Source organism: Fructilactobacillus fructivorans (assembly GCF_001434095.1).
Classification (GTDB): Bacteria; Bacillota; Bacilli; order Lactobacillales; family Lactobacillaceae; genus Fructilactobacillus; species Fructilactobacillus fructivorans.
Window position 1 is genome coordinate 1 of the sequence record NZ_AZDS01000006.1, and the last position, 57,671, is coordinate 57,671.

Below are 57,671 nucleotides of genomic sequence, written 5' to 3' on the forward strand. Positions count from 1 at the left end.
ACTTCTATGAGTAATAATCACTCAGAGAGTACCAGTGCCAGTGCATCGATGAGCGGTAGCCAATCCGTGAGTGGTAGTGGATCCACGAGTGCCAGTGGTTCAACCAGTACCTCAATGAGTAACAATCATTCTGAGAGTACTAGTGCCAGCGGCTCAATGAGTGGTAGCCAATCCGTAAGTGATAGCCTATCCACAAGTGCCAGTGGTTCAACCAGTACTTCTATGAGCAATAATCACTCTGAGAGTACCAGTGCTAGCACATCAATGAGCGGCAGTGCTTCAACCAGTGATAGTTTATCTATTAGTACTAATGGATCAACCAACACTTCAACTAATGTAAGTACAAATGGTTCAACTAATACTTCGGAAAACAACGGTAATAACGCTGCTAAGAAAAATAGTAAAGCAGGCAAGTTACCTCAAACCGGACAAAGTAGCAATGATCTAGCTGCTGTAGGTATTTTTGAACTTGCTATGATTGGACTTTGTGGAGCTCTTAAGGGACTTAAGAAACGCAAAGAGAACCAATAGTAGTTTTAACCAGATACTAAGATAATAAATTAAAAAGTATTTTGATATCTGTTAACATTAAGCGATCAAATTCATTATGAATTTGATCGCTTTTTGTATATGATTTAGCTGAAAATTTAACCATAAAAATACCCCATAATTATTTAATAATTATGGGGTATTTAAGTTGGATAATATATTTAAGGTAATCCAATCATTGCGCAAAACTTAAGAAGTTGATTGGCTAAAAGTGTTGTCGAATGCGTCAATATGCATTATAATGTTACTTGTAGTTAAGTTTTGATTTCGAGCAGCTAGCTCAACTGTTAGAGCAACGAATTCTTTATTCGTGAGATTGAGGTTCAAGTCCTTGGCTGCTCATTATAAATAGAAAGTAAAATGATTGCCTGATTGGGGTCAATCATTTTTTTATGGTTTCAATGAAAATGTTTCGCTTATTTTTCACCATATTTTTCAATGTTCTTCTTAATAAAGTCGGCGGATGCCTGCAACTTATTCTTTTCTTCGTCGGTTAAGCCCAGTGGGACGTCTTCGATGATGCCATCTCTGCCAACTACGACTGGATAAGAGAAGTAGACTCCGTAATCAGATCGATAGTTAGAGACTGGGAGAACGGTTCGTGCATCTGACAGAACGGTTTTGGCTAATCGTACCGCAGCACTGGCAATGCCGTAACTCGTGTAGCCTTTACCTTGCATGACCGTAAAGCCACCATAACGAGCTGCTTGGTCTAAAGCGTCTAGGTCGAGATTGCGACTTTTGGCCAGTTCGGTAATTGGTTGGTCAAGTGCTCTGACAGTAGACCAAGCGGTAAACTGGGAATTGCCATGCTCACCCAAGTTGTAGCCAGTTACGGAACGCGAATCAATGCCTAATTTTTCGCCCACTGCTTGTTTCATTCTGGCAGAGTCTAGGAGGGTGCCAGTTCCGATAACGTGTTTCTTAGGTAATCCGGTAATTTGTTGGTATAACTGGGTAATCACGTCAACCGGATTAGTAATAGCGATCAAGATTCCATTGAAGCCCGAATCACGAATCTTAGGTGCGACCTCTTTAACTTGATCAATGTTGAAAGATAATTCGGCAAACCGATTGTCACTATCATTATTAGACAATTTGATTTTACCGAGGGCTGAAATAACGATGTCAGCATCTTTTAAAGCGTCGTAGTCGTTGACGGTGATATTGGTGTGAAAGGGTAGATTAGGCATCCCTTCCCGAAAATCGATTGCGTCAGCATTCACTTTAGCTTCATTTTTGTCAATCATTACTAGGTCATCAACTAAACCGTTGACAACAATGTAGTTAGCCACGGTAGCTCCAACGTGTCCGTCACCAATGATTCCAATTTTTCTAGTCATAATGTACCTCCCATTAATTATTTGGTTTTAGTTTAACAGATTAATTTCGATTGGGAGTAAAAATAAGTTGAATTGACAATTTTTAATTTATCACATATAATAACAATGTAATAAAAAAGGAAGAGATATTGTGCATCTCTTCCAAGCGCGTATTTCAGGTGCGTTAAGTGGATGGCTAATCAGTGATGATTAGCTTTTTTGTTAGTATGGATAAAAAGGGCCTGTTAGATTTATAACAGGTCTATTTATGTCTTGTTGGGACAATCAATGGCATTATATTAAATAATTAAACTAGTAATAATGTTTAAATCTTATCAAATGCCTGCTTCAAATCGTCCAACAAGTCTTCCTTATCCTCAATTCCGACCGACAAACGAATCAAACCATCGGCAATGCCATCCTTTAGGCGTTCTTCTCGTGGAACGGAACCGTGGGTCATGACTGCTGGAACTTCAATCAGACTTTCAACGCCACCGAGGCTTTCAGCTAGGGTAATAATTTGAAGACTTTCGACAAATGTTTTTGGTGAGAGCCCTGGTTGCAGCTCAAACGAAATCATCGGACCGAAGTTGCGCATCTGTTTCTTGGCAACTTCGTAGTTCGGATTTTCGGGATCACCAGGATAATAGACTTTGGCCACTTTGGGTTCATTTTTAAGAAAATTAAGAATGGCATTGGTGTTGTCCTGATGCACTCGCATGCGAGCACCCAACGTCTTGATCCCACGTTGAACCAGCCAACTGTCATCGGGACCAAGCGTGCTCCCAATGGAATTCTGCAAAAAGGCCAGTTGTTCGGCAATCTTGTCGTCGTTGGTAATGGCAATTCCAGCCACGACGTCGCTGTGGCCGCCAAGGTATTTCGTAGCGGAATGAACGACTACGTCAGCCCCTAAATCCAACGGGTTCTGGTTGTACGGAGTGGCAAAGGTATTGTCGACAATCGTTTTAGCACCATGCTTTTTCGCAATTTCCGATAATTTCTTGATGTCAGCGACCGTCAACAGTGGATTGGTTGGGGTTTCAAAGTAAATTGCTTTGGTATTATCCCGAAAAGCATTCTCCACCGCGTTAGGATCCTGCATGTCAACAGCCGTGAATTCCAAGCCAAAGCGCTTCATAACTTGGTTAATCAGACGAATGGTGCCACCGTATAAATCCTGGCCGACGATGATGTGATCACCCTGTGAGTACATCGAAAGGATCGTGTTGATGGCAGCGGTTCCTGAACTAAATGCGAAACCAGCCGTTCCATTTTCAAGGTCAGCCATCTGGGTCTCAAGGGCGTAACGAGTGGGATTCCCAGTTCTGGAATATTCCCAGCGGGGATTGCCACCGAGCTTAGTTTGTTTGAAAGTTGATGTTCGGTAGACCGGAACGGAAACAGCGCCCGTTTCCTTGTCACCACTGATGCCTCCGTGAATTAATTTTGTGTCAATGTGCAAAGTAAAAAACCTCCGTAGAATATGATTATTGAGATCGATTATAGACTAATGATGAATTGAAGAGAAGGGATTACTTCTTAGGTAATTTTGTTAAGTATTTTCTAGGATAAATGCTATACTTAAACTGTTCAACTATTTGTAATAAAAAAGAACGAGGGTTGCTTCCGGTACGCCTCGCTAAAAACAATGAGGAGATGTTCATAATGTGGCATGCATTAGCGAAAAGTAAGTGGTTTGACCTAATTGGAGTTGGGATTGTGGTGGTTATCTCGATTGCTAGTGGTTATCTAACCGAAAATCTGGCGGATGTGACTCACTGGGGTGGATGGGCGATTTTTGTGCCCTTTGGGATGATTTCGATCGTGAACTCGATCCTGTCAATCTATTCCACCCGTTTGACTGGTCGGATGAATAATCTGGGAAACATCATCGGGCTAATTAACGTAGTGTTATCGGCCTTCATTGATTATGTCTTAGGCAATAAGGCCGCCGTGGTCACGTATCCCGTGACCTTCATCATCTACACGTTTGCGATTAATAAATGGATGAAAACGAAGAAATATCAGGCCAGTCGGCCCTTCACTGGCGCAAAGAAGTGGCTGGTCATGACCGGAATCCTGTTGGGTAGTTTCCTGTTTTCGTTTGCGGCTAATCTAGTTGGTTGGCCAAGCGGATTCACTCACCTCTTATTCTGGATTGTCGTAATTGCCTTTGATTTATCACTATCGGCCAATATTTTAAACGCGATGAAGTTGACCGTTCAATGGAAATACTGGTTTATTTACAATTTGATCCAGTTTCTTAAAGCCGTCGTTCAGGGCAACTTTGCGAACGTTGGCAAATACATTTACTACATTATTAATTCGATTGCGGCGCTCGATTTCTGGGAGAAACCGATTTTAAAATCGTCTAAAATAGAATAAATTGTCAAAGTGTTCAAAAATTGATAACATTTAGGCACTAATAAAAGATAATCGAGGAAATTTTAATGAAATTATGTGCCTTAGAAAAAACTGATTTACCAAAACTTCATGAATTATTCAATGATAAGCCGACCATGGATTACTGGTTTGCCGAACCATACGAATCGATGATGTCACTAGAGGCGAGGTATGAACGTGAGAACAACGATCCCGCCATTCGCAATTTTGCGATTGACGTGAACGGAAAGTTCGCGGGCATTGTGGCACTGATTGACATTAACTCACGGGACCGTAATGCTGAAATTGAGATTGCCCTAAGTGATGAATTCGTGGGCAATGGGATCGCACAAGAAGCGTTTGATGCCTGCGTTAAGTATGGATTTGAGACGCTGAATCTCCATAAGATTTTTCTGTACGTGGACGTGGAAAATAAGCCTGCCGTTCACATTTACGAAAAGTTTGGCTTTAAGATTGAGGGAACTTTAAAGGGCCAGTTTTATGTTAACGGCAAGTATCGTGACGTTTACTGGATGGCCAAATTTGAAAATGCATAAATTAAGGACAACCATTAGTGGCTGTCCTTTTTTGATATTAGAAACACTTTACTTGCATCGAATCCCAAGTGATGGTGTAAATTATGGTTAGTTAACAAATAACAGCAAACAAGGAGATCTATTATGGAATATTTTACTTTAAATGACGGCAACAAGATACCAGCAACTGGCTTCGGAACCTTTCAAATTACCGATCCTGAACAAGCGGAACAATCGGTGATTGATGCCATTGAATCAGGATACCGTTTGATTGATACCGCTCAATACTACAAGAACGAAGAGGCCGTTGGCCGGGGACTTAAGAAGTCGGGTGTTAAGTGTGAAGACTTATTCGTGACTTCTAAGGTTTGGTTCACTGACAGTGGCTACGACAAGGCCAAGAAAATGGTTGAGACTAGTCTTAAGAAATTAGGACTTGATTATCTTGATATGTACTTGATTCATCAGCCTTATGGTGACACCTTTGGCTCATGGAGAGCGCTTGAAGAGATGCAAAAAGAGGGCAAGATTAAGTCCATCGGAGTTTCCAACTTCTACGACGACCAAATCACTAACTTAGCAATGTTCAACGACGTTAAACCTGTCATTGATCAAATTGAAATCAACCCATGGGAACAACAAAAGACCTCTGTTGATTACCTTAAATCCTTCGGGGTTCGTCCCGAAGCTTGGGCACCCTTTGCGGAAGGCAAGCACGACATTTTCAACAACGAAACGTTGAAATCAATCGGTGAAAAGTACGGTAAGAGCGTTGGTCAGGTCATCTTACGTTGGGAGTATCAACGTGGTATCGTAACACTTGCAAAATCAACTCATAAGGACCGAATGGAAGAAAACATCGATATCTTTGACTTTGAATTAAGTGACGACGATATGAAGCAAATTGCCAACTTAGACAAGGGCGAAAGCCAGTTCTTCGATCATCGTGATCCAATTACGATTCAGAACTTTGTTAAATAATTAAAGCACACGAGGCTTATCATATGAAAAAAATTTTAATTATCGGAGCAACTGGCAACGTAGGACAAGCCGTCAGAAGAAATTTATTGGATCAGACTGATGACTTTCTGACCTTGTTTTCCAGAAGTTCTGGTCAAAAATTTAGTAATAATGATCGTGAAAAAGCCATTAGTGGTGATGTGAATGATTTATCGGCCTTAGAAAAAGTAGTGAAAGGTCAGGACGAAGTGTTCGTGGCTCTTAGTGGGAATTTACCCGAAATGGCTAAGAACATTGTTCAGGCAATGGATGACGAAAACGTCAAACGGTTGGTCTTTATCACATCTATGGGAATCTACAATGAGGTTCCCACGGAGGTTTCAGCCAGTGGAAACCTAAAGAATAATCCGCGTCTGGAACCGTACCGGAAGGCTGCTGACGTGATTGAAAGCTCTGATTTAGACTACACGCTGATTCGACCGGGCTGGTTTGATAACGGTAGTAGTGAGTACGAGATTACGTATAAGGGGCAGTTCGTTAGTGGCAATCGGGTTGCCGTCGCCAGCATTGCCGATCTGGCCACCCGCTTACTTAAAGATGATCAACTGGATGTCAGAGAAAGTATCGCCATTAATCGAAAAGCATAATTAATGAATGTGAGGAATTAAAATGAAAGCAACTGAATTTATTAAACCGGGTGATGTCGAACTCGTTGACACGCCAAAACCTAAGATCGAAAAGCCAACGGACGCCATTATCAAGGTGGTTCGTGCCAGTGTATGTGGTTCTGATCTCTGGTGGTATCGTGGCATTGATGAACGAAAGGCCAACACGTTTGTGGGACATGAAGCAATCGGAATCGTGGATTCAGTTGGATCCGACGTCAAAGACGTCAAACCAGGTGACTTTGTGATTGCGCCATTTACCCATGGTTGCGGTCACTGTGCCGCTTGTTTAGCTGGTTTTGATGGTAACTGTATGAACCAGGAAAAGGATGCTAACATTGGTTATCAGGCGCAATATTTCAGATACATCAACGCCAACTGGGGACTCGTTAAGATTCCTGGCCAACCAGAAGACTATTCCGATGAAATGTTGAAATCCTTGGTAACGTTGTCTGACGTCATGGCAACGGGTTATCATGCCGCTGCCAGTGCGGAAGTCAAAGACGGTGACACGGTTGTCGTCATGGGTGACGGAGCCGTTGGTCTTTGTGGTGTGATTGCGGCCAAGTTGCGTGGCGCTAAGCGGATTATTGCCATGAGTCGTCATGAAGACCGCCAGAAGTTAGCCAAAGAATTCGGTGCCACTGATATTGTCCCAGAACGTGGGGATGAGGCCGTTAAGCACGTCATGGAACTCACTGATGGCGCTGGTGCCGATGCGATTCTTGAATGTGTTGGAACCGAACAATCTGTCGATACTGCAACTAAGGTTGCTAGACCAGGTGCCGTGGTTGGTCGAGTGGGAATTCCACAAAAGGCTGAAATGAACACTAACAACCTGTTCTTTAACAACACTGGCTTACGTGGTGGAATCGCACCCGTTACCACTTATGACCGAGAAGTTTTGTTGAAAGCGGTCTTAGATGGCAAGATTAATCCCGGGAAAGTCTTTACCAAGGAATTTGATCTTGATCATATTCAGGATGCCTATGATGCCATGGATAAACGCAAGGCCATCAAGTCATTGGTCATTGTTGATAAAGATTAATAAACTAAGAAATCACTCTTGAGGAGTGATTTCTTTTTTTATTCAAGTTGCTTGACTTACAGTTAACTGTAAGTAATAAGTTAATTATGTATCAAAGAGAGGGGGCTTTCAGTACAAATGGAAGGAAACAAAAAGTATAGTATTGGTGAATTTAGTAAAGTAGTTGGATTAACGAGCTATACCCTTCGTTACTATGAGCGAGAAGGATTAATTATTCCTAATCGTGATAAAAATGGGCGACGGTATTATACGGAACAAGATATTTCTTGGATTGGATTTCTCCTTCATTTAAAGGGAACTGGGATGTCAATGAATGAAATCGAGGAATACATAAAATTACGTGCCCAGGGTGATTCAACGATTGAACAGCGGAAAGATTTGTTAAAACGAGTTCGGAAAAATAGTCTTTCTCAAATTGATGAGATGAAGATGCATCTAAAGGTCTTGTCTCATAAAATCGATTGGTATGAGGGAAAATTAGATCATACCATCTCTGACTCAGAGGGATTTAGTGAATACTTAAAACGATTTGAATAGATTGGAGTTATGAAAAATGGCAAAAAATTGGACAGATGAACAATTAAAAGAATTTTCAAAGGCTGATGATATGCATGTTTCACCATTTTATGATGATGGGGTAACGTATGGAACACCAACGTGGATTTGGTCCGTTGTTGTAAATGGAAAATTGTATGTACGGGCTGCCAATGGTCAAAATTCAAGTTGGTACAAATCAGCCATGAAACAAGGTGCTGGTCGCATTCATTTAGCTAACCAGGATTATGAAGTTAACTTTGCTAAGGCTGATGACGATGATGCCACTAAAAAAGCGGTTAGTGACGAATATAAACAAAAGTATGCTGGAAGCCCATACATGCCACCTATGTTAGAAGATGGACCAGTAAGTGCGACCGTTCAGGCTGAACCAAAATAATTAAGAGAGGAGAATAGTTATGCCAGATATTAAAAATGAAAACGTCAAAAATGGTGTCATTTTTCCGGTTGGCGGTCCGAATACTGCTTATGAAAAGTATTTTAGTGGAAAGAGTTGGCAAGATCCGTTAGTTAACGATCCTGACATTGATGTTAGTGTTGGAAATGTTACTTTTGAACCCGGTTGTCGTAATAATTGGCACGTTCATTATGGTTACCAAATTTTACTAGTTACTGGTGGTGAAGGTTGGTATCAAGAAGAAGGGAAACCAGCACGTCACTTAGTTCCTGGCAATGTTGTTGTTACTAAGAGTAACGTTAAACATTGGCATGGTGCTACCAAAGATAGCTGGTTTGAACACATTGCAATTACTAAGGGCAAGTCAAAATTTCTCGAACCAGTCTCTGATGAAGAATACGATAAGTTAGGAGAATAATGATGGCAAAGAAACAAACAGCAGGACACGAAAATTTCGGTGACTTTGCGCCAAAATTTGCGGAATTAAACGATGATGTTTTGTTTGGGCAAGTTTGGTCACGTGAAGACAAATTATCGCCTAAACAACGTAGTTTAATTACGGTCGCAAGTTTATTGACTCAAGGAGTCCCACAATTAAGACCCCACATGCAAATTGCTAAGAACAACGGAGTCACTAAGGATGAAATGGTGGAATTAATTACGCAATTGGCATTTTATGCAGGCTGGCCCAAAGCATGGACGGCTATGACAATGGCAAAAGAAATTTATGGTGAATAGATACAAAAGAAGCAGCTAGGAAGCTGCTTCTTTTTTGATCTACTTCGTTATTTTAATATAAAACATTCACTTTAAATCAATTATTAATTTTCCATTTTGGTGGCAAGTTAAGATAATTTATTGGATGTTTGATTCATTATCTCTTAGATATAAGTATTATTGCATAAATATCATGCTAGTCTTGCAAATTAAAATGAAAAATGTAACATGAAGCCAAATTAATTTTGAGGAGTGACCTAAATGTTTGAAGAAGTAGCTGATAGCCTTTATGCCAGTAACATTTCATCTCATACCATTTTCCATGATAAATGGTTCATTGGATCCGCCTTACAATCGATTGATTATGCCAATTTGCCACGTGGAACCTATTATTATCAACAGCCCACTATCTGGACTAAAGTATTAAAAATGAAAGCTATTAACCCATACTGGGAGATTCAAAATGATACCGAAAACTTTTTATGTATTAATGAATCGAAAGAAAAAATGTCGTTGGTGTTTAGTTTGTTTATAGAATTTTACTTAACGAATAATAATTTTAAATTAGATTCATTGGTTATTTTTGGTGATGGGGTCAAGCAAAAATTGGATTTAAATAATTTAACTAACGTTGAAGAACTGATTCGTCCGTTTTTCATCAGTAAACAAAAAGTGGGCAACTACATGAAAGTTTTCCAGTTAAATAACGGAAGAGCTTATCCCTTATTTGACTGTACTTTTTTCAAATATAATGGGAAAAATTACTTTGAAATTAACGTTAATCAATCCTACGTCACGATGGTCCAAAAGAACTATGAAACGATTTTTGATTCCAAGAAGTATGAGAAAATAAAAGATAGCTTATTTAAAATAAAGCATTTTGATTTGGTCCATGACACCAGAGCGATTAAGCTCTTTGCTATTCTAAAATGTCTTTCGTTTATTTCGGACTATGATATTAAGGTTAAATCAAGTTATCTAGGTCATTCTGTGAAATCAATGTCTAAGGAGTTGGCACTTCAGCTCTTTTCATTGAAAGTTGCTCCACAGAAAATTGAAAAATTTGTGAATGATGATTTGTACGAGGAAATAGTCAAAGAAGTTAATTTTATAAGAAATATTAAGTTGGATACATTAGATAAGTACGACAGTTTCACTTTAGCAGATCGTTTTGGTATTACAGACGACATCCAACGGGTACTTCAAGGAAGAAATGAGTATTTTAGGAATTATGGGATTAAAGATCTACGTTATTTTACTGACTTACCGTTTTGTTCAGGGATTAATTCTGTCGACACGCTAATTAAGGGTGTTGAGATGGTGAATGAAGGAAAATAGATAGAATTATTTTGGCTTAGTAGTTTCTTGGAAGGCAGTGTTAAGTTGACGACAGTATTGGTCTGATTCATTAACATCTTGAGATGTAAATTGTGTAAGAAAGAATGCGTCATCGACAGATGATGCACTTTTAGCTGGAGTGTTTAAGGGGATGTATTGTTTGTAAAAAAATTGATTTTTAAATAAATGAGCAAGTGTTTTAGTCATAACTTTGTGGTTTTTCTGCATCTGAATGTATGACGTTGAGCACTGTGATGGTCTGACAATTTGATTTTGAAAGTTGATTTCATTGGCTTTTCCATTTAGTAGTTGCCAGTATTCCTTTAAAACGTTGATTCCAAAGGATTTGTTAATTAATTCAGGGATTTGAACTCCACCAAAGCGCTTGCCAACTTCACCGAAAATAAACTCGTCTTTCTTTTGGTTGTAAAACCATTCGAAGTGAAAAGGAATGACTTCCCCAGGAGTAGCAATCTTTTTCAAGACTCTTTTTGACAAGTTAAATAGTCGTTTAATGTGGCTTAGGTTAGTTTCATTATAAAGTGAACTAGTGTGAACGGCTAAAAAGTCTGCTTTACCATAATCACTAATTTTGGAGGAATATTCATTTGCGAAAAACTGTTCGTGACCCTGTAGATCAGTATATCCATCAACAGCAAACATCGTATCGTAATCAACGAATTCTTCGGCTAAGAAAGATTCAGCATCAAAGTATCCTGATTGATTGCTGAGCTTTTTGAAATCAATTTGATTGTGAAAATGAGAGATACCCCTGGCAGAGTCTGATCTTCTGGGTTTTACTAGTCCATTTTTGAAATTAATTTGATTGACGTTTTCGGTGTTGATACATTCAAAATGGGGTTCTTTGACAGTATTCATTAGGGTAGTTCGCATAAAGTATTTATCCTTGAACAACAAGTTAGATAAGCCGTTTTTAGTGGTAAACATCTCCTTTAAAGTTCCAACCCAATCCATGGCTTGTTCATCTAGGGTAATAATATCGTCAATTTTAATTCCACTTGCTTTTTGTTTTTGAAAGAATTCATCCATTGATTTAAAACTGATGTTATCAAAAAAGACAACGTTATTAACGTCACACTCTTGATAGTTCTTTTGTTGATGTCTGGGAGCTAGTACTAGAATATTGTCTGATGGTTGCATTTGAATTACTTTCGGATTATATTTCCAAATAAAAAATTTCATGGTCCGATCTCCTTATTCTTGCAAGCTAAAATGTATCATATGGCCAACGTAATTTTGATTTTTCGTATCATAACACAAATGATGGCGAAGCGGGGATTAATCACTTTTTAATTCAAATTGTGTTCTTCGGAACTGAACGGTTAATAAAAAGTTGATTAATGACAAAAAACCTTCACTCATTGAGTGAAGGTTTATTTATATCTAATTCAATTAAACATCTTGATCGGTTGGACGAACCAAAATTTCGTTAATATCAACGTTTTCTGGTTGACTCATCATGAAGACCGCGATTTCCGCAATGTTTTCTGGACTCAACCAACCTTTTTTACCAGCTTCAATTTGATTTCTAATCTCATCGTCATTGATGGTATCCATCAGGTTCGTATCCACAAATCCTGGTGAGACGATTCCCGTCTTAATGCCGTTTTTGTGTTGTTCCTGACGTAAGCCCTCCATAATGGCTTTCACAGCGTATTTAGAACCATTATAAACTGCTGAATTAGGATAAACTACGTGACCAGCAACGGAATCGGTTGCCATGATGAGGCCTTGTCCCTGTTGTTTCATCTGAGGAACGGCAGCGACGATGCCATTTAAGACTCCCATAATATTGGTGTTGATGGTCTTTTCCCAGTCAATCAAACGATCAGGATCATCAACTGGTCCTTGTGGCATGATCCCAGCGTTGTTGTACATCACGTCAAGCTGACCGTACTGACTGATGGCCATGCCGACTAGTTCTTGGACGTCTTCTTTCTTCGTGACGTCGGTGACCCGATAAGAAAAGTTTTTGGGATTATCAACTTCGGTGGCGAGTTGTTCTAGTTGATCTTTGTTTCTGGCACCAACCACCACCTTAGCACCTCGTGCTAGGGCTAACTTCGTAGTAGCGGCTCCCATCCCAGAGCTACCGCCGGTGATAACGACGACTTTATTTTCAATTGTCATATCAAAACTCCTCTCTTAACTTACGATATGAAACCATTTAACGCTTAATTGAAGTCTGATTCAAGTAAATGAACGCTCAAAATGATTAAGATTGTGTAACGAAAAACTCCTACTCGCGTGAGTAGGAGTTGAATTTAAACTAGGTTTAAGTTAAATGTCTTGGTCGGTTGGACGAACCAGAATTTCGTTAATATCAACGTTTTCTGGTTGGCTCATCATGAAGACGGCCAATTCAGCGATATCTTCAGAACTTAACCAGCCGTTCTTGGTACTGTTGCTGGTGTCCTCGATACCTTTTCTAATGGTGTCATCGTGGATGGTGGACATCAAGTTCGTGTTAACGGAACCTGGTGAAACAACTCCCGTCTTGATACCATTCTTGTGTTGTTCCTGACGTAATCCTTCCATGATGGCCTTAACGGCGTACTTGGAACCGTTGTAAACGGCTGAACCAGGGTAAACCACGTGACCAGCAACGGAATCAGTTGCCATGATCAAACCGTGACCCTGCTTCTTCATTTGGGGAACAGCAGCAACAATTCCGTTGAGGACTCCCATGATATTGGTGTCCAAAATGGCTTGCCATTCACTTAATTTATTGGGATCATCAACTGGACCTTGTGGCATGATGCCGGCGTTGTTGTAAATGACGTCTAACTTACCAAACTTGTCGATGGCCAGGTCAACTAAGGCCTGAACTTGGTCCTTTTTGGTAACGTCAGTTAGTTTGTAGGCAAAGTTTTCCGGATGGTCAACTTCATCGGCCATTCGTTCTAATTTTTCTTCATTACGTGATCCAACGACCACTTTGGCACCTCTTGTCAGTGCTAGTTTAGCGGTAGCTTCTCCTATTCCGGAAGAACCACCAGTAATTACGACTACTTTATTTTCAACAGACATAATCATTAACTCCTTTCATATTTAACTATTATAACTATAAACCCTCGTGTCCACTCTAAGTCAAGAAGGATGACTTGAAGAAAGTTCTTGTTTCATGTCACATATTGAGACATCAAACCTGTTCAAATGAAAATTAAAGCCTAAACTATGGTTATTCATTAAATTAGAAAACGGGTGTGACATAAATGGCAGCAAACGAAGTTTTTGTGTTTATATGTACGATTTTAGTGTTCTTTATGACGCCAGGACTGGCGTTCTTCTACGCCGGGATGGTTTCAAGAAAAAACGTGGTTAACACGCTCATGTCAGTGTTCATCATGTGTAGTATTCCGGTTCTTTTGTGGGTAATCATTGGTTACTCACTGTCGTTTTCTGGAAACTACTTCAATATTATTGGTGGTTTGCATGATTTTATGCTCCATAACTTTAATTTCACCGCTCCGGCTACTGCTGGACCCATTTCAAACGGATCCTACATGCTGTTTCAGATGATGTTTGCGGTGATTACGCCCGCCCTCTGGATTGGTGGCATCGTTGGTCGGATGAAGTTTAAATTCCTGATTCTGTTTACGATTGCCTGGTGTATCTTGATTTATTACCCATTGGTTCACATCGTTTGGGGTGGAGGCTTCTTACAACAAATGGGTGTGCTGGACTTTGCCGGTGGCACGGTCATTCACATTAACGCTGGGATTACTGCGCTAGTCTTGGCCATCATGCTTGGGAGACATCATCGTGGTAAAAACGATAAAGCCTATAACCTAACGTGGGTCTTTCTTGGAACCGTCATCCTGTGGCTTGGTTGGTATGGCTTTAACTGTGGTTCAGCTCTTGCCATTAATCACATTGCGTTTCAGGCCATGTTGACCACGACGATTGCCACTGCCACTTCCATGTTGACTTGGATCATTTTAGATGTCTTCATCTTAGGAGCACCATCCCTGATGGGCGCATGTACCGGAACCCTTTGTGGTCTAGTTGCCATCACGCCGGCCTGTGGTTTTGTCGGCATTGGCAGTGCCATTGCGATTGGAATCATTGCCACCCTGTGCAGTTACACGTTCATTAAATACTTAAAACCACGTTTGCACGTTGACGATACGCTCGATGCCTTCGGTTGTCATGGCATTTCTGGAATCGTTGGAAGTCTTTTGACGGGACTGTTTGCCAGTAAGGCCATCAATCCTCAGGTAAAATTCAATGGGATTTTCGCTGGTGGATCCTTACACCAGTTCTGGATTCAGCTACTTGCAACGACCTTTAGTATTGTGTTTGTTGCCATCATGGTGTTCCTAATTGTGCTAGTCTTAAAACACGTTACGAAGATGCGAGTTACCCCTGAGGAAGAGACAAAGGGGCTCGACTTAAGTGAACATAAGGAACGGATTGATTGTGATGTAATTAATGATTAAAAGCGTTTTAAGGTTGATTTGGAGGGCTCTTGGTACTAATTACAATCAGATAATGTTTTTTTCATCACAAGAGCTTTAAGAGCTCTAAAAAATAAAGAATGAGGTAGATAATTATGACACAAGCAGACGAACTGATTAAAGCCGCTTTAAACGGTGGCACCTTCAATTTCCGTGACCCATCTTTTGCACCACTATTTGATGTTCAATATCAAAATGCGGTATTACTAAAACAATTTAATAGTGAAGCTAACCCCGCTACCAGACAAGAGTTATTGGCAAAGATTACCGGGAGGAAGGTTCCCGATAATGTCATGGTTATTCCGCCCTTTCAGACTGATTTTGGCCGTAATATTTTCTTAAAGCCAGGAGTCCTAATCAACACCGATTGCCTTTTTGATGATGGTGGTGGGATTTATCTTGATGAAAACGTCTTGATTGGGCCACGAGTTTCACTAATCACCCTGAATCATGATACGCGTCCTGATCACCGTGATCTGGTTACCGCTAAGGCAATTCACATTCATAAGAACGCATGGCTTGGAACCGGAACCATTGTACTTCCGGGAGTGACGATTGGTGAAAATGCCATTATTGGGGCAGGATCAGTTGTGACTCGAGATGTTCCAGCTAATTCAACGTACGTTGGGGATCCAGCGAAGCCGATGAAAGGGAAAGAATGATTTTTGGTTTAGTAAGTAGTTAGATTTATGTGTTATAATAAAAATGTAAAATATTAACAATATTAGTGCCAAAAGCCCTTAACTAATGCGATAGTTAAGGGCTTTTTTGTGGCATGACCAAAATGTTGGCTAAAGTGGTAATATAAGAGAAAAAAGAAGAAGAGATTAATATGAAAAACAAAAAATACTATAGTGATACTCCATTGTTAGTTGGTTCTATAATTCTAGGAGTAATTTCCATTATTGGAATCACGGCTTGGTCGTATACGTATGGAAACCCTAAATTTGAAGGAAAATAATTGATTAGACATAATTAAATCAGTAATAGTTACACAGATCATAAATTTGTAGTGAACTGATGAAATTAGCTTATTAGCTGGAGCGGTAAGTTCTTTTTATAAACAATGAATTTATGTGTTATAATAAAAATATAAGAGATTAACAATATGAATGCCAAAAGCCCCTAACTACTGCAATAGTTAAGGGCTTTTTTGTGGCATGGCCAAAATGTTGGCTCACTTGTTACTACTTGTTTAGCCAATGTTGGAATAATAAAAGTATCATTCCGCCAACAAGTTGTAACATAAATGACGATAAGAGCATTAACAATATGAATTCCTCCTCGCAATAGATTTGCGACGAGCCAACTATATTATTTTATCATTAATTTGATCTTTTTATTAAAATAAATAATTATTTATTATATGATATAATAAATGCTGAAATAATCGATTTGATATATTCCCCAAAAGTAATATACTCTCAATAATCATAAGTTTATTACTTACGTGAGAGATAGGAGAGATTGCAAATGAATGTCGTATTTCCAGAAAGACTAAAAAGCTACATGCAGGCAAATCATCTGTCTGAAATGGAAGTTGCTAATAAGTTATCAGTCTCAAAGCCAGAAGTTGATAACTGGGAGGCTGGAGTTTCTACTCCTGATCTAACTAATTTAATTAATCTAACCAAGGTTTTTAATTGTACTATTGATGACCTCGTTTTTGGATCTAGTGATGTGGTGGTAAAGCACACGCACAGTATGAATTTTTGGTATTTTATTTCTCATTATTGGTGGCTGTTGTTTGCTTTTGGCGGTTTTCTGGGATGGTTTGTTCCCGCAATTGTCGATGTATTTAAATAAATGAAGAGAAGCTGGGTATTATTTTTATAATACCCAGCTTTTTAATAAATTGTATTTTTATTTACTTATAAATTAGTTGTGAAATGAATCTTTATGTTGGCATTTTAGTCAAAATAAAAATTAAATTAATCATATATAAAACGTTGATCTTAAACTAGCTCATCAATCTAGAAATGATTGTGAAGTCATTCTACATTGCCATATCAGTAGTGTAAGTGGTTGCATTATCAAGCTTGTGAGTCTATATTAAGGACGTAAATAAAAACAAGCGCTTATTTTACTTACTACTAATTGATAATGCTTATAAATGTAGGAAGGACACCGTTTATTATGAATGAAAAAATGAATGCTTTAGTAATGACTAAAAAACAAAAAATGGAAATGGAAAAACTTGACGTACCCACTCCAAAAGATGATGAAGTTTTGGTTGAAACGGCCTACGCTGGCTTATGTGGAACCGATAATGGGTTATTTAATGGCTTGCCAGGATCGACTGATGCCACTCCACCAATTGTGTTAGGTCACGAAAATTCAGGTGTTGTTGCCGCAGTTGGTAAAAACGTCAAAGATTTTAAGAAGGGTGATCGGGTTGCGGTTGATCCAAACATTTACTGTGACAAGTGCTTTTACTGTAGAACTGGTCGTTATGAGTTATGTGACAATTTGTCAGCGATTGGAGTTACACGAAATGGTGGTCTTGAACAGTACTTTACCGCGCCAGAAAAAGTGGTTTATAAATTACCTGACTCCATCTCGCTACAAGCAGCTTGCTCACTTGAGCCGATTTCATGTGTGGTCCACGCCATGAAAATTACTGAAAATATTACTCCATACCAAAAAGCTTTAATCATTGGTGATGGATTCATGGCGAAACTATTTGCCCAAATTCTTAGAGCGTATGGCATTCAAAGCATTGATATGGCTGGTCTCAATGATCAGGTCTTGCATCAAATGAAAACTGATTTTAAATTAAATAAAGTGATTAATACGTCCAAGACGCCGATTGAAGAAAATTATGATTTTGTAGTTGAAGCGGTCGGTCGTCCCGAAACCCAGGAAGAAGCCGCTGAGCACACTAATAAAGGTGCACAAGTTATGATGTTTGGAGTTGGAAAGCCAGACCAAACTTTCTCCATGAATACTTACAACGTCTTTAAGAAACAGTTGACCATTAAAGGCTCAATCATTAATCCACACGCTTTTGAAGATTCAATTGCGTTATTAGAGTCCGGAGCCGTTCAAACTGAACCATTTCAAAATAATATCCTAAAACTGGATGAAGTTGAAGGTGCCTTGAATCACACTACTCCTAAGGTGGGTAAGATCGTTGTTGCGGTAAATCCAGATCTTAAATAGAAAATGTGATATTATGGCTCAGGAAAAAATGCCAAGAACGATTTCAATGCCCGTCTCGATTGTTTACTTTATCATCTCGATTATCATTAATTCGCTTGGGAACGTTTTAACTTTAGTGACCAGCGCCAAGGTCTTTCCACATTTTTTGGGATCTGCGTATTGGACCGCTGCTGAAACTAATCTGAGTATCGCCATTCACTGGGATTTATTCTGGACCTTCGTCCTGGTTGGAATTATTATCATCATTTTAAATGCAATTTTGATTGGTAAATGGGACTGGGGACGCGCGGTTGGTAATCTCATCTTTATGATCCCATTTTCCTGGTTAGTTCAGGTATTTTATGATTTATTCACTCAAATCATTAGGTTACCTGATGCTCACACTCCATTATTAATTATGGTTTATGTTCTCGTTAATTTTATGGGAGTGGCGTTAATCGGAATCGCAATTTCGATTTATCAGCGGGTTAATCTGGTACTGCATCCCAACGATGATTTAATGCAAATTAGTATTTCAAGGGTAACGCTACTAAAGCAATGTGGGCTTCCTACATTCCTCCTACGATTGTTGAAATCATTGCTTTTCTCATCACTCATCAGATCGAATACTACGGGATTGGGACGATCTTTGCCTTCCTATTTCAGGGAAGTATCACGGGAGTTGCCGATCGATTGGTTTTCCCAAGATTAAAGCATCAGGGTATTAGTACCACCCCGGCTAAGAGTGAATCGATGGTTGCAAAGGATATTGATACTGACAAGCAAAAAGCAACTAAAGATAGAAACGGGAAAAGAAAATGATAATTAATGATCATTTGACAAAAATTAAGCATATTGGAATCTCAATAGATTAGGGTTTACTGAAATTAAGAGATAAAATTTTAAATGCTCCATAACTATTAGCGAAGATATCTAATGGTTATGGAGCATTTTTATAATGAAATATCAGAAGGTATGACAATTTTTAAAACTTTATCCCAATTTTTTGGGAAATTTATTTTTTTTGCAATGGTAGGAGTAATATATTCATTTATTTCACTAATGAAAGAATTCCAATCGTCCTTATTTTGCTGAGGTGTTCCTACATAGTTATACTTAAGAATTAATAGTTCCCAAAATAAACCTCTAAAAATTGTATTGTTTTCTGCATTCAAAATCTCAAGATCTTTCTGATTAAAAAATGATCTTTTTATTTGTATATAGTTATTAAATAAAATATTGTCTGAATGATTTACAGAGTTTCTTAACACCACTAATGCTTGTGTAAACTGAAAAATTGCTGATGGTGTCCTGGGTTTATTATTTTGTAAATCTTTATTTAATTGATAAATAGTAACAGCAAATTCTCTCGCTAATGATTTGTTTAAAATAATTAAGAATTTGCTAAAAGTCCCAAAAGTTATTTTATCAATCATATACCATAAGGGAATATTACCGTTATACTTATCTAAACACTTGTTAAAATCAGATCCTTGTTTTTCATAAGATTCTAATTCCATTACTGTATGATTAATCCAATTATTATAATTGGATCTTCTTTTGTGATTGGAGCATTTTTCATATATCGTTAAATTATAATGATCATACATAAATGCTATGTCATTAACCTTACAATCACTGTTTTTTTCTGAAAAATCAATTATTTCATTAACAAGAGTGTTTTTTAAATGATTTTCTATGGGCGGAATTAAAGTAGATAATTTTTTACTAAAAAGATTATTAAGATGATATAGATCCATTACATCATTCATGGATCCATTTTTACAGTGGTATAAAAATGGTCTAAATTTACTATATATAACTGTTGAGAGCAAAGAAATAAAAGCATTTTCATCAAAATTTTTGTTAAATCTTATTCCATATTTTCTTTTTACTAGATTGGTAAGTTCCTTATTATTTAGCGGAATAGGTGGATCATCGATTTTAGAAATCCCAGTATTTTCGTATTTAATGGGGAATTTTAGTACCCTTTTCTTAAATTCTACGGGAATTTCATAATTATATGCTTTCATTGGAACAATTAGCACATTAGATTTTTTATTAGACTTTTTTTCATCAAGGTAAAATAAAATAATGTCTTTTTTTATTTTGATATTTGAGGTTATTTTTTTACCATTTCTTATAATTTATTCATTAATAAAAAAGGATATTTTATTGTTCTTCATAAATTTCTCCAAAAAAAGGTTGGTCACGTCCGTAATATCCGTAATAATAGTTATCACGCCCAACCAACATCTATTGCTCTAAGTATACTACTAATAAATATTAATTTGAATAAGACAACATATTACTTCATCTCAATAATAACCTTACCAGTGGCATGATGCGATTCTAGTAACTTAAATCCTTCAAAGACCTCACTAAAGGGGAAGACCCTATCGACAATCGGTTTAAGTTCGTGGTTTTCAATCATGTTAGTTAAGAGATCTAGTTGACGACCACTGGGGTGCATGATAAAGAAGGTGTATTCAACGTGGTATTTTTTGGCTAACAACTTTAGGGGACTGCTGGCAATTCCAAATAAAATTGATTTTAGAAGTCCCAAATGATGTTGTGCACCAAATTTGAAGGTGGGAATTCCATTAACCGTAACTAGTTTGCCGCCAGGTTTCAGGATCTTAAAGGTCTTTGATAGGGTCTTGCCACCCTGAGTGTCAAAAGCCAAATCGTAATTTTTTAATACTTCGGAGAAATCCGTGGTGTGATAATCAATTACTTGGTCGGCACCTAGTGAGCGCACTAAATCAAAGTTCTTTTTACTGGTAGTGGTGGCGACGTAAGCACCCACTGCTTTAGCAATTTGGATTGCCATGGTGCCCACTCCACCTGAACCAGCTTGGATGAAGACCTTTTGGCCTTTTTTCAGTTTTCCAATTTCGATTAGCGCTTGATAGCTCGTTAATCCAGTTAAGGGAACAGCACTCGCATCGGTTAGTGATAGATTCCTGGGAGTTTTGGCGATGTCATTTTCGTTAATGGCAATAAATTCGGTCAACGTACCACTTTGAAAATCATCAGGGCGTCCGTATACCTGATCATCCAGTTTAAATTTAGTAACCTTTTTACCCACACGAACGACGGTACCCGAAAAGTCATTGCCAACCGTGATGGGTAATTTATATGGCATGATGATCTTGACTTTACCCGATTGAATCGTGTAGTCAATCGGATTTAGTGACGAAGCCCTAATTGATACCAAGACTTCATTATCATTTATTTGTGGAACGGGAATGGTGTCTTTCACAAACGGGTGTCGATATTTGATAAGCCGTAGGGCGAGCATTTTCTTAGGAATGTTAATCATATTAGTTTCCTCCTACATGAATTTAGGGACAATCAGATCCATCAAACGAGTGGGTAAGATGGCGTTAAAGAAAATCGTTGGTTTAGCCCCAAATCCAATTAGATATCTTGGTCTGGGATGCTTGGCTTCAATGGCTTTTTTGATCGTTTTAGCAATTAATGCTGGTTGTGAAGCCAGTTTAGAGGCATAGAGATGGTTATTTTTCTTTTCCATCTCTTTAGCGGCTTGTTCGTATTTGGTTCCGATTGATGAATCAACCAATTTTTTCATTGCGATTTTAGACCAATTACTTTTAACCACGCCGGGTTCAATTAAAACGACTTTGATCCCAAATCTTTTGACTTCCATCCGTAATGAATCACTTAGGGTTTCGACGGTGTGTTTGGAGGCGAAGTACCAACCAGCGAGTGGGCTACTAAATCTTCCGGCCATGGAAGAAATATTAATAATTTCTCCTGAGTGTTGTTTTTCCATAAGTGGTAGAACCAATTTAGTTAAAGCCATCAGGCCAAAGACATTGACGTCAAATTGACGTTTGGCTTCCTCAATGCTGACGTTTTCGATGGCACCAAAAGAACCGTATCCGGCGCCGTTAATTAAAACATCAATTTTGCCAGCCTTTTGGATAATTTGATTAACCCCGGCTTGCATCGACGCTTGACTAGTAACATCCATTTTAATTGGAGTTACACCTAAATCTTTTAAAGAATCCATGGGAGCGATGTTTCTGGCGGCTCCAAAAACTTGGAAACCTGATTTTGCCAGTAATTTGGCAGTTTGATATCCCATTCCAGAACTAGCTCCAGTAATTAAAACGGTTTTCATTAGTTATCTCCTCGTATTGTAAGATTTTATTGAATAAGTTACACGTGTATATTATAATACAATTGTTACTTTGGCAACTACATACTTAGAAAAGGTGATCACAAATGGAAAAAAAGGTAGATCGAAGAATTCGTAAGACGCAAGGAGCCATCCAAACAAGTTTCAAAGAATTATTACAAGTGGGAACCAGTTTAGATGATCTCTCGGTTAAAATGATCTGTGATAAAGCTGATATCACGAGGAAAGCCTTCTACGATCACTATGCTGATAAGTCTGAATTGGTTTTGGATTTCATGGATTCTTATTTTGACGAATTAAAATTAACCTGTCGAGATATCAATGACACTAAAATCCAAGCAAAAATTGAACTCTGGATCGATTTTTTCACCAAGAATCAAATCTTTTTCAATAATTTACTTAAAAGTCAAAATTCATATCAGTTTCGTAAAGAGTTTCATGTTTTTACGAAGGAACAGCTTGCTTTTGTCATTAAAGATATTAGTCAAACTGAGCTGGATTTCATTTGTTATGGGATTGACGGAATTATCGAAAAGATCATTTTATCCGAACAACCAATTGATAAGGCTGAGTTAGCTAGCAGCGTGAAGGAAATTTTAAAGCCGTATTTGATTCAAAATATTTAAATAAGAGATGAAGCAATTTAAAAACAGAAGTATGATTTTAATTGTCAAAAATGAATATATTATATATAAACATTATTTGTTGTGAAGAACTTACCCAATTTTTATGGACATATATTAATTTAATTAAGGAAAAATTAGGTGGTTTTATCTTTAATTTAAATTGAAGATAAAACCACCTAATAAAAATATATAATATCCAATTTTATAGATTTATATCATAATAAATTTAATTATCTATGTTTTCTCTTTTTATCTGTCCAATAAGCTAGTGGAGTGCATAATAAAACAACCAAACCATTAACGAAGAAAACATTATCGAAAGCTAAGCTCAATTGATGATTTTTTGTGTGTTTTACTTTGTTTAAAACTTCGGTTAATTGTTGTTTTTGTGCCAGCAACTTAATTGCAACACCCATCTGATTTTGCCCTATAATCATGGGCTTAAGTACAGTTTGTAGTTGTTGTATATTTAATAATTTTTGACTTCCTGTGGATAATTTTTTATTAGCTGAATATAAGGCTGCATAAGAAGTTTTTGGTTTAGGATCTGGTAAACCCTTTGTGTCAGTTGCAGCGCTTTTAATCTTTGCTTTCAGTTTACTTTGGTCACTAGTAACGTTTTTAGTATCTTTACTTGTTTTTAGCGTTTTTCCAACTTCTTCATGTATGACTTGTTTTACATGGTTAGATAAAACAGACACTCTAATTTGATTATATGCAGTATGTCGAATATTATTTTTAGCTGTGTTAACATTTGCATTCAAAAGAGTAACTAAAATAGCCATTCCAAGACACTGTCCTACATATCTAGCAGCGTTTACAACTCCTGATCCAATTCCATTTTTACTTAATGGCAAAAATTTAACAGATGCTGCTAAAGAAATCGCAGTAAATCCAAGACCGACACCGATTATCAAATTACATGCAACAATATTAGCCGTTGGCGTACCTGTATTTATTATTGCCATCATAAAAAGTCCTCCGGAAGAAATAACTAAACCAATACCAATCAATAATTTGGCACCTAATTTATGATACATTTTTGTAGCTATAGGCATACTAATTGAAATCGCCAATGAAGCAGGAATTATTAAATATGCAGAATGGAGAGCTGAATAATTTCTTACATTCTGTAAAAAATAATTGAGGATTAATGAAGGTCCAATTATAGCAAATCCGAAAATTAGATAAACAATACTTGATGTTGTAAAAGTAGCTTCCTTAAATAAATTTAATGGGATAATTGGTGAATCAACTTTAAGTTCAACAGCAATGAATAAGAGTAATCCAAGGATAAATGCAGTAAAGCTTCCAATAATAATTGGTGAACTCCAACCATATTGATGACCTTCTAATAGACCAAATGTCAATCCTCCCATTGTTATCGTTAATAGTAGCATTCCAATCCAATCGATTTTTTTGGATATAGTGTGATCATATGACTCTTTTGTTCCTAGGATAATTGCCAAAAATGCAATTATGGATATTGGAACATTAATTCCAAATATCCAGCGCCAGCTTGACCAATTCAAAATAAAGCCACCTAGAGCTGGTCCTCCAGCAGCTGCAAGAGCACTGAAAGCACCAATAGTAGCAGCAACTCGACTTGTACTATTTTTCCCGAATAACTCTATACCCATGGGTAAAACGATAGGTGTCAGTATAGCTCCACCAATGCCCTGGATAAATCTATATAATATTAATAAACTTAATGAAGTAGCAGTCATGCATGCAAACGAAAATGCTCCAAATAATAAACAACCAATCAACATAATAATTTTTCGTCCATAGATATCGGCAATTTTAGATGCTGTAATCATGAATACAGCCATTGATAAAACATAAATTGTTGCTACCCAAGTTGTATCTGTTAATCCAGTATTAAAGCTAGTCATGATTTTAGGTAATGCGATATTTACAATTGTAGCATCGAGGGCTCCCATAAACATAGCTAAAATTAAGCCAGTAAATCCAATAGCTTTCCTTGTTTTAAGCAAAGTACATCATCTCTTTCATGTTTTTTTAGATTCTGCTACACGTGTGCCAAACCACTTGTATAATATAAAGAAAGAGTATAAATAGCAATAGATCATAGGCAAACTTAACTCTTGACACTTTTTGCTACAATTGTGCCATGAGGTAAGACATTTTTTTATTGTTCTTTTCAATTTAGTTAATATTTAGAAAGTATGAGGCAAATAATGACAAACAGAATGTCTGAACAAACAAAAACTTGGATTTTTAATTCGTTTTTTGATTTATTAATTAAAAGTTCCTATAAAAAAATAACAATTAAAGAAATTAGTCAACATGCACAAATTTCTAGACGAACTTTCTATCGGATTTTTAATTCAAAGGATAATTTACTACAAAGCTATTTTGAAGAATTGTTAAATAATTATTTAAAGATGCTCAAAAAAAATACTTCACAGAATTTTGAAAACTTTGTGAAAAATTTTTTTGATTTTTGGACAAATTATACTGGACGATTAAAATTATTAGAACGTGAAAATTTATTAACCATTATGTTAAATGAATATAACAAAAAAATACCAGAATTATATGAAGCTTTCCCAATGATGTGGCATTTAAAAACATCTGACAACAGAGAAACCACAGTTGCAACGTGGTTCGTTGTTGGTGGACTTTGGAATGTTTTTGTTGGCTTGCTGTCGGAAGACGATTTTTATGATAATTATGATTTGTCACAAGTAATTACAGAGACTATTTTTCGAATGGGAAATCATAGATAGTTTTTAAAAATCGCTTATTTTACTAACCATTAATTAATAATAGTAATTACCATATAATAAATATTGTTTATTTTTAATAAAAAAGGGATGCCGAACTCATCATTCGGCATCCCTTTTGATATTCTATAAAATCTTTTCTAATTTTTGTAAATGACCCATTCGCTTGTTGATCTTGTTGTGAATGTGGCGTCTTACGAAGTACTTTCTGAGCTCATCGAGCAATACTAGTGGAATTGGGATGGCAATCAGGTAGATCCAATCACTGACACCAATTGAGTAGGTTCCAAAGACACTTTGTAGGAACGGTACGTAGATTAGCAGGGTGATCAAGACAATCTGGAATGCGATCCCCCACATAATGCGATGGTTACTGAAGATCCCAATCTTGAACAATGAAGTTACACGAGTACGACAGTTTAGGACGGCGGCAATCTGACAGAAGCCAATGGCAGCAAGTGTCATCGTGGTGGCTTCAGCATAGATGTTTCCGCTGGCAAACAATGGAACATGAGGCCAGCCGTGCTGGTAGTTGGCGAAGAAGTAGGCTCCCGTTGAAATGATGGAGGCAAACAGTCCGTACCAACCAAACGCCTTGGCGATAATTCCTTTGTTTAACAAATGAGAATCACGGGGACGTGGCGGCTGATCCATAATTCCTGGTTCACTCTTTTCGGTTCCAAGTCCTAGAGCTGGAAGTAAATCAGTTCCAAGGTCAACGGTCAGGATTTCCATTACCGTTAGTGGTAGTGGAATAGCACCGTTAGAGATTAGGAACAGGATGGATGGAAAAGCTTCGGCCATGTTACTGTTCAAAATGTAGAGCAGGAACTTCTGAATATTACTGTAGACGGTTCGTCCTTCTTCGATTGCGGCAACGATTGAAGCAAAGTTGTCGTCGGTTAAGATCATGTCGGCGGCATCTTTAGCAACGTCAGTTCCGTTTACACCCATGGCAATTCCGATGTTGGCCTTCTTTAGGGCAGGTGCATCGTTAACCCCGTCACCAGTTGCGGCAACGACGTTACCATTCTTTTGACACATGGAGACGATACGGTACTTATCTTCAGGAGCCACTCGGGCGAAGATAACTTCTCCCTTAACAGCCTCTTGAAGTTGATCGTCTGACATGGCTGATAATTCTTCGCCGGTGATGACTCGTGCCTTATCGGAGGTAATGCCGATCTGAACGGCAATACTCTTAGCGGTTAGGGAACTGTCACCAGTGACCATGATGATCTTGATGTCAGCACTGTGACACTTCTTAACGGCGTCAAAGATTTCTTCTCGTGGTGGATCTGACATAACGGCCAAACCTACGAAAACAAGGTTCTTTTCGGTGTTATCAACCGTGGCCTTGTTTGGATCATCGGTATCGTCATCACGGTAGGCAAATGCTAAAGAACGAAGTCCATTTTTGGCGTAATCCGCGTTAGCCTTGTTAATTTTCTTTTTGTCGTCTTCAGTGATGGGACGAACCTGGCCATTTACCAGGATGCGATTACAGATGGAAAGGATGCTGTCTAGACCACCCTTGGTGTAGATAACGTCTTCGCCGTTTTCAGGATCCTTTTGAATTGTGATCATTCGACGACGGTTGGCGTCAAATGGCAATTCCTTTAGACGTGGATTCTTTTCAGCTGAGTCATCTTTTTTCAGCCCAGCCTTGTCGGTTAAAATGTTTAACCCAGCTTCGGTTGGAGTTCCTAAAATTGAAGGAGCCTTTTTGTCGTCTGGGTCGTATTTAATTGAAGTATCGTTATTTAATAGTGCGATGTTTAACAGGAGCGCGAGATCTTTTTCGTTAGATAAATCAACGTCTTTTCCGTTAAACTGGATCTTTCCGTTATTGAAATATCCTGTTCCAGTGACGTTGTATTCCTTATCGGGGAGCCAAACGTGGTTGACCGTCATCTGATTTTGCGTCAGAGTCCCGGTCTTATCGGAACAAATCACGTTGGTTTCACCCAAGGTCTCAACACTGTCTAGGTCCTTTAAGAGGGCGTGTTTCTTAGCCATGACTTGAGTTCCGTGAGCTAAAGAAAGCGTGACGGTTGGTAGAAGTCCTTCAGGAATGAAAGCTACGATCATCCCAAGCGCAAAGATAAATGACTTGGCAAGTGGATAATGAACGAAGTAGATGGCTAAGATGAAGAAGGTAATTCCAATCGCAAAGGCGATGATTGAAATCTGACGAGTTAAGCGATTCAGCTCTTTGGTAAGTGGTGAAACGGTGGCCTTTTGGTTCTGGGTCAAGCTAGCAATCTTACCAAATTCAGTGTTCATCCCGGTCTTAACGGCTAGTACCGTGGCAGTTCCGTTCGTAACCACCGTTCCGGCATAAACCACGTTGGAGATGGCAAATTTGCCATCGCCGTGGTGATACTTAGTATCCTTGTCAACGGGCAGTGATTCACCGGTCAAGGCGGATTCATCGACTTGAAGGGAAGCCGAATGAACGACAACCCCATCAACGGGGATGGCGTTTCCAGCTTGCAACTGTAGGAGATCGCCAGGGACAATCTCATCTGCGTTAATCTGGATCGATTTGCCGTTTCGAATTACGTTAACGTAGGTTGGCAGTAAGCTACTTAAAGCGTCGGTGGCCTTCTTGGCCGCGTGTTCCTCCCAAAATGAGAAGAGTCCGTTAATAATATTAACCGCCCAAATGGCAATTCCTAGATCAACGGTGCCCGCAAGAATTGCGATTACACCACTGACCCACAACAGCATCGCCATTAATGAGGTGAAGTTTTTCAGAAAGGCAACGATTCCGGATTGCTGCTTCCCCTTCTTAATAACGTTGGCACCATCAGTTTGTAACTTTTGTTTTGCTTCGCTGGTAGTTAGGCCCTTTGTGATTGAGGTGTCTAGCTTGCTAGTGAGATCTGACGGTGACATTTTGGCGTAGTCATCGTCAGTTAGAATTTTGTTATCCAATGTTTCTCACCCCTTTTTCCAAATATCGCTTAGAAACTGCTTCTAAACAACCGTGGATTGATTTTAGGCTCTTTTTTCAAAAAAGCAATAGAAAAAACTGACATTTGAGAAATAAATGAACAAAATGGATGAATTACCTTACTGACAGTAACGACTAGCTACGTCAATAAATTAATTTATTTTGAAATTAGGGTGGCTTTCTTCCTATTAAGTGGGAATAATTGCCGCACTTTCTTTTTTGAATTATCATAAATTTAACTACTGCAAAGGAGTCTTAAAATGGTTAAATTTATTGAACGTGAACATCCGTTTTCACCAGCAGATACGGATTTTGTGGAGCGCAAATTCATTGATATTCCGTATGCGGAGGGAGAACGACATAAACTAGACATCTATTTACCAAATGAGAAGCGTGATAGTTACCCAGTTATCATCGACGTGCACGGTGGAGGAATGTACTTTGGCCAGAAAAGTTCCTTTAAATTAAATGGAGCATTGGAACTCTTAAAGCGTGGTTACGCGGTTGTCAGTCCCAATTATTCTCTGAGCTACATGAAGCCATTTCCGACCGCCATCTATGAGCTAAAAGCCGTGGTCCGGTTCGTCAAAGCCCATGCTGATAGCTATCACTTTGATAGTAACGCAGTTTTCATGATGGGGGAATCATCAGGGGCTCAATTAGCCATGTTACTGGCGGCTTCTGAAGCCAGCGGTCATTTGGAAAGTGATTTCGGTTCTGATTTTGACTACTCTAGTCAGGTTAATGGGGTAATTTCGTCGTATGGTTTGTACGACATGGCACTTTTGAAGCCGGAGTTTGAAGCCCTCGGACAGGTTCCTAATTTTAAAGAGACTGGAGACTCCGATTCTTTTGAAGGCGCAATGTTGGGATTTCATCGACCCGTTGATGTTCCTGACCTGGTGGCTGAAGCCGATCCAACCACGTACTTGAATGAAGCGATGGTGCCAGCACTACTCTATGCTGGAACCGGTGACCGGGTGGTGCCATACGTTCAAACCATTAACATGGCCGCTGAACTGATTAAGTTCATTGGCAAGCAGAACGTTGAAGTCCATATCATTGATGGTGTGCCTCACGGTCCTAGCGGCTTCATGAACGAGACCGTCTTTGATCAAAAAGATCAGTTTATGAGACGAGTAATGAAACAAAATAAAAATGCATCCTAGTGGGATGCATTTTTTAGTAGAAACTATTTTTTCACCCTTTTTGGTTTAACCAGCAACATGTTAATGAGAACCATGGCAATTAAAATGATGAGTCCCATCGGTAGGTAGGTGTTTTCACCCATAATTCCGACCAATGGTGAAACGATCCCGCCCATGGCGTTCTGGGTTAATCCGACTAACGCTGAAGCACTACCAGCATTGCGGTCAGCAGCGTTCATGGCAACGGTCGTTGAGAGGGTCAGTAAGGCTCCAATAAACAGTAAAATAATGAAAACTAAGATCATTACTATTAGGAGGTTTTTGAACCAGATGGCACTAAGGGTCAAAATGAGGCTGGCTACGATGGTAGCCTTGATGAATTCTTTTAGGAGTTTAATGGAATCAGTTTTCATTACCAAGCGTCCTGGAAGGGCACTTCCAACTCCAATTGCCACCCCATTAATGGCGTACAAAAAGCTAAAGTCGGTAACGGACATGTGAAACTGACTTTGAAAGACAAACGATGAGGAAGAGATGTAACTAAATAAGGATCCGTAGACAAGGCCGGTAGCTAATACTAACCGGAAAAACTTGGGATCTTTAAGCAGGTGAAACATCTGGACCTCGGACTGAAATAGGGAGCCGGTACTACGGTTATCAGGAGAAAGCGTTTCGGGAATACCAAAAATGCACATTAGAACGATTATAATTCCAATGACCCCAAGAATCATGAAGATACCCTGCCAATCCGTTATTTTAATAATCAGGCCACCAAAAATGGGAGCAATAATGGGGAAAATTCCGTTGACGGCGGTTAATAATGAGTAAAACCGCGTGAGAATTTTACCCTCAAACATGTCCCGAGCTACCGCCCTAGAAATGACCTGACCCGTTGCTCCAGCAATCCCTTGAACCAGCCGGAGTGAGATGAGGGCATAGATGTTAGGAATAAATGCGATCATGGTAGAAGAAAGGGCGAAAAGAAGAAAGCCGATGATTAAGAGTGGTTTTCGTCCGTATCGATCACTTAAGGGACCGATGATCACCTGACCAACCGCTAGTCCAATTAGACATGCCGTGATACTTAACTGCATCATGGAAGCGTTGGTGTGAAAGGTTGCCATCATCTGGGGAAGTGCTGGCATGTAGAGGTCCATTGAAAGTGGACCGGTTGCGCTCACAATTCCCAGAAGAACCGCTAACCATATAATATGACTCTTTTTTGTTTCCATTTTTTCATCCCTAGTAAAAATTTTTCGATCAATGACGCACTAATTGCTATTATAAGGTATACTTACTAAATATATAAAGAAAATTTTAGGGATTCAGTTCATACCCTAGTAAATCATTAGTGATAGAATAAAATTATACATAATGATTGAGGAGAAGTTGAAATGAAATTTTTTAAGAGTGTCATGAGTTGGGTGATTCCAATTGCGATTGGACTGATCCTGGCCTTACTAATCAGACAGTATCTATTTACGCTGGCCAAGGTTGATGGCCCTTCGATGCAACCTAACCTTGAAAGTGGCGAGCGGATCATGGTTTTCAGACAGGCTAAGATTAAGCACCGCAGTGTGGTTGTGTTTGATGCAGCGGGAGAGGATCCAACCGCGGCTCCTAACACTGACTACGTCAAGCGGGTCATTGGTCTTCCTGGTGACACCGTTGCCTTTCGTGGTGGAAACATCTACGTGAACAACAAGAAGGTTAACCAGGACTATATCAGTAAGGATCAGCAACAAAAAGGAACTTACTATAACCGCATGCCCGGTGACTGGGATCTAACCAGTTTGTCTAAGAACTGGCCTAAAAACAAGGGTGCTGTGAAGGTCCCTCAGGGAGAATACTTTGTTTTAGGGGATCATCGAAGTGTTTCCAACGACAGTCGTTATTGGGGCTTTGTCCCAAAGAAGAAGGTTGTTGGGGTTGTGAAGACTTTCCCATGGAATACAACTAAACAAAAGCGTTATAATATCAATGAATTAGGATATTAAATCAATAAAAAGCTCATCATTTATGGTGGGCTTTTTATTTAAATTAATTTTTGGAGGATGATATGAGAGACTTGGTAAGAAAGTTTTCAATTGTCATATGTTTAGTTGTCATTGGATTTGCGGCAGTGTTTTATATTTTGGAGTTTATGAGACCAAGCCCTAAGACAGCCCAATCACCACAAAAACCGCAGCATTATCAAATGGTTAACAATCAGGATTATTCACGGGGAGATTATCAATATATACCAGTTTATAAACAGGGCGATAATTTTCCTAATGCTTTACATACAATTCGGGGAAATGGTCATTCGGACTTTATCACCCAGTACTTTCTTCCCACCTACACTAGTAGATATTCCCGAATGAACGACGAGAATCACCGGCTAATGCGGAATCCCCAAAGTGTGGTCTTACACGGACAGTATGCCTATGTAATGTACACCTTTTATGGTGGTTCCAATACTGGTTTTGTGGTTCGATATGATCTTAAAAAGCTTCAACAACTAGGATTTAATTTACCTGGCTATATGAGTAAATTCAGACACAGTAAGACTCAGCTAGACGGAATTAAGATTGGTCCCATTTTTAAGACAGGGCACGGACAGTCCTTGGCCTACAATCCAAAGAACAAACAAATGTGGTTTGTGAAGCAAAATGGGTTTAAACCGGTCGTTCAGCGGTTCGATATGGATACCCTAAAGCCGATGCAGGAAGTCAAAGTAAAAATTAATTCCAGTGGACCAGTTCCCATGGGGATGGTACTGGCCTTTGACAAACGTGGGAATGCCTATTTTTACAGTATTACGCACCATGGCATTGCGCCACGGGGATCCGTTAAGATCTATCGGGGTCAGATTAGCGACAAGGATGCACAGTTCAAACTGATTCCACAGGTGATTAGACATGCCCCGGGAATTGTTCCACAGTCATTAGCTTATAATGCCCAAAATAATAATTTGTATTTGGTCTCAAACGGTGGCATCATGCGCCTCCCAGTCAGTAAGTTAGGTCATTTAAAGAAGAGTGATGTTCGAACCATCATTACCGACGGGCACCGTGAATTTGAGGGGCTCTCCTTTGAAGACGGAAAGGGAATGTTGTTAGTGAACCGGGGACCCGAGTTGATGCGAATGACGAATCCTAATTTTTAGTCCTTCCGCTTGTAAAACGATTAATTGAGACTTAGAATTACAATTAACTAATTAATCGAAAGAAAGGACGAAGATAATGACTGAATTTAACCATCCAATTACATCAGATGACATCAATCAAATGCAGGCTGACCTTGAAGTGCAACCTAAAAACGAGGTTATCTCGCGGGCCATCATGACCAACGGCATTGACAAGGCTTCAGAAGATCCGCGAACCGCAGTTCGTTTGAACCGGACTTTTTCCGTTGACCTAGACACCGGTACCGTTGCCAACCAAAAGCACAGTGGAAGATGCTGGTTATTCTCACTGCTAAACACCTTGAGACACAAGTTTGCGGTTAAGTACAACAAGAAGGATTTTGAACTATCACAAAACTACCTGTTCTTCTGGGACAAGATTGAACGAGCTAACATGTTTTACGATCGAATGATCACGCTAGCGGATCGCCCTACCAGTGATAGAGATGTAGATTTCTACTTAAGCATGCCTGGTGAAGATGGCGGTCAATGGGCCATGGCAGCCGCTTTGGTTCAGAAATATGGGGTAATTCCTAAGGAAGCTTTCCCTGAGACGGCGGTAACTGATGACACCACTGATTACGACGAGGTGATGGATCGCAAGCTCCGCCATGACGGAATGGTGCTCAGAAACCTAGTTAACTCGGATGCTTCTGATTATGATATTAATCAAATGAAACAAAAGATGATGTCAGAAGTCTACCGGATGACGGCTTATTCGTTTGGTGTTCCACCCAAGACCTTTGACCTTGAATATCGTGATGACGATAAGAAGTATCATTTAGATCAGGGTTTGACACCAAAACAGTTTTACGACAAGTACATTGGCGTTGATTTAAACGACTACGTTGTTTTGACCAATTCACCTGATAAGAAGATGGACGAGATGTACTCACTCCCAAGTCAGAATAACGTTGAGGGCGGAATGCCCATTGAATTCTTGAACGCTCCAATGGATGAGTTGAAAGAAGCAGCCATCAAACAGTTAAAGGATGGCGAGACCGTCTGGTTTGGAAACGATGTATTGCACCAAATGAACCGACAGAAGGGTTATTTGGACAGTAAGTTATACCGTCAAGCTGCTTTATTCGGCGTTGACATGACCATGACGAAGGCCGAACGATTAGAGTATCACGAAGCCGAAGTTTCTCATGCGATGACCTTGACTGGTGTTGACCTGATTAATGATGTTCCCACCAAATGGAAGGTCGAGAACAGCTGGGGTAAGAAGGTCGGAGACGATGGTTACTTCGCAATGACTGACGAATGGATGCAGGACTTTGTCTACGAAGTGGTTGTTAAGAAGAGTTATTTGAAGCACACCCAAAAGGAAGTTTTGAAGAAGACTCCAATCAAACTGTACCCATGGGATTCATTACAATAAAAGTAATTAATTTCGATCGAATTCGAATCAATCCAAATTAAAAGCAACTAACATTATGTTAGTTGCTTTTTAGTTATTGAGCGGTTTTGGCGTGATGCAGATCAATTTTGGCTAAGGCCACTAAAATGATGTATGCGATGTCGTAAACCGCACACAGTAAACCAATCCAGGTTACAAAACGATAGCTTAGAATAAAACCATCCAAAATGGTGGGAGCGAGGGTGCCGATAAACTTCGCAATCGCGATCGTTAACGATTGACCCTCTAAATTAGGCCGTTTAAAGAACATCACGATGAATAAGACGCTCATTAACAGATTTTGGGAGAAGGCGGAATAATTGGATCCGTTCGTTGCACCCAAGGCATCGTAAAAGGCGTATTCGATGATAAATGAAGCAAGAATAACGGTAATTCCCTGCAGAATGTAGTATGGCTGTAAATCTTTAATTTGATATTTTTTACCGTAAATGAAGTAGCACGCAATGACACCAATGTCTAACAAGAACCAGAACACGTGAATCACGGTTGGTAACGCGAATCCGAGGGTATTGATGTTACTAATGGAATAAAGAAGTTCCCATGCAATATTTAAACCGGCTGCCCAGAGCGGCATGCAGTAGGTTTTGTGCTTAAAACCAATGTAGATCATCATGATATAAACAAGTGACCAGCAGATGCCACTTAAACCCGTTAAAAGATTGACTGCCATAATAAAATCTCCAATTGTAAGTTCAGCTTTTAAGGTCATCAGCATTTGGACTATCTAAACCATTACCTAGTATCATCATAGTCTTTGTAAAATTAGTTTCCAATAGATTTGTCACATGAACAGGAAAAATAAATTATTTTGACTTATTTATCCTGTATGATAGGATGAAAACGTGAGGGATGTTATTTCCCTCAGCTAAGCTAAAACGTTTATTTTTTATTGATTTTTTGAGCTGCTTGTAGTTGATGCTATGGGTGGCTTTTTTAGGTTCTTAGTTGACAATTTTCTTCTATATGATAATCTTAAATTGTAAAAGAAAAGCAGCTGCACATAATGCAACTGCTTCGAGATCCGCTAAAGCGGTAGCTACATTATATGTTTATAAAGTAACCATCAGCCTTGTGCGGCTAAGACGGTTACTTTTTTTGTTGGTCTGGGACCAACTTAAGAATTAGTTGGATCAGTTCTATCATGAAATGACAGAATTGAAATACTAATTCTAACGTGTCAAATAAGGACACGTGCTACTCCTTTCATCAGGATGGTTATATACGAATAGATTTCATCGCATACTAACCACTCCTTTGAAGTTTAAAGTAGCTACCGTCTTAACTTTTCTCTTTAATTATTGTATCAATCTTTTGGAATAAAATATATAAATATTCAAGAGATTGTATATTTTTATTATAAGGTAATCATCTTTGTGATTTGGCTAAGACGGTTACTTTTTTGTTTTACTTTTTCTGTGAAACCAAAAGAAGGTTTCACCAATAACCACCATTAGTATGGAACAAATTACACTCAAAATCATCATGTTGTGATTATTTGATATCCCGCTAACCGCGTCTCCAGTTCTTCTGATAACGTATGTAGATAATCCTAAAATGTTTACATTTAAATGGTTGAGATGAGCACCATAAAAATGATAGTAACCGACCCAGATCATCACAAAATCAATGATCATGGCTAATATGAAACCAATAATGATTTCTGTCACAACTCTCAAAATTTTTTTCATGGGTAGTGTCCTCCTGCGGTGATAATACTTTTGTGACATTATACACTATTACAGTATTACAGTTTCATAAACATCCCGTTAATTATAAATAACATGCCCCTGATCCCATAGACACTACGCTAGTTTGCCTGTATAATTTGCACCAATAATTAATGTATGAGCAAAAGAAATGGGGTGGGAGAGTAAGATGAAGTGGTTTTTAAAAATTGGATTGTACGTTGTGGAAGTAATGACATTTGGGTTATTAGCATTGATTTTAATTCAGCTCCCAATTGATTATTTCCCAATGCTGATATTACTTTTTTCTAATTTGGCCTTTTTGCTGATCATCAATCAGCCGGTTCAAAGTACAATTAATAATCATTATAAATGAATTGATCATAAAAGAAGTGCCCCATAATCGTTAGACCCTCGTCTAGCTACTATTGGGACACTTTTTATTTTTTCAAAAACAACTGATAAACCAGGATTGCGATCACTAATGCCGCAAAGACCAGGGTGGCAATTTTGGGATTGGATATTAAGGCATCGACCACTCGATGAAGAATCGAAAAGCTGTGGACCCCGTGTAACCCGAGGACAAAATATGAATTCATTTTCATCACCTACGTTTTCTTGCGAAATTCTTTATTATTCTAATCCCTAATCGTGAAAAAAGTAAGCAAAGTCCTCCAAAGTTATGTATTATAGATGTATAAAACCTAGGAGGATCAACTATGGCAATTGATTGGATGTTAATTTGGCACATTATCGTAATTGGTAATGCGTTATTTGCGATTATTACTGTGTTCAGACAACCACGGGACATTGCCGCAACGTGGGCATGGTTACTAGTGTTGGTATTTCTACCATTATTAGGCTTCATTATTTACGCTTTCTTCGGAAGGAAGTTACCCAAGAGTAAATTCTTCCGATTAAAGGGGAGCGTGAAGAAACATGTTAAACATGAACTTAACGAAGAAAAAGCGATGTTGAAGAAGCCAAAAGATGCTGACACGCTGTCTAAGAAGATCGCGTGGGAATCAGCTAACATGGTTAGAATGTTTATGAATTCTGATACCTCGCCACTTTATGATAATAATAAAATTGATGTTTTTACGAATGGTGACAAGTTAATGGACCAAATGTTTGAGGACATTAAGAATGCCAAAAGTTCCATTAACCTTGAGTTTTACACGTTTTACGCCGATAAGATCGGTAAAAAAGTGCTGGCGGCTTTGGTTAAGAAGGCCAAAGAAGGCGTCGACGTTCGGGTCATCTATGATTCATGGGGATCAATGGGAACGACCCAACGATTCTTTAAACCGCTGTTTGAAGCGGGCGGACACGCCTATCCGTTCTTACACACCCATTCCAATTTCTTTGATTTCCGGGTTAACTTTCGGGATCACCACAAGATCTTGGTAATCGATGGCGAACATGGCTACGTTGGTGGTTTTAACATCGGTGACCAGTACATGGGCTGGAGTAAGAAGTTCGGTAACTGGCAGGATTGTTCCATTCGAATTCATGGGAATGCCATCTACGGATTACAGTCGCAATTCATTTTGGATTGGAACGCAACCGATGGCAAACTTCAGATTAATCCCAACAATCCAGAGATGATCAAAAAGTACTATCCTATCATTCATACTGATGGGGAAGCGGTCATGCAGATTGTCTCCAGTGGTCCCGATACCAGTATGGAGCAGATCAAGATTGGTTACATCAAGATGATTGAGATGGCCAAACATAAGGTGCAGATTACAACTCCGTACCTGATTCCTGATCCATCCGTTTTAGACGCTTTGAAGATTGCGTCCATGTCGGGGGTCGATGTGCAAATTATTGTTCCCGACATGCCGGATCATCCGTTTGTTTATCGAGCTACGCAGTACTACGCACGTCAATTAACCAAATTGGGTGTGAAAGTCTACTACTATAACAATGGCTTCATGCACGCTAAGACCATCGTGGTCGATGACAAAATTGTCTCGGTTGGATCCGCCAACATGGATTACCGAAGCTTCAAGTTGAACTTTGAAATTAATTCGTTTACCTACGACGAAGAGTTTGGAAAACGAATGGGAAAGATTTTTGAGGAGGACTTAAAGAAGAGCACGTTACAAACCACTAAGATGTTTGAGTCTGAGTCATGGTGGTTGAACTTCAAGCAGCATTTTAGCCGCTTGTTGTCACCAATTCTATAAAGTAAAAAATAAAGGGATGAACCTCACTGGGTTCATCCCTTTTTAATGACTATTTATTATTTATTTTTGTGGATCGGTCGCGATTAAGGCTCCAGCTAAGTTATGCATATCTGGTTCCTGCGCGGTGACGATTAATTGTTGGTTAACGAACGCCATTTGACCAATGTCACTCATTTCTCTGCCGTATCCAGATCCCTTAACACCGCCAAATGGTAATGATGGGAGGGATGCCAGGAAGTTGTTGACAAAGACCATGCCGGTTTCAATCTGATCGGCTACCTTGGCACCACGTTGAGGGTCGCCAGAGAAGACAATTCCACCTAATCCGTAAGGGTTATCGTTGGCCATCTCAATGGCTTCCTGTTCACTGTGAACTTTGTAGACCGAGGCAACTGGCCCAAAGAATTCAGTTGAATAACCTGGATTGGACTTGTCGATGTCAGTTAAGATGGTTGGCATGAAGAATTGACCAGGGAGATCAACAGGTTTATCACCATAAACCACCTTAGCTCCCGCTTTAATGGTTGCATTAACTTGAGCTTGAAGTTTATCTTTCGCTTTCTTTGAGTTCATTGGAGCAAGGGTAGTAGATGGATCCATCGGATCACCCATTTTAACCTTGCTGAAGTCTTCCTTTAATTTTGCGACAAACTTGTCGTAGACATTATCCATCACGATGAACCGTTTGTCAGAGCAGCAAACCTGACCATCGTTATAGAGTCGAACCCGCCAAGCAATGTCCTCAGCTTTGTCTAAATCTGCATCGTCCAAGATGATGAACGGATCCATTCCACCGAGTTCCATCGAATTCTTTTTAAGGTTTTTACCGGCCGCTTCGGCAACTGATGATCCACCACGTTCGGATCCGGTTAGAGCGACACCTTGAACCCGTTTGTCTTCGATGGCCTTAGTAACCTGGTCGTATGATAAGAACATGTTGGTTAATGCGCCTTTAGGAGCACCAGCTTCTTTGATTACGTCCGCAAACGACTGGGCTGACTTAGGAATGTTAGAAGCATCCTTTAAAATCATGGGATTTCCAACCATAAAGTTCGGGGCAAAGACCCGCATGATTTGATAGTAAGGAAAGTTCCAGGGCTCAACCATTACTAATGTTCCGAGGGCGTGATAGTGCATCTCGGCTTGACCAGTAACCGCTGAAGTAAGGGCTTTAGGTTGAAGTAGTTCTTCACTGTGATCGGCAAACCAATCAGCGATGATCGCACATAGTTCAACTTCACCTTGTGATTCACGGAATAACTTACCCATTTCGATTGTGGCGGTCTTAGCGAGTTTGTCTTTGTTGTCTCGTAGTGCGCTAGCAACGTTATGAAGGACTTTGGCCCGCTTTTTGATATCTTGTTTCTTGGTCTTTTTGTAGAGGGCATCATCAGTCTTTAGGACCTGCTCTAACTCCTTGTCAGTAGCGTTGGGATAGGTTTTGATAGTTTCATTGTTGAATGGATTAACAGTCTCATATGCCATAATAATTCTCCTTTGTTTTATAAAAAACACGATCTATCACATTAATTACCAATAACTATGAGAATCAGTTAGCTAACTCAAATCTCACCCTTAGTATAGTTCATTAGTGAGCATATGCAAAAGAGTAGCTTGAATTTTTAAAATAAGTGAGCCTATATATGCTATTGTAAGAGAATATGAATTAAAAAATATCTTCATAGAATATATATTCTATGAAGATATTTTTGTTTTTAATTATTTAATGTTCAAGATCCACAAGAAGACCAGGAAGATAATGGCTAAGGCATACATCATCCAACCGACTTCCTTACCTCTCTTAGCGGCGATCATGGTAATTGGATAGGCAATGAAACCGAGCGCAATTCCGTCTGAAATACTGTAGGTTAACGGCATCCCAATCGCAATTAGAAAGGCTGGGGCAGCAATTTCGAATTTGTTCCAGTGAATGTTTCCAAGTGATTTGGCCATCAAAATTCCCACGATGATTAAGGCTGGTGCGGTGACCTGACTGGTAATGACGGTCAAAAGTGGTGAGAAGAACATGGCGAGTAAGAATAGGATTCCGGTAATGATAACGGTGAATCCAGAACGTCCACCAACGGCAATTCCCGCTGATGATTCAACGTAGGCACCCATTGGTGAAGTTCCTAGAAGTGATCCAACCAGCATGGTTACGGAATCAGCACCCAAAGCACGACCAATGCGGGGAATCTTATTGTCCTTCATGTAACCGGCCTGTTCGGCCAAACCAACCAGTGTTCCGGCGGTGTCAAAGAAGGTTACCAGTAGGAACGTTAGCACGACAACGATTAGTTGAGGCGTGTTGATTTTATCAACGTTGAATAGTCCAACTAAGAAAGTGGACTTGATGCTTGGAACTCCGGAGACGATCCCGGTAGGCATCTTGATTAAACCGAAGAGCACACCAATCACAGCTGAAGCGACCATTCCAATGAAGATTGATGCGGGAACGTTAGCGGCCATCAGGAATAACGTGATGACCAGTCCAGCGACCGTCAGCAACGTGAGTGGGTTACTGAAAGATCCCAAGCCTACTAGGGTTGACTTGTTGGCAACCACTAGGCCACCATTGTTTAAGCCAAGAAAGGCGATGAACAATCCAATTCCACCAGCAATGGCGGACTTAAGGTCGGACGGGATCGAGTCGATGATCTTTTCACGCAACTTGAGTAGCGTCAAGATGACGAAGAGAATTGAGGCAACGAACACACCAGCAAGGGCAGTCTGCCAGGGGATGTGCATCCCAATACATACCGAGTAAGCGAAGAAAGCGTTCAGACCCAGACTAGCAGATAACGCAAACGGATAGTTTGCGATGATTCCCATTAGGAAACAGCCAAATGCAGAGGCAAGGGCGGTCGCGGTAAAGACGGCCCCCTTATCCATTCCTGCAGCACCCAAAACGTTCGGGTTTACGAATAAGATATACACCATGGAAACAAAGGTCGTGACTCCCGCGATGGTTTCACGGGTAAAGTTTGTTCCCAGTTCCTGAAAGTGAAAAAACGAGGCAATTCGATTAGCCATTTCCACAACTCCTATCACATTAATATTCGGTTTTAAAAAAATGAACCACGATATTAGGATAACATAATGTTAAAATGTGTCAAATCACGAACAATATTAATTGGTCGCGAAAAAATATGCATTAACGGTCGTTGACAAATTTGATAGAATAAAGATATAAATGGGGTTTTAGAGATGAAAAACATTTTACTACTTGGAAAAACACAGGCCGAACAAATGGTCTTTAACTATTTTAATTCAAAAAATGAATTTAAAGTTCATGAAATAACGACGGGAGACTTTACGCAGGAACAGACGTACCGAGGCCACCTGAAAGATGTTGACGTGATCGTTTCCTTTTTAGGGCCCTTGGACGTTGATTTAGACATGGAGGCACTCTTTTCCGTCATTTATTCGGGACGTCTGAATCCCGCCCGGATCATTTTTCTGTCAGCCGCGGGAATTGATAAGGAAGTCGACGGTGAACTGGATTACCCTGGGGTCGATGACGTTAGTGAATTTTTAAAGCAACAACAGTATGCCATTAAAGTTATTGATGAATCAGAAATTCCGTACACCATTTTTCGACTCGTTAACGTAGTTAATACCAAGCACAATGACGGCCACACGATTGAAGAAGGGCAGCCCGTGCCGGTTGGAATTGTTTCACATGAAACGATTGCCCATTTTGTGATTGATGCGATCGTGAACGGCAGTTTTAAGAATCAGTCTCAGACTCTCGTTGAGGAACGCTCAGAAAGGAAAGAATAATGGCACTACAATTCGTACTCGGCAAGGCCAGTAACGATCACTTTAAAAAGGTGATCGATAACCTTGACCACTCCATGCAGCAACATTCACATGATACTTATTTCTATTTGGTACCGAATCACATTAAGTTTGAGTCCGAACTAGGAACGCTCAAACAACTGAATCATGATGATCAGAGCACGTTTGCCGAGACACGCGTTCAGGTCTTCTCGTTTTCTCGATTGATGTGGTATTTCCTTGGTAACAGTAAGGGTTATCAACTACCACGACTCTCAAAGGATGCCGTTAACATGATCATCTTTCAGATCATTGAGAATTACCAGGACAAGCTGACCGTGTTTAAAGGTGAGGGAGCCCAACCTGGTTTTATTTCCCAAGTGGCAGATCAGATTAACGAACTGCAGCAGGGGAGGATCGACCCAGATACGTTGGACAAGATTGCTGATCTCGATCCTGGAACGATTAATCCCGAATTACAGGGAAAATTGCATGATATCAGCGTGATTTATCGTGAATTTTTGAAAGAAACGGACGGAAAATACGTTGATTCCTCTGTCACACTGAAAATGTTGAATCAGTATCTGACTGACACCGATTTGTCCCAGATGCACTTCTACATCAGTGGTTTTTCGCAGTTTTCGGCCCAAGAACTTGAGATCGTCAAGACCCTAATTGATAAGGCTAATGGCATCACGATTGACCTTAACCTTGACCATGCCTATCCAAACGAAATGCCGGATAGTTCGGCGTTCTTCTTACGCTCAGGACGACTTTATCATCAGTTGTACCAGTACGCTCGGGCAAGTGGAACTAAGGTTATGACCGACCAGTACGCTAACGACTGTCGTTGTAGTGACGGTTTAAGGGAACTTGAGGACTATTGGATTGCAAGTAGTGAAGTTGGTTCCTCAATTCAACCCAAGACAAATGGTAATCCTGATGTAGCTCTCTTTCGGGCTGATTCAAACTACGATGAACTGATGAACATTGCCACGATGATTCGCCAAATGGTCGCAACGGGACGTTTCCGATACTCTGATTTTATGGTGGTTACCAGACACTTGGATAAGTATCAAAACGTCATCGATCCCATTTTTCAGATGCAACAAATTCCGTACTTCGTTGACATTCAGAAACACATGGATAATCATCCCCTAGTGGAACTAATTGATGCATTGTTCTCCATCTATCGCGCGGATCGCAAGCGTAACTATCGTTATGACGATGTGATGCGTTTACTTAAGTCTGAGTTATTGATTCCCCATGACCAGGAGGGCAACCCGATGAATATTGATCGTTATCGTCGTTGTCTTTCGTTGTGTGAAAATTTAATTCTAAAGAATGGTTACGAAGGGAAACGTTGGACGCAGGATGAAGACTGGGAATATGCCACAATTTCTGACAATGACACTGGCATTGTCTCCAATCGGAATAAGGAAATTTCCGCGGACATCAACGTGATTCGCCATTTTGTAAAAAACACGTTACCACCATTTTATAAGAAGATGGCTAAGGCCAAAACTGGGAAAGATGCCGCCAACATCCTGTATCAATTTTTGGATGAGAACGGCGTCATTAATGAACTAAAACACTGGCAGGATGAGGCCACCGAACGTGGTGACTTACAGGAAGCTGGTCAATCTGAACAAGTTTGGAACACGCTGTGTGGTTTGCTGGATGACTTTGTGACCTTTCTGGGTGACCATCCCTTTGAAATGGATAACTTCTTGGATCTTTTGAAAGCTGGATTTGAGGGAGCTTCATACTCCCAGATTCCATCAACCTTGGATCAGGTCACCATTTCTGAAACTGGTTTAGTCCAGCTCAATAATAAAAAAGTAACCTTTGTGATGGGGGCCGACGACAATAGTATGCCCGCTACCATTGAAAATAACAGTCTTTTAAACGATGCCGATCGCGATCAGATGAATGAACAATTCACCGATGATCAGTACTTAAATGATAATAGTGAGACGCAGATGGTTAACGAACCCTACTTAAACTACCTGGCGTTCATGACGCCCGATTCCAAGCTAGTCTTTTCGTATAACTTGGGTGGTGGAGAAAGTGACGTAACCCAGGCCATTTCACCATATGTAGCTCGAATTAAGGACCATTTCAACCTGGAAGAAAAGCACGTCTCCGCTACTCCCAGTCCTGATTCAAATGATATTCGGCAGTATGTTGGTTCCAAACGGGCCACGTTGAAATACCTGGTAAAGGCTTCACTTGATGCCAAAGTTAATGGCAAGCAATTAGGGCAAGCCTGGACTCAAATTAAATCGTACTTAGAAAACGATCCAACCATGCGGACCATTACCCAGAAATTAATGGGGAGTTTGACGTACAAGAATGTTCCTGCCGCTTTAAAACCAGAGATTGTGACCGGCTTGTACGGTAATTCCATCACAACTTCCATTTCTAAGCTAGAAGAATTTTACTATGATCCGTATGAGTATTTCTTAAAGTACGGACTACGGTTGAAAGAACGAGATGAATTTAATCTCGATCCCAGCAGTACCGGAACTTTCTATCACGAGTCACTCGATAAGTTGATTAAAGAGATTAACGATAAGCACATTGATATTACGGATCTTTCCAATGAACAGATTAGAAACATGGTGAACAAAATTACAGGTTCCATTATCGAGGACGATCCGGATCTGCAGTACGAAATTTTAAAGAGTTCTAATCGGATGGAATACATTTCTAAACAATTGGTTCAAACGGTAATGCAGATGGCGACCACTTTGCGTGATCAGTCCCATTACACCAAGATGCGTCCGAAAAATACCGAAATTATTTTTGGCGAACCCGGGAAACCCAACGGCATTGATGGCTTGAACTTTGATTTGGGCGATCATCACTCGGTAAACGTGCGGGGACGAATCGACCGCATTGACCAAATGTTCCTCGATGGGACTGAGTATCTCGGTATTGTTGACTACAAATCTAGTGACAGAGATATTGATCTGTCGGAGGCTTACGACGGGACGCGGATGCAGATGATGACGTACCTCGATGCCGTCGTTCAAAATCAAGATAAGCTCTCCAGTACCGACAAGGCGAAGTTAGCTAGTGCCTTGTACATGCATATCTTTGATCCGGTTTTAAAACCTAGTGAGGTCAAAAATTTTGATGACATAAAACAAATTGAAGCAGCCTTGATGAAGAAACATAAGTACAGTGGCTTGTTGGTTAATAACGATGGCATGTTGAAAGACATGGTGAATAACGTTGCTGATTCCTCCATGATCTATCCTTATAAATTTGATAAAAATGGGAATTTGTATAAAGATTCTGTTAAAAAATACATCATTGAACCCCATGACTTGGAACTACTGTTAAGACGAACTGAGGAACGGATTAAGAATGCTGGAAAGCAGATTTTTGACGGAAACATTAAGTTGGAACCATCTCAGTACAAGGACAAATCAAAGATTATTTATTCTCCGTACAAACCAGTTATGCAATTTGACCCATTATTAACTGAAAATAATTATCGAATTGTGAAAGACATGGGAGATAACAAAGATGTCATTGACTTCTTAAGAGAGGAGGAACGCAATAATGGCGGACAATAGTATGAATTTTACCCCAGAACAGGAAAAGGCCATCACGGAAAATTTTCCTGGAAACGCCTTGGTGTCAGCTTCAGCTGGCTCAGGGAAAACCAGAGTTTTAGTTCAACGCGTGCTTAATAAAGTAGAACATGGGGTCGATGTTGACCACCTTTTGATTGTGACGTTCACCAAAGCGGCCGCTAAGGAAATGCGTGATCGGATCAAAAGGGGTTTACAAGACGAGGTTAATCAGTCTAATGATGACGAACAGAAGCGTAACCTGATAAAACAGATCCGAAAGTTGTCAGTTGCGCACATTTCCACGATGGATGCCTTCTGTCAGTGGTTGGTCCAGAAGGATTACTACGCCATTGATCTAGATCCAAATTTTCGGATTTTAGCCGATAAAACCGAGAAAGAAATGTTGCGTGATTCCGTCTGGGAAGACGTCCGAGAGGATCTATACGGTAATGACGAAGACGGTTCATTTGCCAGATTAACCAGAAACTTTTCTAACGATCGTGGTGATGATGGTTTGACTGACGTGGTATTGAGTCTTTATGATTTTTCTAACGCTAATCAAGATCCTGAGGCATGGCTTAATCATTTAGTTGATTTGTACCAAATGGATGACAACATTACCCAAAGTAATTTTTACCAGAAGTACTTGCTGCCTGAAATTCAAAATAAGATCAAGCAAGCGGTTGGAATTCTCAAACAGGCTAAGCAGGAATTCTTGGATGGGGCACTCTCTAGTCGTGCGGATTTAATTGATAAAGATATTAAAAAATTAAATCGAATCTACGATCGACTAGGTACCGCAACGTGGGATGCACTTTATGAATTATTTAACCCCTTTAAGTTGGAATCTATGAATCAAAAGGGTATAAGTAAAAAAATAGATGATTCTCAAAAAGAGTTCCAGAAAGTTGCAATGGATTCGCGCAAAGAAGCTAAAAAAATTATTGATAAAATTGGTCCCAAGTACTTCTTTGCCAAAGAAGATGCTAATTTAGATGTCATTAAGCAGGCGGAAAAATTAGTTCAAAAATTAGTGGAGGTTGTTCAAACTTTTTCAAAGCGTTATGCAGTAGTCAAAAAGCAGAAACATGCTTACGAGTTTGTTGATATTGAACATTTTGCGTTGAACATCTTGACTGGTAAGAGTGAAGACAGCCAAGAAATCAAGCGACAATTGCAGAATTACTTTGATGAAATCATGGTTGATGAGTATCAGGATAACAACCGACTACAAGATGCGATCTTAAGTGCGATGAAGAATCAGCAGCACGAAAACATGTTTATGGTGGGCGACGTTAAGCAGTCAATTTACGGTTTTCGTTTGGCGGATCCGGGAATGTTTTTGGAAAAACTGGATCATTATCAGGAATCTGATAATAAAGACACCGCGGTTGAATTGTCTGACAATTTCCGTTCGGTTAAAAACGTCGATGATTTTACCAACTTGGTTTTTTCTCAGATCATGGATCGTGGTCTTGGTGAAATGGACTATACCGGAAACGCCAAGTTGAAGTATGGTGCGACCTATTATGGTAATTCCGTCAAATCAAACGCCAACGTCCTGATGTATGTTGATGATAATTCTAAAGATGATGACGAAGATTTAACGTTGAAACCTGACACTAATTCCGAGGGTCAAGTTCGCATGGTGGCCGATCAGATTCAGGATTTGATACAAAAGAAGATGCAGATCTACGATAAGACTACGCATGAGATGCGAGACATTCGCTACGGTGACATTGCGATCTTGGAACCCACGCGGAATAATAATTTGAACCTCTCCAAAGAATTTTTACAGAAACGAATTCCACTATCAATTGACGGTGGTGAAAGTTACTTTAAGACCACTGAGGTTCAGATTATGATGTCGCTGCTTCAAATTATTGATAATCCGTACCAAGACATCCCATTGGCAGCAGTTCTGCGTTCGCCAATCGTGGGGATGGATGAAAACGAAATGGCTTATCTGCGGATTAACCACAAGACCGGTGATTATTTTGCGTCCATCCTTGATTTTTACCATCATTATCCGTCACAAGAGCCCAATGAGTTTGGAAATTTGGTTGCTAAGAAAGTCCAACTGTTTCTGGACCAATTAAAAGATTTCAAGGATTTTGCGACGAAACACGAATTATCTGACTTGATCTGGCACATTTACAGTGTGACTGGGTTCTTGGATTACGTTGGTGGGATGCCAGCTGGCAAGAAGCGTCAAGCTAATTTGCATGCACTGTACGAACGTGCTTCAGAATACGAAAAGAGTAGTTTCAAAGGTCTATTTGCCTTTGTTCAATTCGTCAAACGACTTCAGGATAAGGACGATGACCTGGCTGAGGCTCCCGCCGATATTGAGACAGATTCGGTCCACGTCATGACGATTCACGGTAGTAAGGGACTTGAATTCCCGGTCGTCTTTTTAATGGACGCCACTAAAAATTTCAATGAATCTGCCGAAAAGAATCGGTATGTTTTGAATAATAAATTAGGAATTGGCATTAAATACTTTGATCAATCTAAACATGAATTATTACCAACCTTGCAGTATGTAGCAATTATGGCCGCAAAGAAAAACAGCAATTTGGCGGAAGAAATGCGTAAACTTTATGTGGCTTTGACGCGTGCTGAGCAACAACTTTACATTACCGGAATTGTTAAGAACAAGAAAACGCCTGAAACTGAAACCAAGGATTGGGAAAGAGCCTACCAAAGTCACAACATGGTATTAGATCAGTCGATGCGAAGTGGCGCCAAGAGTTTCATGGATTGGATTGGGGCAGCACTTGCTCGTCACCCAAATTATTATCAGGATCGCGGAAAGGTTGATGCGACCCATGTTTTAGCCAATGATCCGACCAACTTTAAGGTCGAATTTGTGACTGCCAAGGACTTACAACAACCTAGTCAAGCTGAAACTACTAGTACTTCATTGGATCAAACGCTAAAGAACGAACAAATTGATCAGTCGAAGATTCAGCACATCATGGACTTCAAGTATCCGTATCATGCAGCAACCACCACGACTGCTTATCAATCCGTTTCAGAAATCAAACGATTGTTTGACGATCCCGACAATATCCAGCTAGGCAGTGTGTCAGAGAGTCGGAACATGATCTTGCGTCGGACTCGTTACAACAACACGACGTTTATGCAACCCCAGTTCATGCAGTCGGTCGGACAGCCAAACTCGATGGAAATTGGAACGGCGACGCATTTGATTTTGCAGAAGATTAACGTTAAGGAACCGATCAATCAGGATACGGTTGCTGAACTCTTGGCGCAGTTGGTTAATGATAAGTTAATTACGCCGGAGGTTGCTAAAAAGGTTAACGTTGACTCCGTGGTAAAATTCTACCAGAGTGAGCTTGGTCAATTAATCAAGGCCCATCCCGATCAACTTCACCGAGAAGTTCCGTTTTCACTGCTAATTTCCGCAGAACAAATCTTCTCGGAATTTGAAAATGACGCGGATCAAAAACTCCTGGTCCACGGAATTATCGATGGCTACCTTGATTTAGATGATGGTCCGGTTCTGTTTGACTACAAAACCGACTTCGTTAATCCTAAAAAATCCGATGCTAGCGTTGAAAAGATCATTGACCAGTATCGTGGTCAGGTTAATATCTATGGAATTGCCTTGTCAGACATTTTGGGCAAACCAGTTAAAGACGAATATTTATACCTACTTTCAAATAACAGTTTGCAACGAGTAGTACCGAAGAAGTAAATTAAAATAACGCTAATCGAAGATGATTAGCGTTTTTTATTTTACAAAAAAAGACGAACATTGTTAATTATGTAACTTTGTTGCCTCAAGAAAAGTCGAATGATAGAATTTACAACATATTGATCGTTCATATGACTAGGTGGAAAGATTTAAAGAGGTGAGTAGGAGTCAGAATTCCTCATGGTAGAGCTAATTTTCAGTGTTATACTTGAAATATGTTGCAGATACGACCATCAGACAGTAAACCAAACTAGTCGTTAATAATTGGAGGATAAAATGGAGAGTAATCAGAAATATGCATTTGAGTCAATCCCAATTTCCGAACGAGACATGAATTATTGGGATATGTTTGCCACGTGGTTCGGCGCCAACGCCAACAACGGAACCTGGTTTATTGGGGGAGTGATTGCTGCTGCCGGCTTTTTCGGTGGAATTAGTTCCGCAGTGATTGCCTCAGTGATTGCCTTTGCGTTCTTGAGCATGGTGGGATACATGGGATATCAGACGGGAGCGTCCACCACGATTCTGTCGCGAGCACCGTTTGGGATTCGAGGAAGTGTCGTTCCATCGGTCATTAACCTAACCTTGTTCATGGGTTGGACGGCGGTTAACACGTTCATTGCCGCTACGTCCTTAGCATACTTATTTCATAGTATGTTTGGTTGGGCGTTATTTGGCCAACCCGGTGGTTACTTTGGGATTATCGTTGGGATCATCATCATGAGTATCCTGCATTTGTTAAGTATCATTGCGGGACCGAAATCAGTTCAGATTATCGAACGAATCGGAGTGGTTTTGGTAATTATCTTTGTCATTATCGAAGTGATCGTGGTCTTTCGCGACGTATCGTTCTCCCAGATTGCTAAGTATCAGGTTCCAATGAAGTCTAAAATGCCATTTGGAGTGGCGCTCGATACGATTGCCGCAGCCGCATTAGGCTGGGTTGTTGGTGGAGCGGACTTTACTAGGTTTACCTCTAGTAAACGAATTGCCACCCAAGCCCCTTACGTGGGTGCCATTTTAGGAATGGTCAGTTTTGTGATCATTGGTTTATGTACGACTCTGAGTGTTGCCGTAACTTCTGGTGTGTTCAACCCGAACAACTCGGATCCTAGTACCGTTGCCAATAAATTAGGACTTGGTTTGATTGCGATGGTTGTCATTGTTTTGACTAGTATGACCGCTAACGCCGTCAACATTCAGTCCGGTGGCTCGGCTTTAAATAACCTGATTCCTAAGATTAGTCTGAACAAGTCTCTGTTCATCGTTACGATTCTATCCATGATTTTGACTTTGGTTCCACTGATTAATGGCAGTTTCTTGGATGCCTTTACCGCATTTCTGAACTATACCGGGATGTTCCTTGGTCCTATCATTGCCATTCTGGTAGTTGATTACTTTGGTTTATCAGATGGGAAATATGATTTGAAAGCTTTGGAAACTCCTACTGGAAAGTACTGGTATAAGGGTGGCATTAACTGGTTTGCGATGGCATGTATCGCCATTGGAGTGGTACTCTACATTGGTTTGAACCTGTTGCCGATTGTTAAGGCGACGGTTGGTGCGACCTTCATTTCCATGATTGTGGTTGCGATCGTTTATTATGTCGGTAGTAAATTAATGCGAAAAGCTTAAATAGAAATAGAAAACCCATTCACTTTTCAAAATTAGTGAATGGTTTTTTTGTGTTAATTAATTGATATTAAAGGGTTTATAATATTATGTTAGTACTTTAATAATAAATCATTCTTCTAGGAGAAAATCATGGACGGATATCATAAGATTTGGAAGGTTTTAGCGACCATTATTTGTCTTGTAATCTTTATACTTAATTGTTTTTTAGGCGTTGGAATTTTTTGGACTTTATTACTTTGCTTTTCATTGTGGGGAAGCTTTTTACTTTTTACTAGAAGAAACAAGAAACCGAATTTTACTAAAAAGCTAAATGAATATGGAATAAAATTAGATGAATTAAATGAATTTCCCGCGATTGCCAAAAATGCGATTGTAAGACGAAAATTGTCAAATGGAGCTTATAGTAATCTTCTGATGAGACAACTTCGATTAGTTAATGATGAGTTCAATATCAATTATAATGATGAGATGGAAATAGTTAATCGACTAATTTATCTGGCGCATGAATACTACAAAAATGTGAAAAAGATTAAGAATAATTACAATGAGAATATTTATAACAACTTTACTGCCATTGATGAGTTTAGCGAGCACTTGAGTGATTTAAAGAAAGAATACAGTAAAATCATGGTAGGTAATGATGGTGAAAATCGGGTGGCAAATTCGGTCAAGGGTCTTGGGGACGTGATTTCTAATAGTAATGTATGGAATGATTATGGTGATGGTCACACTAATCGGAATCAACAAGATGTAATTTTGATTTCCCAAAGAGGAATATTCATCTTTGAAGTTAAAAATTGGACGACGTCTAGGTACATAGAAGAGACCCAAAGTGGTTACTTAATTGGAAGAGACAAATATAATAACAAAACTCATTTTGTTAATGTAGCTCAACAAAGCCTAAATCATAAAAAAGCCATTGGGAACTTATTAAGTGATAATTTATCAATGGATGGAGAGAGTGGGGAAATAATGAATAACGTTCATTCATTGATTGTTAATGCGAATGATAATTGTCGGGTGTTAAGCCATCGGGACACAATTTTTAACGTATCAGAGCTTAGTGAGAGGTTGTTAGAGTATCCAATCTGTTTTAACCCTAACGAAGTGGCTCAGATAGTCCATATAATAACTGCCAGTCAAGTTTCAGAACAGAATCGGAATCATTATATCTTTAACGAAGAACTGATCCCAAATCTTCCCTTGGTCGAAAGATGTTTACGGTTTATCCATGATACTGGTCAAAGTATTAGATAAAGTAATTTTTATCGTACAAAAAAACGCCTAACCATGATTTTCATGGTTAGGCGTTTTTCGTTCAAGACTAAACGTCTAATTTAGTTCCACTATCTTTTTTGGCACTTGCCTTTGTTGCTTTCTTAGTAGTTGCCTTATCGTCAGTTGACTTGGATTTAGCATCCTTACCATTGTCATCATCCTTTGATTCTTCATCATTGGCGATGCCATATGCTTCTCTGACTTTTTGCTTAATTTCTTCGACCATCTCAGGTTTGTCACCAAGGTTGGCAACGGTCTTGTTTAGACCCTGTCCCAATCGTTTCTCACCGTATGAGTACCATGATCCAGACTTGTCAACGATGTCCTTGTCAACCGCTAAGTTGACCATGTCGGCAATTGGTTCAATTCCTTTACCAAAACTCATCAGGGTATCAACGGTCTTAAATGGAGGAGCCACCTTGTTCTTGACAACCTTAATCTTGGTTTCTCGGCCAACGACATCTTGGCCTTCCTTTGATTGCTTACCGGAACTAACACGAAGTCGAACACTTGAGTAGAACTTAAGGGCACGACCACCAGGTGTGGTTTCAGGGTTACCAAACATCACACCAACTTTTTCTCTTAGTTGGTTAATGAAGATGACCACCGTGTTGGTCTTATTGATACTAGAAGCTAACTTTCGAAGGGCCTGTGACATTAAACGAGCCTGCAAACCAACGTGAGAGTCACCAATGTCACCCTCAATTTCAGACTTAGGAACAAGAGCTGCAACTGAATCGACAACGATTAAGTCGATGGCCCCGGATTGAACCAAGGCATCGGCAATCTGAAGTCCTTCTTCACCTGTTCCTGGCTGTGATAACAAAAGGCTATCAATGTTAACACCAAGACTTTTGGCGTATTCAGGATCCATTGCGTTTTCAGCATCGATATATGCGGCTGTCCCACCAGCCTGTTGCAAAGCAGCAACGGTTTGAAGGGCAATGGTAGTCTTACCAGATGACTCGGCACCGAAAATCTCAACTACACGACCACGCGGGAAACCACCGATTCCAAGGGCGATATCTAATGATAAGATACCGGTTGAGATGGAATCCACGTTCTGGTTAGGTGATTCACCCATGCGCATAATAGCACCAGTCCCAAATTCTTTCTTAATCTTGCTAAGTGCTTTGTCGAGCTCGATTTGACGCCCGTCTGCACTGTTTTTAGAATTTGCCATAAAATTCCTTTCCTTTTACATAATTGCGAACATACGTTTGGTTACTTGATATAATCAATTGTACACTAATAACTACGTAATTTCCAATTAAATCAAATCAATCAATTAGATTCGTTTATTGACATAATATGGTGAGGTTTGATCGTTATTCTTATCGTTTGATTGAGCGTTATCCGAAAGGAAAATATCGAATGATTTTTTATCTTTGCCATGAACTACTACGACGTTTTTGGACTCGATTTGCTTATCACGATAGAGTTGGGCAGAACGAACTGCATCGTTGTAGTCGTGGAAGTTGCCAAGGGAGTCTCCGGGATTGAAAAATATTGTTTCTGACATAGTAATTACCACCTTTCTACTATTATATTGTACCAGATTGCCCCCTTAATTATCTATTAGTGGACTGCCATGTTGAACGACTATTTGCCACGTCGGAACATTAGTTAAATAAATTATTAAATCAATTTGATAAGTTACATACGGACTTTTTTGTACGGTATAATGTAGTTGTAAGCATATGTGAAATCACTAACATAGAAATGAATGCTTAATCTGGATTTAAATCTAGGAGGGTTAATATGACTAAGAAAAAAGCAATTATGATCGGTGCCGGGATCTCTAACATGGCGGCTGCCGTTTACCTGATTCAAGAGGGCCACTGGGATGGAAAAGACATTACTTTCTATTCATTAGATGACCATGGCGCAAACGATGGTGCCAAAACTGACGTGACCGGTAACGAATACTGGAACCGTAATCACGAAACTTCGGACCAGACTGGCTTTGTAGCCCGTGGTGGAAGAATGTTGAATTATCGTACCTACGTTGATTTAATGGATCTGTTAAGTCGAGTTCCTTCAGCCACTGAAGAGGGCATGACCGCCGCTGAAGACACGCGGGACTTTGATGCTAAGCATCGCACCTACGATAAAGCGCGTTTGATGGAAGGCGAAAAGGGCATTATTAATTCCGCTAAGATGGGTTTTAACAACAAGGATCGAATCTTATTAACTAAGTTAATCATGATGCCAGACGATAAGGAAACCGAACTTGATAACGTCTCAATCGCTGATTACTTCAAAGATGATCCTCACATGTTTCAAACGAATTTCTGGTACATGTGGGAAACTACCTTTGCCTTCCGAACTCAAAGTTCAGCACAGGAACTTAGACGTTACATGCACCAAATGATCTACGAATTTACCCAAATTAACACGCTAGTTGGAGTTAACCGGACTCGTTACAACCAGTACGAAAGTTTGATGTTACCATTAATTAATTACTTGAAGAAGCAAGGCGTAACGTTCGTCTTGAATCGACGAGTTGATGACTGGGACTTCAAAGAAACTCCAATGAACGAAGAAATTACCGTTAAGGGCTTAGAAATGGAGAACGTTGACACCGGTCAAAAGGAACACGTTGACGTTGATGATGATACCGCGGTCTTCTTCACGAATGGTTCCATTACTGATTCTGCCACCCTTGGGGACTTCAACAATCCATCAGGTGAAAATACCGACTATGGTGCTGCTTCAAGTTTGTGGAAGAAAGCCACTGACCACTTCTACAACTTGGGAAATCCTGATAAATTCTTTGCCGACCGCAATGCTAGTGGTTGGAGTAGTTTCACTGTAACCACCAAGGATCACACGTTCCTAAACGAAATTACTCGGATCACCACGCAACTTCCGGGGAATGCCTTGAACTCCTTCTTATCAACGAGTCCAATCACTCCATTAGGACAAAAAGACGTAAGAATGTCAATCGTGGTTCATCACCAACCTCACTTCACTGACCAGAAACCAAATGAGACGGTCCTTTGGGGCTACTTCTTGTATCCATACCGTCGCGGGGAATTCGTTGACAAGCAATACATCAAGATGACCGGAAAAGAAATGGTTCAAGAGTTGATCGGTCAACTTTCAAAGGTTGATCCAGGTCCCGTTAATATTCGGGATAAAGAAAAAGAAATCATGGATTCGATCGTCAACTCGGTTCCGGTATACATGCCATACGCTTCGGCATTGTTTAATAACCGGGCTAGGATTGATCGTCCAAAAGTCATTCCAGAACACTCAACAAACTTAGCCTTCACTGGTGAATTTGTTGACCAGCCGTATCAGATGGTCTTCACTGAACAAAGTGCCGTTCGTTCTGGTGAAGTGGCTGCTTACCACTTTGCGGGCGTTCCAATGTCGAATCTTGTAGATAACCCACGATTTGATAAGAATCCCAAGGTCATGGCTAAGGCCGCTAAAAAGTTGTTTGAATAATTAGATCGTAAAAAAGCCCAACTTCATTTGAAGTTGAGCTTTTTTGGTATTCAATCAACATAGTCTTTAATTTCAGTAAAACACACGTCTCGTAGTGAGTCTGGGATGGCAAATAACTCCATAAATTCTTCTAAATTAATCTGATCGATTTCTTTATTGTCAGCATAGAAAGGGATCAAGAGTTTGATCGCATTGACATTGGCTTTTTGTTCATACTTCGGACTTAGCAAGGTCGTGAAACTAAGAATAGCGTCATCTTGATCGCACTGCATTATGTGGCTAATCTCATGCGCAATGATGAATGGCAGTTGTTTACGTGGTTGCCAGTTGGCATTGATCACAATTGACCGAGAACGGACGTCCGCAAAGGACTGGGTATTCTGATGTAGTTTGTCAGTGTATTCAACCGCGATGTCGTTATCTAACGCATAGTTGAAGAGGCTATTGATGATTTCGTGCATTTCGAAGTTTCCTTAAGATTTCCACTACCGTTTCACGATCTTCTTCGGGAATTGGTTTGCCCCCGAACATCATGATCGTTGAGAGGTCGTCTAAATCAGCAGAGTTACCGGTTGAATTTCCTAGAAGGTAATCAACGGAGACATTAAAGTAGTTAGCAACTTTTTTTAGTTTCTGTGAATTGGCCGTTTTATCCCATTTTTGAAGGGTTCCATTAGAGAAGCCGAGCTGATGCTCCAATTCGCGAATGGAAATGTTTTTGTTTTTAGCAAGTTCTTTGACACGTTGATATATCGACATTTTGGACTCCCTTTAATCCTTTATATAGAAAAATAATCTATAAAATTATTGACATGTAGAAATAATGGATATATGATTGCTCTTGTAAACAGATGAGAAATCAATCAACGACCTCAAGGAGAGGTCGGTTTAGATTATTTCAGCTGATTTTCTTTACTGTCATTGTAGAGCTTTTGTCTATGATATTCAATGATTATTCTACATGATTGCGATTTGATTTCGATGTGTTTGCATGCGAGTTAGCGCTAACTCTTAAATCTGATGAATAGAATTTTAGGAGGAAATAATTATGGATCAACAAGTATTAAACGTTCAGAAGTGGTTGAACCAAGAATATGGGAATGTTTCAGGATTTGATAAAGTCAAGGAAAATGGAAACACTGGTTGGCCAACTATTTATGCTTTAAGAATGGGACTTCAACATGAGTTAGGTATTAGTCCACTTGGTAGTGGTTTTGGCGATAAAACCAAGAAAGCACTAAGTGGAATGGTTGATCAATTGAAGGTCGGCTATAAAGGTAAGATTGCAAAGTTAATTCAAGGTGCTTTTTGGTGTAAGGGAATTAGTCCGAATGCGTTTGATGAGAAATATACAAAAGATACACAGAATGCAGTTAATACCCTTAGAAATGACGCAGGATTAGATAAAGGTGGAGTTAATGTCCCACTAATGGCTGGTTTATTTGATATGGCTGCCTTTGAATTGCTTGATGGTGGTAAAAATAACTATCGTCAAATGCAACAATATTTAAATCATAACTATCTTAATTATTTTGGTAATGATCTTGGATTGGTTCCAACTGACGGTTTGTATCAACGAAATACGAATACAGCTTTGATTTATGCTCTTCAAGCTGTTGAAGGAATGACACCCGTGCAAGCTAACGGAGTTTATGGATCAGGAACTATTAACAAAACACCAACCTTAACTGAAGGTGATAAAGGTGCAGGAGTTAAACTACTTCAATATGGATTAATGGTTAATGATTTTTTGAGTGGATCTGTTGATGGAGTATTTAACAATTCTGTTGCTGAAGATGTGGTTAATTTTAGAAAGTTTATGAATTTACCACCATTTACAGGGAAAGTAGATTTAACTGTTATCAAAGGATTACTTACCAGTAACGGGAATACTAATCGAGATTCAAATGCATGTGACACTTCGTTTCAATTAAGTGATAAAGACGTTAAAAACATTAAAAATTATGGATTTGAAATTGTTGGTCGTTACTTAACTGGAT

The 57,671-nt window shown here is 39.6% G+C and carries 51 protein-coding genes, 1 tRNA gene and 1 pseudogene (1 of these 53 running past the window's edge); 33 read left to right on the top strand and 20 right to left on the bottom strand.

Going from position 1 to position 57,671, the window contains the following annotated elements; genetic code table 11:
* On the top strand, nt 1–531 hold a 531-nt coding region (locus FC73_RS06465), incomplete at its 5' end, for an LPXTG cell wall anchor domain-containing protein (protein WP_156389839.1).
* A 287-nt stretch (nt 532–818) separates the two neighbouring features.
* Nucleotides 819–891 (top strand) — tRNA-Lys (locus FC73_RS06470).
* 74 nt (nt 892–965) lie between these two features.
* Here the strand turns inward: FC73_RS06470 and FC73_RS06475 are convergent.
* Together FC73_RS06475 and FC73_RS06480 are read right to left on the bottom strand one after the other, a co-directional pair.
* A complete protein-coding gene (locus FC73_RS06475; protein ID WP_010022138.1) occupies nt 966–1,892 on the bottom strand; it encodes an L-lactate dehydrogenase in 927 nt (308 codons plus the stop codon).
* A gap of 304 nt (nt 1,893–2,196) precedes the next feature.
* A complete protein-coding gene (locus FC73_RS06480) occupies nt 2,197–3,336 on the bottom strand; it encodes a trans-sulfuration enzyme family protein (RefSeq protein WP_010022137.1) in 1,140 nt (379 codons plus the stop codon).
* Nucleotides 3,337–3,539: 203 nt separating this feature from the next.
* On the opposite strand from FC73_RS06480, the gene FC73_RS06485 reads away from it, so the two are divergent.
* The 10 genes from FC73_RS06485 (at nt 3,540) to FC73_RS06530 (ending at nt 10,472) form a co-directional block, all read left to right on the top strand.
* The gene (locus FC73_RS06485; protein WP_010022136.1) at nt 3,540–4,259 is read left to right on the top strand and encodes a nicotinamide mononucleotide transporter; all 720 of its coding nucleotides are present in this window, start codon (nt 3,540–3,542) and stop codon (nt 4,257–4,259) included.
* Between the two features lie 65 nt (nt 4,260–4,324).
* Complete coding sequence (locus FC73_RS06490; protein WP_010022135.1) at nt 4,325–4,813, top strand: GNAT family N-acetyltransferase; 489 nt, start codon at nt 4,325–4,327, stop codon at nt 4,811–4,813.
* Between the two features lie 123 nt (nt 4,814–4,936).
* The gene (locus FC73_RS06495; protein ID WP_010022133.1) at nt 4,937–5,773 is read left to right on the top strand and encodes an aldo/keto reductase; all 837 of its coding nucleotides are present in this window, start codon (nt 4,937–4,939) and stop codon (nt 5,771–5,773) included.
* 23 nt (nt 5,774–5,796) lie between these two features.
* Nucleotides 5,797–6,399, top strand: a complete 603-nt coding sequence (locus FC73_RS06500) for an NAD(P)H-binding protein (protein ID WP_010022131.1) — start codon at nt 5,797–5,799, stop codon at nt 6,397–6,399.
* 22 nt (nt 6,400–6,421) lie between these two features.
* Complete coding sequence (locus FC73_RS06505) at nt 6,422–7,465, top strand: zinc-dependent alcohol dehydrogenase family protein (RefSeq protein ID WP_010022130.1); 1,044 nt, start codon at nt 6,422–6,424, stop codon at nt 7,463–7,465.
* Between the two features lie 117 nt (nt 7,466–7,582).
* On the top strand, nt 7,583–8,002 hold the full coding sequence (locus FC73_RS06510; protein WP_010022128.1) for a MerR family transcriptional regulator: 420 nt from the start codon (nt 7,583–7,585) through the stop codon (nt 8,000–8,002).
* A gap of 16 nt (nt 8,003–8,018) precedes the next feature.
* Nucleotides 8,019–8,399, top strand: a complete 381-nt coding sequence (locus FC73_RS06515) for a DUF2255 family protein (RefSeq protein ID WP_010022127.1) — start codon at nt 8,019–8,021, stop codon at nt 8,397–8,399.
* A gap of 19 nt (nt 8,400–8,418) precedes the next feature.
* Nucleotides 8,419–8,835: a cupin domain-containing protein gene (locus FC73_RS06520; protein WP_010022125.1), complete on the top strand. Its 417-nt coding sequence runs from the start codon at nt 8,419–8,421 to the stop codon at nt 8,833–8,835.
* A 2-nt stretch (nt 8,836–8,837) separates the two neighbouring features.
* Complete coding sequence (locus FC73_RS06525) at nt 8,838–9,155, top strand: carboxymuconolactone decarboxylase family protein (RefSeq protein ID WP_010022124.1); 318 nt, start codon at nt 8,838–8,840, stop codon at nt 9,153–9,155.
* Nucleotides 9,156–9,395: 240 nt separating this feature from the next.
* A complete protein-coding gene (locus FC73_RS06530) occupies nt 9,396–10,472 on the top strand; it encodes a hypothetical protein (protein ID WP_010022123.1) in 1,077 nt (358 codons plus the stop codon).
* A gap of 6 nt (nt 10,473–10,478) precedes the next feature.
* On the opposite strand, the gene FC73_RS06535 is transcribed toward FC73_RS06530, so the two are convergent.
* From FC73_RS06535 to FC73_RS06545, 3 genes are all read right to left on the bottom strand, one after another.
* Nucleotides 10,479–11,675: an ATP-grasp domain-containing protein gene (locus tag FC73_RS06535; RefSeq protein WP_010022122.1), complete on the bottom strand. Its 1,197-nt coding sequence runs from the start codon at nt 11,673–11,675 to the stop codon at nt 10,479–10,481.
* Nucleotides 11,676–11,885: 210 nt separating this feature from the next.
* Nucleotides 11,886–12,623, bottom strand: a complete 738-nt coding sequence (locus FC73_RS06540) for an SDR family oxidoreductase (protein ID WP_010022120.1) — start codon at nt 12,621–12,623, stop codon at nt 11,886–11,888.
* Between the two features lie 150 nt (nt 12,624–12,773).
* Nucleotides 12,774–13,523, bottom strand: coding sequence for an SDR family oxidoreductase (locus tag FC73_RS06545; protein WP_010022119.1), 750 nt, complete (start codon nt 13,521–13,523; stop codon nt 12,774–12,776).
* Between the two features lie 185 nt (nt 13,524–13,708).
* Here FC73_RS06545 and FC73_RS06550 point away from each other — a divergent pair, with 185 nt between their 5' ends.
* From FC73_RS06550 to FC73_RS06570, 6 genes and pseudogenes are all read left to right on the top strand, one after another.
* Nucleotides 13,709–14,935: an ammonium transporter gene (locus FC73_RS06550; RefSeq protein ID WP_010022117.1), complete on the top strand. Its 1,227-nt coding sequence runs from the start codon at nt 13,709–13,711 to the stop codon at nt 14,933–14,935.
* Between the two features lie 113 nt (nt 14,936–15,048).
* A complete protein-coding gene (locus FC73_RS06555) occupies nt 15,049–15,615 on the top strand; it encodes a DapH/DapD/GlmU-related protein (protein ID WP_010022116.1) in 567 nt (188 codons plus the stop codon).
* 170 nt (nt 15,616–15,785) lie between these two features.
* Nucleotides 15,786–15,914 (top strand): hypothetical protein, encoded by a 129-nt coding sequence (locus FC73_RS07130; RefSeq protein WP_010022115.1) that lies wholly within the window; start codon nt 15,786–15,788, stop codon nt 15,912–15,914.
* A 512-nt stretch (nt 15,915–16,426) separates the two neighbouring features.
* Entirely contained in the window at nt 16,427–16,759 is a 333-nt protein-coding gene (locus tag FC73_RS06560) for a helix-turn-helix transcriptional regulator (RefSeq protein ID WP_010022114.1), read from the top strand.
* Between the two features lie 342 nt (nt 16,760–17,101).
* Entirely contained in the window at nt 17,102–18,115 is a 1,014-nt protein-coding gene (locus FC73_RS06565) for a zinc-dependent alcohol dehydrogenase family protein (RefSeq protein ID WP_029327137.1), read from the top strand.
* 13 nt (nt 18,116–18,128) lie between these two features.
* A pseudogene (locus FC73_RS06570) lies at nt 18,129–18,916 on the top strand (DUF6198 family protein).
* 131 nt (nt 18,917–19,047) lie between these two features.
* Here the strand turns inward: FC73_RS06570 and FC73_RS06575 are convergent.
* From FC73_RS06575 to FC73_RS06585, 3 genes are all read right to left on the bottom strand, one after another.
* The gene (locus FC73_RS06575) at nt 19,048–20,127 is read right to left on the bottom strand and encodes an Abi family protein (RefSeq protein WP_010022108.1); all 1,080 of its coding nucleotides are present in this window, start codon (nt 20,125–20,127) and stop codon (nt 19,048–19,050) included.
* Nucleotides 20,128–20,402: 275 nt separating this feature from the next.
* Nucleotides 20,403–21,419: an NADP-dependent oxidoreductase gene (locus FC73_RS06580; RefSeq protein ID WP_010022106.1), complete on the bottom strand. Its 1,017-nt coding sequence runs from the start codon at nt 21,417–21,419 to the stop codon at nt 20,403–20,405.
* A 12-nt stretch (nt 21,420–21,431) separates the two neighbouring features.
* Nucleotides 21,432–22,244, bottom strand: a complete 813-nt coding sequence (locus FC73_RS06585) for an oxidoreductase (RefSeq protein ID WP_010022104.1) — start codon at nt 22,242–22,244, stop codon at nt 21,432–21,434.
* A gap of 104 nt (nt 22,245–22,348) precedes the next feature.
* Here FC73_RS06585 and FC73_RS06590 point away from each other — a divergent pair, with 104 nt between their 5' ends.
* Nucleotides 22,349–22,888 carry a TetR/AcrR family transcriptional regulator gene (locus tag FC73_RS06590; RefSeq protein ID WP_010022102.1) on the top strand — a complete coding sequence of 180 codons (540 nt, stop codon included), beginning with the start codon at nt 22,349–22,351 and terminating at the stop codon, nt 22,886–22,888.
* 230 nt (nt 22,889–23,118) lie between these two features.
* Here FC73_RS06590 and FC73_RS06595 read toward each other — a convergent pair whose 3' ends face one another.
* Nucleotides 23,119–24,885 (bottom strand): MFS transporter, encoded by a 1,767-nt coding sequence (locus tag FC73_RS06595; RefSeq protein ID WP_010022101.1) that lies wholly within the window; start codon nt 24,883–24,885, stop codon nt 23,119–23,121.
* A gap of 204 nt (nt 24,886–25,089) precedes the next feature.
* Here FC73_RS06595 and FC73_RS06600 point away from each other — a divergent pair, with 204 nt between their 5' ends.
* A complete protein-coding gene (locus FC73_RS06600; protein WP_010022100.1) occupies nt 25,090–25,641 on the top strand; it encodes a TetR/AcrR family transcriptional regulator in 552 nt (183 codons plus the stop codon).
* A gap of 123 nt (nt 25,642–25,764) precedes the next feature.
* Here FC73_RS06600 and FC73_RS06605 read toward each other — a convergent pair whose 3' ends face one another.
* On the bottom strand, nt 25,765–28,539 hold the full coding sequence (locus FC73_RS06605; RefSeq protein ID WP_050780912.1) for a cation-translocating P-type ATPase: 2,775 nt from the start codon (nt 28,537–28,539) through the stop codon (nt 25,765–25,767).
* A gap of 318 nt (nt 28,540–28,857) precedes the next feature.
* Here FC73_RS06605 and FC73_RS06610 point away from each other — a divergent pair, with 318 nt between their 5' ends.
* Nucleotides 28,858–29,766: an alpha/beta hydrolase gene (locus FC73_RS06610; RefSeq protein ID WP_010022097.1), complete on the top strand. Its 909-nt coding sequence runs from the start codon at nt 28,858–28,860 to the stop codon at nt 29,764–29,766.
* A gap of 23 nt (nt 29,767–29,789) precedes the next feature.
* On the opposite strand, the gene FC73_RS06615 is transcribed toward FC73_RS06610, so the two are convergent.
* Complete coding sequence (locus FC73_RS06615; protein WP_010022096.1) at nt 29,790–30,977, bottom strand: multidrug effflux MFS transporter; 1,188 nt, start codon at nt 30,975–30,977, stop codon at nt 29,790–29,792.
* A 162-nt stretch (nt 30,978–31,139) separates the two neighbouring features.
* Between FC73_RS06615 and lepB the strand changes: the two genes are divergently transcribed.
* The 3 genes from lepB (at nt 31,140) to FC73_RS06630 (ending at nt 34,295) form a co-directional block, all read left to right on the top strand.
* Complete coding sequence (gene lepB / locus FC73_RS06620; protein ID WP_010022094.1) at nt 31,140–31,742, top strand: signal peptidase I; 603 nt, start codon at nt 31,140–31,142, stop codon at nt 31,740–31,742.
* Nucleotides 31,743–31,804: 62 nt separating this feature from the next.
* A complete protein-coding gene (locus tag FC73_RS06625; protein WP_010022092.1) occupies nt 31,805–32,893 on the top strand; it encodes a hypothetical protein in 1,089 nt (362 codons plus the stop codon).
* A 76-nt stretch (nt 32,894–32,969) separates the two neighbouring features.
* Nucleotides 32,970–34,295, top strand: a complete 1,326-nt coding sequence (locus tag FC73_RS06630; protein WP_010022090.1) for a C1 family peptidase — start codon at nt 32,970–32,972, stop codon at nt 34,293–34,295.
* A gap of 73 nt (nt 34,296–34,368) precedes the next feature.
* On the opposite strand, the gene FC73_RS06635 is transcribed toward FC73_RS06630, so the two are convergent.
* Entirely contained in the window at nt 34,369–35,004 is a 636-nt protein-coding gene (locus FC73_RS06635) for a transmembrane-type terpene cyclase (protein ID WP_010022089.1), read from the bottom strand.
* A 721-nt stretch (nt 35,005–35,725) separates the two neighbouring features.
* Nucleotides 35,726–36,022 (bottom strand): LlsX family protein, encoded by a 297-nt coding sequence (locus FC73_RS06640; RefSeq protein ID WP_010022088.1) that lies wholly within the window; start codon nt 36,020–36,022, stop codon nt 35,726–35,728.
* A 187-nt stretch (nt 36,023–36,209) separates the two neighbouring features.
* Here FC73_RS06640 and FC73_RS06645 point away from each other — a divergent pair, with 187 nt between their 5' ends.
* On the top strand, nt 36,210–36,395 hold the full coding sequence (locus FC73_RS06645; RefSeq protein ID WP_010022087.1) for a hypothetical protein: 186 nt from the start codon (nt 36,210–36,212) through the stop codon (nt 36,393–36,395).
* 64 nt (nt 36,396–36,459) lie between these two features.
* On the opposite strand, the gene FC73_RS07005 is transcribed toward FC73_RS06645, so the two are convergent.
* Nucleotides 36,460–36,618, bottom strand: a complete 159-nt coding sequence (locus FC73_RS07005; RefSeq protein WP_153218755.1) for a hypothetical protein — start codon at nt 36,616–36,618, stop codon at nt 36,460–36,462.
* 120 nt (nt 36,619–36,738) lie between these two features.
* On the opposite strand from FC73_RS07005, the gene cls reads away from it, so the two are divergent.
* A complete protein-coding gene (gene cls / locus FC73_RS06650) occupies nt 36,739–38,211 on the top strand; it encodes a cardiolipin synthase (RefSeq protein ID WP_010022086.1) in 1,473 nt (490 codons plus the stop codon).
* 60 nt (nt 38,212–38,271) lie between these two features.
* Here the strand turns inward: cls and FC73_RS06655 are convergent, their stop codons facing one another.
* Together FC73_RS06655 and FC73_RS06660 are read right to left on the bottom strand one after the other, a co-directional pair.
* Entirely contained in the window at nt 38,272–39,696 is a 1,425-nt protein-coding gene (locus tag FC73_RS06655; protein WP_010022085.1) for an NAD-dependent succinate-semialdehyde dehydrogenase, read from the bottom strand.
* A 234-nt stretch (nt 39,697–39,930) separates the two neighbouring features.
* Nucleotides 39,931–41,244: an NCS2 family permease gene (locus tag FC73_RS06660; protein ID WP_010022083.1), complete on the bottom strand. Its 1,314-nt coding sequence runs from the start codon at nt 41,242–41,244 to the stop codon at nt 39,931–39,933.
* Between the two features lie 174 nt (nt 41,245–41,418).
* On the opposite strand from FC73_RS06660, the gene FC73_RS06665 reads away from it, so the two are divergent.
* From FC73_RS06665 to FC73_RS06685, 5 genes are all read left to right on the top strand, one after another.
* Nucleotides 41,419–41,994 carry an NAD(P)H-binding protein gene (locus FC73_RS06665; RefSeq protein ID WP_010022082.1) on the top strand — a complete coding sequence of 192 codons (576 nt, stop codon included), beginning with the start codon at nt 41,419–41,421 and terminating at the stop codon, nt 41,992–41,994.
* Nucleotides 41,994–45,578, top strand: a complete 3,585-nt coding sequence (locus FC73_RS06670; protein ID WP_010022080.1) for a PD-(D/E)XK nuclease family protein — start codon at nt 41,994–41,996, stop codon at nt 45,576–45,578. The genes FC73_RS06665 and FC73_RS06670 overlap by 1 nt, the downstream gene beginning before the upstream one ends.
* On the top strand, nt 45,565–49,302 hold the full coding sequence (addA, locus tag FC73_RS06675; RefSeq protein WP_010022078.1) for a helicase-exonuclease AddAB subunit AddA: 3,738 nt from the start codon (nt 45,565–45,567) through the stop codon (nt 49,300–49,302). The genes FC73_RS06670 and addA overlap by 14 nt, the downstream gene beginning before the upstream one ends.
* A 276-nt stretch (nt 49,303–49,578) precedes the next feature.
* A complete protein-coding gene (locus FC73_RS06680) occupies nt 49,579–50,937 on the top strand; it encodes a cytosine permease (RefSeq protein ID WP_010022077.1) in 1,359 nt (452 codons plus the stop codon).
* A 129-nt stretch (nt 50,938–51,066) separates the two neighbouring features.
* Nucleotides 51,067–52,194: a nuclease-related domain-containing protein gene (locus tag FC73_RS06685; protein WP_010022076.1), complete on the top strand. Its 1,128-nt coding sequence runs from the start codon at nt 51,067–51,069 to the stop codon at nt 52,192–52,194.
* Between the two features lie 67 nt (nt 52,195–52,261).
* Here the strand turns inward: FC73_RS06685 and recA are convergent, their stop codons facing one another.
* Together recA and FC73_RS06695 are read right to left on the bottom strand one after the other, a co-directional pair.
* Entirely contained in the window at nt 52,262–53,398 is a 1,137-nt protein-coding gene (recA, locus tag FC73_RS06690) for a recombinase RecA (protein ID WP_010022075.1), read from the bottom strand.
* A gap of 105 nt (nt 53,399–53,503) precedes the next feature.
* Nucleotides 53,504–53,737, bottom strand: coding sequence for a hypothetical protein (locus tag FC73_RS06695; protein WP_010022072.1), 234 nt, complete (start codon nt 53,735–53,737; stop codon nt 53,504–53,506).
* A gap of 239 nt (nt 53,738–53,976) precedes the next feature.
* On the opposite strand from FC73_RS06695, the gene FC73_RS06700 reads away from it, so the two are divergent.
* Nucleotides 53,977–55,671 carry an oleate hydratase gene (locus FC73_RS06700; RefSeq protein ID WP_010022071.1) on the top strand — a complete coding sequence of 565 codons (1,695 nt, stop codon included), beginning with the start codon at nt 53,977–53,979 and terminating at the stop codon, nt 55,669–55,671.
* 50 nt (nt 55,672–55,721) lie between these two features.
* Here FC73_RS06700 and FC73_RS06705 read toward each other — a convergent pair whose 3' ends face one another.
* Nucleotides 55,722–56,132 (bottom strand): ImmA/IrrE family metallo-endopeptidase, encoded by a 411-nt coding sequence (locus FC73_RS06705; protein ID WP_010022069.1) that lies wholly within the window; start codon nt 56,130–56,132, stop codon nt 55,722–55,724.
* The gene (locus tag FC73_RS06710; RefSeq protein WP_010022067.1) at nt 56,113–56,430 is read right to left on the bottom strand and encodes a helix-turn-helix domain-containing protein; all 318 of its coding nucleotides are present in this window, start codon (nt 56,428–56,430) and stop codon (nt 56,113–56,115) included. Before FC73_RS06710 ends, FC73_RS06705 begins: the two co-directional genes overlap by 20 nt.
* A 289-nt stretch (nt 56,431–56,719) precedes the next feature.
* On the opposite strand from FC73_RS06710, the gene FC73_RS06715 reads away from it, so the two are divergent.
* Nucleotides 56,720–57,671 carry the 5' end (the start) of a glycoside hydrolase domain-containing protein gene (locus FC73_RS06715; RefSeq protein ID WP_010022064.1) on the top strand. The gene runs 1,013 nt beyond the window's last position, so 952 of the gene's 1,965 nt are visible here — the first part of the coding sequence; it begins with the start codon at nt 56,720–56,722; its stop codon lies off the right edge, out of view.

Excerpts from the sequence above, each read along its gene's own strand:
- FC73_RS06525 (WP_010022124.1), top strand. The coding sequence starts at position 8,838 with ATGGCAAAGAAACAAACAGCAGGACACGAAAATTTCGGTGACTTTGCG.
- FC73_RS06560 (WP_010022114.1), top strand. The coding sequence starts at position 16,427 with ATGAATGTCGTATTTCCAGAAAGACTAAAAAGCTACATGCAGGCAAAT.
- FC73_RS06665 (WP_010022082.1), top strand. The coding sequence starts at position 41,419 with ATGAAAAACATTTTACTACTTGGAAAAACACAGGCCGAACAAATGGTC.
- FC73_RS06510 (WP_010022128.1), top strand. The coding sequence starts at position 7,583 with ATGGAAGGAAACAAAAAGTATAGTATTGGTGAATTTAGTAAAGTAGTT.
- recA (WP_010022075.1), bottom strand. The coding sequence starts at position 53,398 with ATGGCAAATTCTAAAAACAGTGCAGACGGGCGTCAAATCGAGCTCGAC.
- lepB (WP_010022094.1), top strand. The coding sequence starts at position 31,140 with ATGAAATTTTTTAAGAGTGTCATGAGTTGGGTGATTCCAATTGCGATT.
- FC73_RS06710 (WP_010022067.1), bottom strand. The coding sequence starts at position 56,430 with ATGTCGATATATCAACGTGTCAAAGAACTTGCTAAAAACAAAAACATT.
- FC73_RS06700 (WP_010022071.1), top strand. The coding sequence starts at position 53,977 with ATGACTAAGAAAAAAGCAATTATGATCGGTGCCGGGATCTCTAACATG.
- FC73_RS06550 (WP_010022117.1), top strand. The coding sequence starts at position 13,709 with ATGGCAGCAAACGAAGTTTTTGTGTTTATATGTACGATTTTAGTGTTC.
- FC73_RS06555 (WP_010022116.1), top strand. The coding sequence starts at position 15,049 with ATGACACAAGCAGACGAACTGATTAAAGCCGCTTTAAACGGTGGCACC.
- FC73_RS06600 (WP_010022100.1), top strand. The coding sequence starts at position 25,090 with ATGACAAACAGAATGTCTGAACAAACAAAAACTTGGATTTTTAATTCG.
- FC73_RS06565 (WP_029327137.1), top strand. The coding sequence starts at position 17,102 with ATGAATGCTTTAGTAATGACTAAAAAACAAAAAATGGAAATGGAAAAA.
- FC73_RS06535 (WP_010022122.1), bottom strand. The coding sequence starts at position 11,675 with ATGAAATTTTTTATTTGGAAATATAATCCGAAAGTAATTCAAATGCAA.
- FC73_RS06545 (WP_010022119.1), bottom strand. The coding sequence starts at position 13,523 with ATGTCTGTTGAAAATAAAGTAGTCGTAATTACTGGTGGTTCTTCCGGA.
- FC73_RS06615 (WP_010022096.1), bottom strand. The coding sequence starts at position 30,977 with ATGGAAACAAAAAAGAGTCATATTATATGGTTAGCGGTTCTTCTGGGA.
- FC73_RS06625 (WP_010022092.1), top strand. The coding sequence starts at position 31,805 with ATGAGAGACTTGGTAAGAAAGTTTTCAATTGTCATATGTTTAGTTGTC.
- FC73_RS06515 (WP_010022127.1), top strand. The coding sequence starts at position 8,019 with ATGGCAAAAAATTGGACAGATGAACAATTAAAAGAATTTTCAAAGGCT.
- FC73_RS06585 (WP_010022104.1), bottom strand. The coding sequence starts at position 22,244 with ATGAAAACCGTTTTAATTACTGGAGCTAGTTCTGGAATGGGATATCAA.
- FC73_RS06505 (WP_010022130.1), top strand. The coding sequence starts at position 6,422 with ATGAAAGCAACTGAATTTATTAAACCGGGTGATGTCGAACTCGTTGAC.
- FC73_RS06635 (WP_010022089.1), bottom strand. The coding sequence starts at position 35,004 with ATGGCAGTCAATCTTTTAACGGGTTTAAGTGGCATCTGCTGGTCACTT.
- FC73_RS06655 (WP_010022085.1), bottom strand. The coding sequence starts at position 39,696 with ATGGCATATGAGACTGTTAATCCATTCAACAATGAAACTATCAAAACC.
- FC73_RS06475 (WP_010022138.1), bottom strand. The coding sequence starts at position 1,892 with ATGACTAGAAAAATTGGAATCATTGGTGACGGACACGTTGGAGCTACC.
- FC73_RS06630 (WP_010022090.1), top strand. The coding sequence starts at position 32,970 with ATGACTGAATTTAACCATCCAATTACATCAGATGACATCAATCAAATG.
- cls (WP_010022086.1), top strand. The coding sequence starts at position 36,739 with ATGGCAATTGATTGGATGTTAATTTGGCACATTATCGTAATTGGTAAT.
- FC73_RS06610 (WP_010022097.1), top strand. The coding sequence starts at position 28,858 with ATGGTTAAATTTATTGAACGTGAACATCCGTTTTCACCAGCAGATACG.
- FC73_RS06500 (WP_010022131.1), top strand. The coding sequence starts at position 5,797 with ATGAAAAAAATTTTAATTATCGGAGCAACTGGCAACGTAGGACAAGCC.
- FC73_RS06680 (WP_010022077.1), top strand. The coding sequence starts at position 49,579 with ATGGAGAGTAATCAGAAATATGCATTTGAGTCAATCCCAATTTCCGAA.
- FC73_RS06670 (WP_010022080.1), top strand. The coding sequence starts at position 41,994 with ATGGCACTACAATTCGTACTCGGCAAGGCCAGTAACGATCACTTTAAA.
- FC73_RS06575 (WP_010022108.1), bottom strand. The coding sequence starts at position 20,127 with ATGAAAGCATATAATTATGAAATTCCCGTAGAATTTAAGAAAAGGGTA.
- addA (WP_010022078.1), top strand. The coding sequence starts at position 45,565 with ATGGCGGACAATAGTATGAATTTTACCCCAGAACAGGAAAAGGCCATC.
- FC73_RS06580 (WP_010022106.1), bottom strand. The coding sequence starts at position 21,419 with ATGATTAACATTCCTAAGAAAATGCTCGCCCTACGGCTTATCAAATAT.
- FC73_RS06685 (WP_010022076.1), top strand. The coding sequence starts at position 51,067 with ATGGACGGATATCATAAGATTTGGAAGGTTTTAGCGACCATTATTTGT.
- FC73_RS06530 (WP_010022123.1), top strand. The coding sequence starts at position 9,396 with ATGTTTGAAGAAGTAGCTGATAGCCTTTATGCCAGTAACATTTCATCT.
- FC73_RS06590 (WP_010022102.1), top strand. The coding sequence starts at position 22,349 with ATGGAAAAAAAGGTAGATCGAAGAATTCGTAAGACGCAAGGAGCCATC.
- FC73_RS06490 (WP_010022135.1), top strand. The coding sequence starts at position 4,325 with ATGAAATTATGTGCCTTAGAAAAAACTGATTTACCAAAACTTCATGAA.
- FC73_RS06605 (WP_050780912.1), bottom strand. The coding sequence starts at position 28,539 with ATGTCACCGTCAGATCTCACTAGCAAGCTAGACACCTCAATCACAAAG.
- FC73_RS06645 (WP_010022087.1), top strand. The coding sequence starts at position 36,210 with ATGAAGTGGTTTTTAAAAATTGGATTGTACGTTGTGGAAGTAATGACA.
- FC73_RS07005 (WP_153218755.1), bottom strand. The coding sequence starts at position 36,618 with ATGAATTCATATTTTGTCCTCGGGTTACACGGGGTCCACAGCTTTTCG.
- FC73_RS07130 (WP_010022115.1), top strand. The coding sequence starts at position 15,786 with ATGAAAAACAAAAAATACTATAGTGATACTCCATTGTTAGTTGGTTCT.
- FC73_RS06695 (WP_010022072.1), bottom strand. The coding sequence starts at position 53,737 with ATGTCAGAAACAATATTTTTCAATCCCGGAGACTCCCTTGGCAACTTC.
- FC73_RS06485 (WP_010022136.1), top strand. The coding sequence starts at position 3,540 with ATGTGGCATGCATTAGCGAAAAGTAAGTGGTTTGACCTAATTGGAGTT.
- FC73_RS06705 (WP_010022069.1), bottom strand. The coding sequence starts at position 56,132 with ATGCACGAAATCATCAATAGCCTCTTCAACTATGCGTTAGATAACGAC.
- FC73_RS06540 (WP_010022120.1), bottom strand. The coding sequence starts at position 12,623 with ATGACAATTGAAAATAAAGTCGTCGTTATCACCGGCGGTAGCTCTGGG.
- FC73_RS06495 (WP_010022133.1), top strand. The coding sequence starts at position 4,937 with ATGGAATATTTTACTTTAAATGACGGCAACAAGATACCAGCAACTGGC.
- FC73_RS06660 (WP_010022083.1), bottom strand. The coding sequence starts at position 41,244 with ATGGCTAATCGAATTGCCTCGTTTTTTCACTTTCAGGAACTGGGAACA.
- FC73_RS06640 (WP_010022088.1), bottom strand. The coding sequence starts at position 36,022 with ATGAAAAAAATTTTGAGAGTTGTGACAGAAATCATTATTGGTTTCATA.
- FC73_RS06520 (WP_010022125.1), top strand. The coding sequence starts at position 8,419 with ATGCCAGATATTAAAAATGAAAACGTCAAAAATGGTGTCATTTTTCCG.